Below are 57,671 nucleotides of genomic sequence, written 5' to 3'. Positions count from 1 at the left end.
TCTCACAAACAGTTAATCTCTAGATAAATGAAAAGGACTTTATTAATAATTTTTGTTATTGGCGCATCTTTTCTATCGGGTTTCGCTTTTAAATCAATCATTACAAAACAAAATAATAGGAAAATGAAAAAAGTAACAGGCATCGGAGGCGTTTTCTTTAAATGCAAAGACCCGAAAAAAGTAACAGAGTGGTATCAAAAACATCTCGGTTTAAATACCAACCCCTATGGCGCAACTTTCGATTGGTTTGAAGGAGCAGATAGTACCAAAAAAGGTCAAACACAATGGACACCTTTTGCCGAAACCACCAAGTATTTTGAACCTTCTAACAAGGATTTTATGATTAACTACAGAGTCGAAAATTTGGAAGCACTTGTTGCAGATTTGAAAAAGGAAGGTGTAACTATTGTAGATACGATAGAAACTTACGATTACGGGAAGTTTGTTCATATTTTGGATGCCGAGGGGAACAAAGTTCAGTTGTGGGAACCGAAAGATTAATGTGATTAATCAAAGCTTAATGGGAAACATCAAGATCAGATTAACTCCAACAGAAAAAAATGAATTGGAAACATTTTTTCAATTTCAGCTGGATGAAGAAGCAAGGTTTTTGGCCGCATTTACAGCGAGAGACTCAACTGACAAAAATGCCTATATTGAAAAGTATGCTAAGCATTTAGCAAATCCTACTATTAATATGCAAACGATCTGGGTAAATGATATTATTGCGGGAAGTTTAGCAAAATTTGTTTTAGGAAACGAAACTGAAATTACTTATTGGATTGATAGAAAATTCTGGGGGCAAGGTGTTGCTAAAACCGCACTGAACGATTTTTTAAAATTTGAAAAAACCAGACCGATTTTTGGGCGTGTAGCATTTGATAATTATGGCTCGCAAAAAGTTTTAGAGTATTGTGGTTTTATAAAAATCGGGCAGGATAAAGGGTTTGCCAATGCTAGACAGGTGGAAATTGAAGAATTTATTTATAAACTTTCTAATTAGAAAGCGAATACAACACTAATTTAAACCAATCATTTGAAAAATAAATAGATATGCCAACTTCCTTTAATGATTTAATTAAAAAAGCTTATACCGCTTTTAATGAACGAGACATTGATAAAGCCTTATCAACTATGCAACCAAATGTACAGTGGTCTAAAGCTTGGGAGGGTGGTTACATCAGCGGACATGATGAGATAAGAGCATATTGGACAAGGCAATGGAAAGAGATCAATCCAAATGTTGAACCCGTTGGATTTTTAGAAAGAGCAAACGGAAGTTTAGAGGTTGAAGTGAAGCAAAAAGTTAAAGATTTGGAAGGCAATTCTATATTTGATGGAACAGTTAAACACGTTTACACTTTCGAAGATGGATTAATTAAAACTATGGATATTGAGTTGGTTTAGCGAACAAAATCTATACATTGTAATGGAGATAGAAACTGGAATTGACGATTTTATTAATAAATATAATATCCAAGAAGTATTATTTAATTCCTTTAGAAACTTAGTAAATAATAATTCAATTGGGGATTTAGATATTGAAAACAAAGATATATTTATCCATGCTGAAAATATAAACTTTAAAATTACAGCATTAAATCATTTTAAATTTAGCACTCTAATTTTAAGAAATGAAAAAATAATAGGTAGCTATTCGTTGGTTTTCACAAGGGAAGGAAATCTGGTTGATGAGCTTTTTATAATTGATTAGTAATTAAATTGGATGTTAGTAGAAACACTGAAATTATTATTTACCAGAGATTTAGAACGGTTGAGGAAAGAAATTGAACTTTATCGTGATGAGCATAATCTATGGAAAGTTGATGCAGAAATTGCAAATTCAGCAGGCAATTTATGCCTGCATTTAATTGGCAACTTGAATACTTATATCGGCAATGAGATTGGCAAAACAGGCTACATTAGAGATAGACCTTTAGAGTTTTCCTTGAAAGATATTCCGAAGCTCGAACTGCTAAAAAAAATCGATGAAACAATTTTAGTTGTTAATCAATCATTGGATAAATTAACAGAGGAAGAACTACAGAATGAATATCCAATTATCGTATTGGATAAAGCCACATCTTATGAATATTTTCTTGTGCATTTAACTACCCATTTGGGCTATCATTTAGGGCAAATTAATTACCATAGGAGGTTGTTGGATCGCATTTACAGACATGACTGAAATTGATAAAATACTTCAAAAATATAATTGGCCAAAAAACGAATTTGTCAGAAATTTAAACTTTCAAGAAATAGAAAATAAGATTGAATTTGAATTACCAGAAGATTATAAACAGTTTCTTTTAAAATACCCTGGGTATGAAATTCAACTCGGAGAGGAGTATATTAAACTTTGGGATTACGATAAATTGCTAGAATGGAATGAAGGATATGAGATTATTCAAGAACTTAGATTAACCTTAGGAATTGGAGATAATGGTGGAGGCGAATTTATAGGACTTGAAAAACTTATCAACGGACATACTAGAGTCGTATTAACACCATTTATTGATCTTAACATAGAAAATCATATCGAAATAGGAAGTTCATTTACAGATTTCTTAAAACGTTTAGACAATGGAAAGACATGGTTTAATGAAGGTAAATCACAATAATAGAATAGCTGATGAACCATTGCTAAACTTTTGGTCGAGATTTGTTCCAAAGGAAACTACTATGTAGCAATCTCGTCATAAAAGCTGTGGATTTAAAATCCACTGATTCTACCCAGCCTCGCAAATACGGATTGCTTAGCCACCCTGCTATTTGGCATAGGAGCTGATGAAAGGAGAAAACGTTAAAGCTTTTGCAGAAACATTCAATTTCTTACAGTCCAAGGCAACGCGTCCTGCCCGATTTTTCATCGGGTACTTGTGTTGCCACTTTAAAAGCTTTAACGAATTTGTCCGCCATCAGCTTCAAGCCTTGATCTTTTGTTTCTTTTCTATCAAGAGAAAAGAAAAAGCCCTTCGGCGGCATTGAGCCTAGGCAAGCCTAAGCGTTGGGTGAATTGGATAGAGATTGCATCACTAAAAGTTTTACTACATTTAGAATCTAAAATAAATTCTAAATATTAAGCCACTGGTCGAGATTTGCAGTCCACTGATTCAATGCAATAATATAAATCCAAAAATGAATCTTTCCATCCAATCCTTATTTCCAGACGATTCCACATCGCATTTTGTGCATAGCTTTTGGTTATTGGAAAACAAAACCGGAAAAGACATTCCATCAACGGTTTTGCCGAACGGAATGATGGACTTAATGGTAATAAAAACGAGTTCTGGTGATTGGGAAATGTTTTTAAGAGGTATTGATAATGCGCCAAGCCAAGTATCCATAACGGCAGATACGGTTATGTTTTCTATCGGTTTTAAGTTATTGGCTGTAGAATATCTATTTGGAGATTCGATTAAAGATGTCCTTAATGAAGGAAAAAAGATTTCAAACGATTTCTGGCAATTTGAAGCATTTGATATGATGAGTTTGGAGAATTTTTACAACAAAGCGGTAGAAAGAATTAAAACCGTTTCAGCTGAAAGTATCGATAATCGAAAGAAAAAATTGTTCGAACTTATTTATGCCACAGATGGTTCAATTAGCGTAAAGGAACTTTCAGAGCAAGTGTACTGGAGCAGTAGGCAAATTAATCGATATTTCAACCAGCAATTTGGCATTTCGTTAAAGGCATATTGCAGCATTCTTCGTTTCAAAGCCTCATTTAAACATATTAGTGAAGGCAAACTTTTTCCCGAACAAAACTTTACAGATCAAAACCATTTCATCAAAGAAATTAAAAAATACGCTGGTGTTACGCCAAAAGAATTGAGCAAGAATAAAGATGAACGCTTTATAGACATCGCTGCAATTAAAAAACATCCTTGATAAAACGACCGATTTTTACTATTTCTTGATCCAACCATTGTCCAACTTTGCATTACAATTAAAGAATGCAACATGTTACTACAAAATAAAAAGATAGCAATAGTAGGTGGCGGTCCTGGCGGACTCACACTAGCCAGATTACTGCAGCAAAAAGGCGCTGAGGTAAAAGTTTACGAGAGAGATCAAGATCAGTTTGGGCGACAACAAGGCGCAACACTCGATTTACATTATGAATCTGGATTAAAGGCATTACGTGCAGCGGGACTAATTGAAGAATTTGCAAAAAACTACCGTCCAGGAGCCGAAAGAATAACCATTACCGATAATAACGCAACCATTCATTATACCGAACGGGATGAGGCGCCTCTGCAAGATTTAAACAGCATCTACGCCCGACCCGAAATTGACCGCAGCCCACTTCGAGATTTGCTCATTGCATCATTACAGGAGGATACCATTATCTGGGATTCGAAATTTTTAGAACTTACAAAAAATAGTGATGGCTGGAACATGGTTTTCGAAAATGGAAATACGGCCTATGCAGATCTTATAATTGCTGCGGACGGAGCAAATTCTAAAATCAGAAAGTATCTTACAAACATTCAACGCATTTACTCAGGCGTAACCATTGTAGAAGGAAATATTTACAATGCCGCTATCAATGCGCCACATTTATGGGAGTTGACCAACGGAGGAAAGGTTTTTGCGTTATGGAAAAATAAAACCGTTTTTCTGAGCGCAAAAGGAGAAGGTTCGCTTTCCTTTTATACCAGTACCAAAGAAACAGAAGATTGGGCAAAATCATCAGGTATAGATTTTACAAATAAAGCGCACGTTTTTACATGGTTTAAACAACGCTTTTCGGATTGGAGTAACGATTGGCACGAAATCTTTTTAACCGATGAATCTTATTTTGTTGTTCGTCCTCAATATCATTTTCCGGCAGATCAATCTTGGCAAAGTGTCCCTAATTTAACCATGATTGGTGATGCTGCGCATGTTACGCCACCTTCAGGAGAGGGTGTTAACCTTGCCATGCAAGATGCACTGGAATTGTATGAAGCACTTTGTGTAGATGGATTTACAACAACGTTTGAAGCCATCCAATCATTTGAAGGGAAAATGCATGCCAGAGCTTCCATCGGAACCAAAGAGGCGTTAGAAATGGTTGAGGAGATGACATCCGAAAACAATCTTCAGCAGATGCTGAATTTTTTTAACCAAATGGTCGATTTAAAAAAAGGCGATCAAACTAACTAATTATCAAAATGATGTTACTCGAAAATAAAACGGTAGCCATTATTGGAGGCGGTCCGGTTGGATTGACGATGGCAAGATTACTGCAACAAAAAGGCGTAAGTGTAAACGTTTACGAAAGAGATAAAAACGCAGAGGCAAGAATTTCTGGTGGTACGCTCGATCTGCATAAAGGTTCAGGGCAGGATGCATTAGAAAAGGCTGGTTTACTGGAAACTTATTATGCAATGGCAAAACCAATGGGAAGGACTATAGCTGATGAGCAGGGCAATGTTTTGTTGTCTAAAAAATCGGCTCCAGAAAGTCAGTTTGATAACCCGGAAATAAATAGAAATGATTTAAAGCGATTGTTGCTCGAAAGTCTGGCCAGCGAAACCGTAGTTTGGGATCGGAAATTTACAGGTCTTGAGGAAAGGGATGGGAAGTGGCTTTTACACTTTGAAAATAATGAAAGTGCAACGGCAGATTTTGTAATCGGCGCCAATGGTGGAATGTCAGCGGTTAGAAAATACGTTACCGATGCGCAAGTAGAATACACCGGAACAATTATGGTTCAGGGAGATGTAGCCCAGCCAGAGATAAATTGTAAAGATTTTTATCAACGTTGTGATGATAACATTTTAATGGTTGCAAGCAATGGCAATTTGTTGGTGGCAAACCCCAAGAATGGCGATTTATTAAGTTACAATGTGATTTTTAAAAAGCCAGAAGAATGGGAAAGTGTAAACGAATTAAATAAAATAAATACAGCAGGAATTGCATCTTTTCTTAAAGAAAAATTATCGAGCTGGGGCGAATGTTACCAAAAATTGTTCGGCGCTACTTCATCATTTGTAATTTGGACAACCAGAAAAATTCCTTTGGATAAACCCTGGAATAATGATCGCACTTTACCAATTACGCTTATCGGAGATGCTGCGCACATTATGCCTCCTTTTGCTGGGCAGGGCGTAAATATCGGACTAAAAGATGCATTGATTTTATCTGAGAATCTTACTAATGGAGCTTTCGAAACCATTGATGCTGCAATAAAAGACTATGAACAAAAAATGTTTGTTTATGCAAGAGAAGCAGAGTATGAAACCAATAAAAACGAAATAGAGATGCTTAATCCAAATTTTTCATTTTTGAAATTTAATAGTTAGGTTGTCTCTAGCCTAATTATTAAAGTTATAGCAACCCCGTACCTTCTGCAACTCTACAAGCCTCCATTGCATTGGTTACGTTTAGCTTTTGAAAAATGTTTTGTCTGTGCCGATTAACGGTATTGATGCTAAGGCCGAGTTTATCAGCAATTTCTTTACTTCTTCGCCCATGCTTAATTAACTGCAAAATTTCTTTTTCACGTAATGATAGAATCTGGCTAAACTCATGGTGATTATAATCCATGATTTTGCCAGATTGCGTATTAATTATAATGCCCTGAGGAATCTCAAATTCGGGATGTTCGTAAATTAAATTGTATAGACAAAGGGCGAGCCAGATACTGCCATCCTCTGAACTGCCAATGTATAGTAAACGATGTTTAACGAATATATATTTGCCCTCCAGATTACGAATTCTAAGCTTGGTAATCAATTCGTAATTAGCACGATTAGCTAAATCGATAGAATTTAAAAGCTGGAAAAACTGAAATTCCAATCTGTACTTTTTCTGTAAATCTTCTGGGTGTACTCGGCTTAATAATTCGTCTTCCCATATGGAATTAATTTCCGTTTCTTTCTTTTGAAGGCCAAGTAAATCTGCAATTGAACCATAAGAAATATAGCTTTTTCTTGCTTTCAAATCGCTCAAAACGCTAATGCAATTTTCAAGCTTGGCGTACATTTGGGCGATTTGTTTGCCATTGTTCAGTTTTATGGTCGAATTCTGGGTTGCATCAAACGGCTGTGAGAATAATTTAATATCAAGCAGGTCTCGCATATCTTAAAGGGAATGGTTATTTATTACCATTGAATTTAGTTTAAACAGTAAATAACTTTGCGAACTTAATCATTTGGATGGTGATTTTGCCATCTAGTAAATGCTGAATGGTATAGTGGCATTACAGAATATTTAACAATAAAATCAACACAGAATAAACATGAAAAAAATCATTTTGGCCTTAATCATCATGCTTAGTATGAATAAACTGAAAGCACAAAGTCTGGAAAAACTGCAATGGTTTAACGAGCCTGAGCAATGGGAAATCAAAAACAACAGTTTGATTATGCAGGTAACACCGAACAGCGATTATTGGCGTATTTCGCATTACGGATTTACTGTAGACGATGCTCCTTTTTATTATAGCACTTATGGCGGTGAGTTCGAAGCAAAAGTAAAACTAACAGGTGCCTACAAAGCTCGTTTCGATCAAATGGGATTAATGATCCGTACCGATTATAAAAATTACATAAAAACCGGTGTTGAGTTTGTTGATGGAAAGTTTAATGTAAGTACCGTAGTTACTCATGATAAAAGTGATTGGAGCGTTCTCACTTTAGAGAAAGTACCACCATTTATTTGGATTAAGGTTGTTCGTAGGCTCGATGCGGTAGAAATTTTTTATTCGCTTGATGATAAGAATTATATTATGACCAGAAATGCCCCATTACAAGACAATGCTCCGGTAATGATCGGACTTATGGCTGCCAGTCCAGATGGTAATGGTTTCGAAGCCAGGTTTGAGAATTTCAAAGTTAAACATTTACCCGATCAGCGTAGGTTAGAATGGCTTAAAACACATAATTGATCAACTTAAAATTTAGGAATTGCCTTGACATGTTTAAATGATTCAATTTTGAACATAAAATCAAAATAGGCTGTATTATAAATGTGAATTGTCATTCTGAGCTTGTCGAAGGATTAATAAAAAATGTATTTAAAGCATTTCGACAGGCTCAATGTGACAAATCTAAAGAAAGATTAATTTATGATACAGCTCTTTTATCCATTAACTTCAGAAATCATTTGCCTATTACCTTGGCATTTTAAATGAGGGTGGAATTGAAGCATCATCTGCCGCCCAAAGTTTGTTTGGGCGTTTACCCATTACCAATTCTAACTTTCCGCCTTTCATTAAATCCTCGTGAGAAAACCACGATTTATTCCAAGCCTGTCCGTTCAGTTTTGCCGATTGGATGTACTTGTTCTCTGGTGCATAATTTAAACAGACCAGCTCGAATTTTTTGCCGTTTCCAAGATCCAGCTTTACATTTGCAAAAGTTGGGCTTCCGATAACATACATTGGCAAACCGGGCGTCATTGGATAAAAGCCCATTTCAGAAAAAACGACAAAAGAGGTTAAACCACCACCATCTTCATCTCCAGGAATACCCATCAAATCGTTACGAAACCATTGCGTAAGTAAGCTTCGAACGCGTTTCTGAGTGCGCCAGGGCTGGCCTGCATAATTGTATAAATATGGAATATGCATGGCTGGCTCGTTACCCATAGAAAACTGGCCTACGTTACCCGTATGATCTGGCAGTTGCGAGTAGAAATCATATCTGCTTTTTCCTAATGATGTATTGTACATTCTTTCCAATTCATCAACAAAAGCCTGTTTGCCACCAATCATATTTACCAAATCGCCCACGTTGTGTAAAACATCCCATCGGTAGAGCCAGCCATTGTTTTCATCGTACGTTTCTCTAGCGCCTAAACCCCCTGAAAAACGGTAATCCAATGGTTGAATAAACTTGCCATCAGCATCTTTTGGGTGGAAGAATTTGGTATCTGGATTAAAAACGGTGCGATAACTCAGGCTCTTATCTAAAAAGTATTTTGCCTCATCCGTTTTGCCCAATTGCTGAGCAATATTGCCTAAACACCATTCATCGTAAACGGTACCCAAAGTCACAGCAATGGGCTGGCGCTTTTCGAAACCGTGCACTTCTGGCGCAGTCTCTTTTTCGCCTGCAGGCAACGCAGGAAAATAGCCCTTATCTCTAAAAAACTGATCTAAAACACCCGCCTTTTTTGATGACCATGGCGCCAAAGTTTTCTCCGTGATTCCTGCTTTACAATATTGATAAGCTTCTTCTAGATTAAATGTTCTTAAACCTTTGTTGTAGGCATCAATAATGGTTGCAACGCCATGATTACTGTTCATCCGGCGACTATCGCCCGTAACCTCAGGAAAAGTCGGCATCCAATGATCGTCCATTTGCTGTGCCATTCGCAAATAAGAATTAATCATATTGCTTTCCATCTTTGGTTCGATAATTACCCGAAGCGGATGTGTTGCCCGATAAGTATCCCAAATCCAATCATCTGTAAAAAATGGTACACCATTATCATTATGTATTTTCCCATCGAAGGCACTGAAATATTTTCCATCCTCAGATAAACTGATCATGCGCTCGTATGTGCGATAAAGGGAAGTGTAAAATATGGTTTTGGCGGTTTCATCCGTTCCCTCAACCATAATTTTGCCTAGTGTCGCATTCCAGATGTTTTTTCCGGTTTGAGCTACTTCATTCAGATTGTAATTCTTTATTTCTCTTCGCAGATTATTTTTCGCCTGCTCTACACTGATGAAGGAAATCCCATAGTGCGCTTTAATCTGCTTGGTTTTGGAAGGATATTTTAGAATAAGATAAGCATTTCGACCAGATGTTGTTTGATCATTAGAAATTTTATCGCCTTTTTGTGTGCCTGCCTCAGTTGGTGTTAAATCCGTTTCTAAATAAAGATAAACCTTGGTGTTGTTATCCAGTTTCTGAAAACCGCTAATTGTATTTTGATTTGCCTTTAATTCGCCATCTCTGGTATTTAAAATTAGGTAAGGCGGAAGTTCTGTTTGAGAAAAATTGATCGCATAAATTCCCGATTGATGAGATGGTGCAAATTGAACGTTAATGCCACAATCATCCAAATCTACTTCGTAATAATAAGGCTTAATTACCTCGTTATCGTAACCATAATTCAGTGTACTTTTAACGTTTTTTAAATCGCCCTGAAACGGACTTAAATTAAAGGCAGAGCTTCCTCTATGGCTGGTTATAACAATGGGCAAACCGTTAATGGTGTTACTGGTAAAATTATCACGCTCCGGATAAACCCGCAACAAACTATTCGGCAAATGAACGGTAGGATAGGTTGGAACGAGTAAGTGGCTAATATTACCAATATATGGATTAACGTAATCAACAGGCTGTTTTTTGGTTTGTGCTGTTGCAAAATTAGCACAAATGGTTAGCGAAAGAAAGGAGCCTAATAAAAAGCAAATGTATTTTTTCATGTTTATAGTTTCCATAGGATTTAGCAAACTTAACATTTTTTAAAAAAGATATTTAACCATCTGTAAGTTCTAAATGTATTATTCGTGATGTAGATTTTTGAATTTGCAGTTCAACTGCTAAAACGATTTATGCAATTTGCAGAAAAAAGTCTAACTTATGTAAACCGGAACACCAGAACAAAAAGGAAATTTCTTGTAATTCTTTCTAAGCAAGGAGCGGTAATTTTAAATCGATTAAAATGAGTCCGCTTTTTTACGGCATTAAATTTTATCGAGTTTAAAATATCCTAAATGAATTTCATCTTCAGGCAAATTTGCCGATGGATAGATTTCGATGTTGTATTTTTTTTTGCTAACCGAGTTTAAAATATCTTCTATTTTGTATATGTCATCGACATCGATTCCGTATTTTTCATCGATGTGAGAATTTGCGCCTTTAATGGAATTTGTTTTGAAGAAAACCGTTTTCTTGGCATTTTGAATGGCCTGCGCACGATCATCCTGAACAGATAAAACGGTATAATGTTGTTCTTCTAGTTTGTTGCTTTGATAACCGCCGAGGTTAATGAAATACAGTTTCTTGGTTGAATTAATTGAATGGCCTCCTTTCGGAACCACACTAATTTTAAAGCCATCAACCGCATTTACTTCTCTCCATCCATCAATATGAATGCTTGTTCCAGCTTCTGGCCAAAAGGCTTTAATCTGTGGAACCAATTCTTTTAAATTGTGGGCAATTCCAAAAAAGAAATCATGTTGTTCTATATTTCTGTTGGGTGCTTTAGATCCCAATAAAAGCATAAAGAGTTTTGGCTTTGTGGATGTCTGCTGGTCATCACTCATCATTATTTTTTTTGAATTTAAGACTTTAATAACAAACGGCTTTAGGCTTCAGATTGTTTAAAAAAATCTAATTGAGCTTTAGAAGCAACCAAACTCTTAATCACATTTTCTGATGCGGCCTCGCAAAAATCCAAACCCGAATAATCAGGATTAAAGCCACCAATGTACGGCACAGCCATAATGTAGATGCGGTTATTAATGGCTCCATAATGGTCTATAATTTGGAAATTATCGTTAATGGTAATCCCTGGAACGTTTAAATAATAATTTCCGTTGCCATCGGTTTCTACCTTTTCATTTCCTGATTCCATTTCCCGCTTACCAACTTTTTCATCTTTAAATTTGATCTGGGCAGGGCTAACGGTTTTCTTGCTCAACAAGCTTTTATATGGTAATTCCTGATAATTTAAATGAGGCTGACCAACACAATCTACATATGTTTTAAAATGCGGATTTTGCTTTTGATTTAATTCATCGGTATAAAAATATATGGCACCGCCATCAGCATGTGGTTCGGTGTAGCTGTCATCGCCAACAGGAATAATTTCGAGTACACCGGCATCATTTAAGGCCAGCATTTCCTCAACAGATCCCTGCGGAACAAAGGCAATTACAATAGAAATCAAGGGCATTAGAACTTTCTGAAGCCTTTGCATATCTTCTGCCGAAAAGTGCTTGGCAGGATAATTCATGGCAAAACTTAATACGGCAAGCATCTCTTTCCAATAAACCGATTCTTTGCGTTTAATCGATTTTTCTGCCTCTGTATATTCTGCCTTGAATAATAGGAAAGGATCTATTCTTTCTCTTAAATCCATCATCGAATCTACGAAAGTCTCGATGCTCATTTCTCTAATGTGCTCATAGAAACCAGGTTCTTTGTCTCTAATCATCTCTTTAAAATTTTGCTCAAATACAAAATCTAAAGAAAGAAATCCATCATTTTCGGCCTTGTTTTTTTCTACAACTTCGTGGCTCAGTACAGAGTCTTTTAAGAGATGTGAGTCTGCCAAATGAAAACGGATTGCCGGTAACAAACCACTTCTAGAGTGCATAACCATCTTAAAGTTGGGACTGTCTTCGTTTAGCTTGTACACAAGTTTATCTTCATTTTTCCAATGGAAGTTTCCATTTTGCCTTGCCATTGTACGAATCGCGTCGATTGCGGTAAGTGAAGACCCTTTAATGGCAACTGGATGGTTAATTTTAAAGGCGAGTTTTGCTGGAGGATAAGGAGAATCAAAATATCCCTTAAAAACATTTTCATGCTTTAAAGGCCATCGGTGTCCGGTACAAATAATAATGTTGTCGTACTCCAACACGGCTTCGCCAGAAATTTCTACGGCAACTTTATTCCTTTCGGGATAATCAATGATGTCGGTAACGGGGCTGTTTAAGCAAACATTGGTTTCGATTCCCATTTCCTTTGCCTGTTTAAAAAGAAGATCGAACTGGGCGGAAAGATATTGACCGAAGAGCAAGCGGGGAAGCACTTTGTAATCGTTAAATTTTTCAGCATTAACATGAAAGCGATCTAAGGTTTCCTGCGGAACCGTTTTTATCCAATCGGAAATAGAGGTAACCAGTTCTGGAATTTCATTGCCCGATACATTGGTAATGTGCTCATCGTTAGCGCCTTTTGTGCTATAAGGCATGCCGGCACCAAGCTGACTGCTTTTCTCTATGATATCAACCGAAAAATTTTTCAGATCAGAATCTATCAATCTTTTAAACATGAAAAGTCCACTTGGACCACCGCCCAAAATTGCAATCTGAATTTTTTCTGTTTTATCTGGCATAAATTTTTTGATTTTAAGCAAGGTTATTAACCTCGAAACCACCGTAGCTTACCATTTCTGCATTGTGATTAATGGTAAGTTTTAGCTTCATTTTTTCTATTAGGTTTTCTGCCAAAGTAATGCTTCTGTGGATGTCGTTAATTCCTCTTATCTCGATTCCCCTAGCCAAGGTTTTATATTTATTTGGCTCAAATTTTTCAATGAATCTTTGCAGATCAGCGCTAATTTTATTTTCCTTATTCATCATTATCTGTAATTGTTCTTCTTACAATCCTAAAAAAGATAAATTGTTTTAATATTTTTTTAAGGAAGATTTTTAGTACTTGTAATCAAACAAAAAACAATTCATTTGGATTTAAGGTTTTCCAATTATAAACTATAATATGGAGCAGTCAAAAAATTCGCTAGGCAAACTTTACATGGGAACCAGTGGATTGATTTTACCAGTGCCAAATAAGGCTTTTTATCCAGATGAGTTTAAAGAGCGAAGCCGATTGTGCTATTACAGTTCGTTAATGAATTCTATTGAGGTTAACAGCTCTTTTTATAAAACCCCAATGGGAAATACAGTAGCCAAATGGGTAAACGAAGTTAATGATGATTTTAAGTTTACGTTTAAACTGCTAAGGGATATTACACATAATAAAGGCCTAATTTTTGATCCGGTTTTACTGCAAAAATTTATGCATAGTATTTCTTTTGCAAAAGAAAAACAGGGAATATTACTCATTCAGTTTCCGCCAAGTTTAAAAGTAGAATCGAGTTTGCAGGTAGAACGATTATTAACATTTGTTCGTGAATATGATCCTGTCGGCTGGAAGGTTGCTGTAGAATTTAGACATCCTTCGTGGTATAAAACCGAAACTTACGATCTTCTAAACGATCGAAACATAAGTTTGGTAATACATGATAAGGCACCTGCTCATACACCAATGATTGAACTGGATGCATCTTTTGTGTATTTAAGATTTCATGGCCCAAATGGAAATTATCGGGGCAGTTACGATGATGGTTTTTTGGCTGAATATGCCAGTTATATAAGCGATTGGCTAAATGATGGCAAAGAAGTGTATGTTTACTTTAACAATACAATGGGGGAGGCATATCAAAATCTATCCACCTTGAGAGATTTTGTGAGTGAATCGGTTTTTGATGCCGAGAGATAATACTGATTTCACCATATAAGGCATTTAAGAAACTATAAGCTTATATGTCCTCATATTTCTTATATGGTTAATATTAAGCTATCTGAAAAACTAATTTTCGCCATGTAGTAATGAAAGCCTCTCTGCCATATATTTCTTATCTGGTTATTGTTACCGCAAATGATTTAAGTGGTTTTCAATCTCCGCTGTAATTAAGTTTATGGTAGGCGTATCTAAATTAATCTGCACCGAATGTTCATTGTCTAGGTCTTTTTCGAAAACAGGCAATTCCTCTAAAATATCTTCAATTGGCAAAAGTTCCCAATCTAAATCTAAATTCCGAAGCGCACCGATGGTTTTACCTTTATTGATAATCTGGTAAATGTCTTCGATGGGAAGTATCGTTAATTCTAAATCAGCAGAATTGTGGTGGATAATTATTTTAAAAGCGTCCATAATTTGATGAACCGTTTTAGTGGGCGATTGTTTTAATTATTGATTAAAGAAAATTAATTCTTAAGATTAGGAATCAAATTTAAAAATGCCTGAAAATCGGCCTTATATTTTTTCTTATCCAGCTTAAAATAAAAGGCGCCTTTTTTCGAGCTGGATCTATCTTTTTCCTCAAGCTTAATCAGCAATCCTGTCGAGGTTATTTTTCTACTGAAGTTTCTGGTATCTATTTTCGTATCGTTTACTTCTTCAAAAAGATTTTGTAATTGTGGCAAGGTAAACTGTTTTGGCAGCATTTCGAATAAAATCGGGTGGAGCGAAGCTTTGTATCTTAATTTCTTTCGTGCATCGGCAACCATTTGGTCGTGATCAAAAATAAGCTTCGGGCGTTCGTTTATTAAAAACCATTCGGCCTCATAATCATCGTTAAGTTGATTTTCATATTTGTGAATGTCAATTAGTGCAAAATAACCAACAGATAAAGTACGTTCAATCGGATCGCGATTTGGCTCGCCATAAATCTGCATCTGCTCTAAATAAACACCTTCTAACCCGGTCATTTTTTTGAGCACCCTGTTTGCCGCATCATCAGGACTTTCATTTGAGCCAACAAAACCACCCATTAAGCTCCATTTATTAATTTCGGGCTCTAAGCCACGTTTAACCAATAGAATTTTTAAATGTGCCCCATCAAAACCAAAAACAATGCAATCTACCGCAACTAAATAATGTGGCTGACTAGAATATTCTATCATAATTAAAGTTTAACAGGCTTAAGATGTTCAAATTTAAACAAAAATAAAAATTATTATTAAATGTCATTTTGACAATTAATAATAATTTTATAATTTGGCGCCACGATAAATTTGTTCAACCTAATTTAAGGATACAGATCTAACCAAATTATAAGCAAACATGCAAGAAACTTTCGATCTTGATTCAAACCCACATACACGATTAAATATTTTAACTGGCGAATGGATTTTGGTATCGCCACACCGTACAAAACGACCTTGGCAAGGTAAGTTAGAGGATGTTAGTCCAGATAATCGCCCAGCGTACGATGAAAAGTGTTACCTCTGCCCAGGTAATTCCAGAGCAGATGGAGATCACAATCCCGATTATAAGGCGAGTTTTGTTTTTAAAAACGACTTTGGTGCACTGTTGGAAGAAACACCTTTGGCCAGTATTAATGAGGATGATTTATTGGTTGCCAACAATCAAAAAGGAATTTGTAAGGTTATCAGTTTTACGCCAAAACACAATTTAACCCTGCCAGAAATGACTTTGCCAGAAATTACGGCAGTTGTAGAAGTTTGGCAAAAAGAATTTAGCAGTTTAGCAGAAAATGAATGGATTAAATACATTCAGATTTTTGAAAACAAAGGCGAAATTATGGGTTGCAGTAATCCACATCCTCACGGACAAATTTGGGCGCAAAGCGATATTCCTTTAGAAATTGCAAAAGAAAGCGATCGCCAAAAGGCATATTATGCAGTTCATAAAGAAAGTTTACTCTCTGCCTATTTAAAATTAGAACTGAAAAAACAGGAAAGAATTATTTTCGAAAATGATCATTTTGTTGTTCTGGTACCTTTTTGGGCTGTATGGCCTTATGAAACCATGATTGTTAGTAAAAGACATGTTACCAGCATAAAGTATTTTAATGCCGCAGAGAAAGTATCTTTGGCAGAAGCAATTCAAAAACTAACCATTAAATACGACAATCTTTTCGAAACCTCATTTCCATATTCTGCTGGGATGCACCAAGCGCCTGTAAATAATGGAGACAATCCAGAATGGCATTGGCACATGCATTTTTATCCGCCATTGTTGCGTTCGGCTACGGTAAAGAAATTTATGGTGGGTTACGAAATGCTTGCAAACCCACAGCGTGATATTACACCAGAATTTGCCGCAAAAAAACTGAGGGAGTTGCCTGTTGTGCATTATAAAGCTGAACAAAAAATAAAAATATAAAAGCCAAATCCGGTAAAAAATGGATATTGAACGTTTAAAAGTAGTATTTAAGAGTATTTATTATACCGATCCGCTGGTGGTTAGATCGCCCGGTAGGATTAATATAATTGGTGAACATACCGATTACAATGGAGGCTTTGTAATGCCTGCCGCTATTGATAAGGCCATTTATCTTGGTGTATCCAAGCGTGAAGACAATGAAGTCCACTTGTACGCAGAAGACTTTAAACAAACGCATACCGCCAATCTTGCCACTCTGGAACCATCTAAAAAAGGATGGCCAAATTATATTTTAGGTGTAGCAGATCAACTTCAAAAGAGGGGTTATAAAATCGGCGGTTTCAATTTATATATTGACGGCGATGTGCCTCCTGGAGCAGGTTTATCATCTTCTGCTGCGGTAGAATGTGCAACTGCCTTTGCGCTAGATCAGCTCTTTTCTTTATCCATTTCGAAGTTGGATATTGCATTGATTGCTCAAAAGGCCGAGCATACCTTTGCTGGTGTAAATTGTGGCATTATGGATCAGTTTGCCTCAGCCTTTGGCAAAAAGGATCAAGCCATTGTATTGGACTGCCGATCGATGGATTATCGTTATGTGCCACTTCAGCTAAAGGGATATAAACTGGTTTTGCTCAATACCAATGTAAAACATTCTCTTTCAGAAAGTGCTTATAATAAACGCCGCGAAGCTTGCGAGCAGGGCGTTGCTTGGGTTAAAGAAGGCCATCCACATGTAGAAACACTTAGAGACGTAGATTTGGCAATGCTGGATGAATATGTTAAGCCAAAAGATGAGGATGTTTATACGAAATGCAAATTTATAGTTGGCGAAATTGCTCGCTTAATTAAGGCTGCAGATCATTTGGAGCAATGTAATTTAAAGGAGCTTGGTGCATTAATGTTCGAAACGCACAAGGGTTTAAGCAAAGATTACGAAGTGAGCTGTAAGGAGCTTGATTTCTTGGTCAATTCGGTAAAAGGCTTAGATTATGTGCTTGGATCGAGAATGATGGGCGGTGGATTTGGCGGCTGTACTTTGAACATTGTTAAAGACGAAAATATTGATGAACTGATTGAAAAAATCAGTGCTGAATACCTTAAAGAATTTGGGATTAAACTAGATGCCTACACTGTAGAAACAGCTGATGGCACAAGCATAATAATTTAACAAGATGTCTAAAATATTAGTTACCGGAGGTACGGGTTATATCGGTTCGCATACGGTTGTAGAACTCCACAATGCGGGTTACGAAGTGGTTATCGTTGATAATCTCTCCAACTCGAACATCAAAATCCTGACCCAGCTCCACGCGATTACCGGAAAATGGTTCGATTTTCAGGAAATCGATCTTCAGGATGCCGGCGCTGTTCAGGAATTTGCGGAGCAGCATACGGACATCACCGGGATTATCCATTTTGCGGCCTATAAGGCTGTTGGAGAATCGGTTGCCCAGCCCCTGAAATATTACAGGAACAACTTTTACAGCCTGATCAATCTGCTTACCTCTTTCAACAGAAAGATCGATCTTGTGTTTTCATCGTCCTGCACGGTTTACGGCCAGCCAGACAGTTTGCCCGTTACCGAATCGGCACCTGTAAAGAAAGCCGAGTCGCCTTACGGAAATACCAAGCAGATTGCAGAGGAAATCCTTGAGGAAACCGCTGCGGTAACACCCGATCTTAACGTAATCGCACTGCGATACTTCAATCCGGTCGGCGCACACGAAACCGCACTGATTGGTGAGCTTCCGAACGGAGTTCCGGCCAATCTGGTTCCCTTTATTACCCAGTCGGCCATTGGCAAACGCGGACCGATAACGGTTTACGGAAACGATTACGATACGGTTGACGGTTCTGCGGTACGCGATTACATCCACGTAGTAGACCTAGCCAAGGCACATGTTGCCGCGGTTAAGCGCATGGAAGAAAAGAAGGCGGAAAGCAATTATGAGGTTTTCAACATCGGTACCGGAAAGGGATCATCGGTTCTTGAAATTATCTCTGCCTTTGAAGGTACGACCGGAGAAAAACTGGATTATAAGATTGGGTCTAGGAGAAGCGGAGACGTGGAAAAGGTTTACGGCGATGTTCAGAAATCGAACGATGTGCTGGGCTGGAAAGCTGCCCTTGGCATTGATGAGATGATGAGATCGGCATGGGAATGGGAAAAGTACATCAAAGTGAATCCCTTTGAATAAAATATCAACAGCAAATAAATGTAAAAAATCCCTCATTTCATTATTGAAAATGAGGGATTTTTATTTACAGGTTATACATTCCACCATCTATAATCAACTCAGATCCTAAGATAAACGAAGAATCATCAGAAGCGAAAAATGAAATTGTTTTGGCTATTTCCTCGGCTTCGCCAAATCGTCCAACAGGAATTTGTTTAGTTAAACTTTCGCCCATACTTTGAAGATCTTCTTCTGATAAACCTAATTTTTCGCTGCTGTGCAAAGGCGTACCAACGGGCCCCGGACTAACCGCATTTACCCTAATTTTTCTTGAGGTTAATTCTGCAGATAAGTTTTTAGCCAAAGTTAAAAGGGCAGATTTACTTGCTGCGTAAACTGTTGCGCCTGCCATTCCAATGTGCGCATTTATAGAAGTGTTTAATATAATCGAGCCTCCATTATTAATTAATGGCAATAGTTGTTGAATACTAAAATATGCCCCCTTGAAATTAATATTCATAATTTCATCAAACATTTCCTCACTCATATTTTCTAAAGAGTTGAATTTGCCAACACCAGCATTAATCACCACAATATCTAAAGTTTGAGTTATGGTTTTAACCTGTTCTGCCAGTTTGGTAATTTCTTCCATATGCGCACTGTCAGACACGATTCCGAAAGCATTTTCGCCCAATTCGGCAGCTGCTTCTCGAACGGATTTTTCGTTTCTGCCCGTAATAATTACTTTGGCGCCCTGTGCTAAAAACTCTTTTGCAGTTGCGAAACCTATACCGCTATTTCCACCGGTAATAATTGCGGTTTTTCCTTCTAATTTTTTCATGTTTTTAATATTTAATTTTATGCCTTTTTTAAATGATCCAAAATTTATCGAGCCCATTTTATTCAGGCAAACTCGTGATCAATTCATTATCTTTATGTTTTGATAGATCAAAGAGACAGCTAATCTAATTCCCAATCAAGTATGTACTTTTTAGTGCGGTACAAACTTTTTGGTAGGAAATGGGGCGGAATTGTTTGAGAACATATGCCAATTTTTTATATGACAAAGAAAAGACAAGAATACTATACATGCTCAATGGAAGCCGCTTTAAACGTGATCGGTGGAAAATGGAAATTAACTATCTTAAACCGCTTGTTGTCTGGCCCAAAAAGATATGGCGAACTGCATAAGAGTATTCCGGGAATTGCAGAAAAAATGCTTACCCAGCAACTTCGTGAGCTTGAAGAAGATCAAATTGTAGAGCGTAAGGTTTATCCTGTGGTACCGCCTAAAGTGGAGTACTCCTTTACCGAATCGGGTTATAAACTTAAAGATGTTTTTAAATCATTAGAAATATGGGGCAATAATTTTCAGCACCGTATTCATCCGCTTTCCCTTAATGAGGCGGATGATAAAAACTGTTATACTTTTCAAAGCGAAATTCCAAAATCAACTGCAATCTAAATTTATAGTTGTCATATTCTCGGTTCAAAGTTTGATATTTGCAATTCCTTAAAAATCCCATCAACCTTAATGAAGCCATATTTGCAACTTTTCGATTTCTCCCAAAAAATAAATTATAAAACCGAAATTCTTGCTGGCTTAACCGTAGCCATGACGATGATTCCTGAATCATTATCTTTTGCCATTCTGGGTGGGTTTCCACCCCTTGTTGGCTTATATGCCGCTTTCATTATGGGCCTGGTTACGGCTGTTCTTGGCGGCAGACCGGGTTTAATTTCTGGCGGGGCCGGTGCTACGGTAATTGTGATTATTGCCTTAATGAAATCGCATGGCATCGAATATGTGTTTGCAACAGTAGCTCTAGCAGGAATCATACAGATCATAGTTGGTTTGTTTAAGCTTGGAAAATTTATCCGATTGGTACCGCAACCCGTAATGTTCGGTTTCGTAAACGGTTTGGCTGTAATTATTTTTATGTCGCAGTTAGAACAGTTTAAAACTGTAATTAACGGGAAAACAGAATGGATTAGTGGTACGCCTTTATGGATTATGCTTGGATTGGTTGCACTAACCATAGCCATTGTAATATTATTGCCAAAAATAACTAAAGCAATTCCTGCATCACTTGTTGCAATAATTGTTGTTTTCGGATTGGTTTTTGGTTTAGGAATTCATACCAAACTTGTTAAGGATATTGCATCAGTTAGTGGTGGTTTTCCGCCGTTTCACATTCCCGATGTACCATTCAATTTGGAAATGCTTAAAATTATTTTTCCTTACGGATTAATAATGGCGGGCGTAGGATTAACGGAAGGATTACTTACACTAAACTTGGTTGATGAAATTACAGAAACAAAAGGTAATGCAAATAGAGAAAGTATAGCCCAGGGAACTGCGAATATTTTAAATGGTTTCTTTTTTGGAATGGGCGGTTGCCCAATGATTGCTCAAACATTGGTTAATTTATCTGCAGGCGCAAGAGCAAGATTATCTGGTATGATTGCCGCATTAACCATTCTCTTAATCATTTTAATTGGAGCGCCAGTAATTGAGAGGGTGCCAATGGCGGCCTTGGTTGGCGTAATGATGATGGTAGCCATCGGAACATTTGAATGGATGAGCTTTAAGGTGATTAATAAAATGCCCCGACAGGATATTTTTGTTGGAATTTTAGTTGCCGTAATTACCATTTGGCTCCACAACTTGGCGCTTGCGGTACTTATTGGGGTTATAATCTCAGCATTGGTTTTTGCATGGGAAAGTGCAAAAAGAATTAGAGCAGAGAAATATATTGATGCTAAAGGAGTAAAACACTACGATATTTTTGGTCCATTATTCTTTGGTTCTGTTACGGCATTTAATGAAAAGTTTGATGTATCAACAGACCCACAATATGTAATTGTCGATTTTAAAGAAAGTCGGGTTTTCGATATGTCTGGAATTGATGCTTTAAATAAACTTACTGAGCGTTATCGATCATTGGATAAGAAATTACATCTTATGCATTTAAGTGAAGACTGTAGGCGATTATTAAAAAATGCAGATGATGTTATTGATGTAAATATTATCGAAGATCCATCTTATCGCATTTCTCCAGAGAAATAATTATATACTTTGACACAACCTTATTTCTCATTATTCAAAATATACCTTCATGTGGCTAAATCTAGATGCACTAATTATTAGTTGCAAGGATGATTTTTGAAATAGGCTTTTTTTTGAGCAGTTAATTTGGCTCGAGAAAGTGTTTTTCGTAGCAATGATTTTAAGTTTCATCAATTTACTTCGACAATGTTTTGAATCGTAAACAAAAACCTTAATAATATTCCTAATTAGGTTAAACGTTTTACTAACTATTGCTTTGCTTAACAACAAAGTGTTGATTTTATTATGTTCAAACAGAAAAAATACATAAAAATTAAGATTTTTACTGCCAGCTAATTTCATCAATGTCAGCAAATAAATATAAAGTTTATAATTAAAAATTAATTTTTATATCATTTTAATAAAATATACACAGATATAATATTTTTTTAACAAAAATGACTTTTTATTGTTAAAACGATTTAGTATATATATATTTGATTTAACCAAATACAAATTTATGAGAATCTATAACTACTATTGCCGAAGTACCATTCTTTTTAGTCTACCAGATACTTTGCTGTTTCCAAAAAAATAAATTTTTCTTAAATCATTTTTTTACCATTTAAAGATCCATTAACTATGCGATACTTAGGGGTGTGCCTTGTACTTTTTGCTGCGCTAACGTTAAACGTTTTATCGAGCTACGCAATAGGTAATAAGCCTAACACAGGCCGAACATTTAATTACTCTCTTTTCCAAGACACGACAAAAAACAAAAAATTGCCGGAGCAGGATTCATTGAGGATAGATAGTTTAGCGCAAATCAAATCTAAAACTCTTTACAACAAGCTTGCTGGCGGAGTTAAAAAGGAAACGAAAGACTTATCTCTCTTTCCTGCAATTTCATTGCAACAAAATTTAAAAGGAAATTATGCCGGCCTATATGTTCAAGAGCCTTCAGGAGAGCCTGGATCTATTCAGAACATGTTTATTAGAGGCGCTCCTATGCCATTATTATCGAAAAAGGATTTATATGATGCGCAGCCTTTAGTTGTGCTTGATGGAATTCCTTTAGTACGTGAGCATCCTTTTGCTTTTGATACGCAACAATTCGATTTTAACAGAATCGGCCCTGCAACTAACTTGTTGGCAGGCATTGATTTGAATAATATAGCTTCAATAGAAGTGCTTAAAGATTTAGCTTCTACTTCTATATATGGCCCAAGAGGTGTTAACGGTGTTATAGTTTTAACATCTAAAACCGCTGCTGGGAAATATCGCTCTATATCTTTCAACTCTTACATAGGGATGGTTCAGAAACCTTTTGTAAACACCATTAACGGTAAGTACGAAAACGAGTTTAGACAACGGTTTTATGATCTTTATACTACTAACGGTAGATATTCTGATGATGAGGAGTATCCTGTATATTTAAGTGATTCATTAAATAATGTATACAGTGGTAAATCTGACTGGACCGATTTATACTATAAAAACGCTTTAATCTATGGCGTTAATTTCTCGCTAGCGGGTGGTACGGATAGAGCTAACTTCAGATTTGCATTAGGCAATACAAAAAGCGAAGGCGTTGCAGATCAAACTGGTCTTGATCGTTATAGCGCAACATTTAACATTAACATGAGGCCAACCAAGTGGTTGTTGTTCTCTACTATGATTAATGCGAACCGATTAAACCGCGATAGAAATAAATCACTTCGCGATCGTTTTGCGCAAATAAATTATTTCCCTGATTTAAGTGCGCCACTTCCTCCAAATAAAGATTACTATGCTTCTTATCTTCAAGAATATCAAAAAGGTTTTGATGATAACAAAACCAATACCATTCAAGGATATGCAAAACTAGAAGGAACATTTGGCAAATTTAAAGTGGTATCATCTTTCAATGCAGATTACAGTGAAGGCTATAGAGATATTTTCTATGCTAGAACATTGTTGCAGGGGAACAGTTATGCATCTAACTACTATGGTTTCAGCCAAAGATTAATGATGGATAATAAAGTTACTTACGACTTAAACCTGAATAAAATTCACGATTTCCACTTTGAGGTAGGTCAATCGATGCAATGGGATATCTATAAATATAACAACGCTTATGCTTACAAAGGTGTAAACGATTATATTAAAATTAATTTACTTCAATCAGATCCTAATCTTCCAAACTATTTAACACCATTGGCTTTCCCAAGAGAATTGAGTTATCGTTTCGTAGATAAAACAGAAGACAACTTATTGTCTTTCTATGGAAAAGCTGATTACTCATTCAGTGATAAATATTTTGTATCGGCCATATTACGCTTGGATGGTTCTTCAAACGCACAACCAACAAGCCGCTGGTTTTACTCGCCAACTCTTTCTGCAGCTTGGAATGTAAAAAATGAATTCTTGAAAGATAGCAGATTGGTTGATGATTTAGTATTACGTGCAAGTGTTGGTAGAATGGGACGCCCATTTAGCTATGATAATTATGCACAAGGGCCACAATACACAGCCTCAGTAGGATATACAGGTAACTTAACTGTTCCAGGTTATAATGCATTTGGTGTACTAACGCGTACATATCAGTTTGGTTGGGTTGGTTACGGTGTGCCTTGGTCTTATTCTGATCAGATTAATATTGGTGCGGATGCATCTATGTTAAAAAACCGTCTGCATGTTTCGGTTGATTTATACAGCAAAACTGAAAAAAATCAGTTGATTGGAATTCCGGCTTTTGCAGAATATGGCTATAAGCAATCTATCGAAAGTGGAATGTCTGTTAACAACATGGGTATCGATTTAACCATTAGCGGTCAAGTAATTGCGAAAAGTAAATTCTCATGGAACTCTGCTTTGAACTTTAACCATAACTCAAACGAATTAAAAGCATTGCCTAGAGGCTTGGATCAACTGGTTGTAGGTAACCGATTCTTAAAAGTAGGTCAGCCTGTAGATCAGTATTGGTTATTGGTTAACAATGGAATTTACGCATCAGATGCTGAAGTGCCAGTAGTAAATGGACAAAAATTAAAATACAAAGGTATTCCTTTGAAAGCTGGTGATCCTCGTTGGCAAGATCAAAATGGCGATAACACAATTGATGATAATGATAAAGTGTTAAAAGGACATTCTTTACCAACTGTAGCTGGCGGTTTCGACAACAATTTTAAATATGGTAACTGGAGCCTTGGTACAAGCCTTTATTTTAATTTGGGTAGAAAGCTAATTAACCAGGAAATGGCTAACCGTTTCGATTTTGTAAACCGCGAAGGTAATACGGACATCACTTCGGTAAAAGAAATTACTTTCTGGGAAAAACGTGGAGACTATACTAAATATCCATTGTACAATCCTTGGAGTACAGTAATCCCATATCGTGCAGATCAAGATCTATTCTTGGAAAATGCTTCTTTCTTAAAATTAAGACAAGTGTCTTTAGGTTACGAACTGGGCAACTTGCTTAAGAAGAAAAATATCAAAATCAGCAAATTCTTTGTATACGGTTCGGTGAGCAATATTTTCACCATCACACCTTATACTGGTCAAGATCCTGAATTGGTAAGCTATGATGGAATTGATACAGGTTATGGTCAGCCGATTCCAAGAACTTATACTGTTGGTGTTAAAATGGAGCTATAAGATGAAAATAAGAACTAACAATACATCAAGCAAGATGAAAAATATATTATACATACTTCTGATTTCTTTGGTAGCCTTTTCTAGCTGTAATAAAGCTTTGGAAACAGATTCTACCAGGGTAGTGGGTGAAAAAAATGCTTGGAATACGGTGGAGGATGCTCGATCTGGAATTTTGGGTGTTTATGCTTTAACCCGTGCAGCTTTATCAGATAATAACGGCCACTGGATTTATGGAGATGTGAGGACTGCAGAATTTTTAAGTCCAAAACGCCAAGATTTAAAAGCTGTTATTGGAAACAATTTAAATGCTTCTTACCCTGTACTGGAATCATTATCGGATTGGACGAGGTTTTATGCGATTGTAAACGGAGCAAATGTTTTTTTAGAAAACATTCAGCATGTAAAAGATACCGATAAGCGTTACACGGCCAATAACATGACTGTTGATATAGCTCAGGCAAGATTTTTAAGAGCCTTTGCGTATTTCTACATGGTTAGAATTTGGGGAGATGTTCCATTTATTACATCATCAGATGAAGGTAACTTTACAAATAAACCTCGTGAAAGTCAGGCTAGAATTTTAGCATGGGCTGAACAAGAAATGTTAAAGGCCGCGGCAGATCTTCCTTTTATTTATAGTGCTGGCGATGTACAGCAACCTAGTGATTACTACAACGAAAACTCGACCAGATGGGGTGGTGCTTTAGCTACTAAGAATACGGCTTATGCCATCTTAGCCCACTTAGCTGCCTGGAATGGTGATTACACAAACGTATCTAAATATGCAAAGTTTGTAGAAGATAATTATAGCAAAAGTGGTGGAGGCTTTACTTCAAGTACCGATCTGTCAAATTCAAACGGCTTTTTCTACAATAAAAATACCAGACAAATGTTTGGCTTCAATTCGGATTATGGTCACGTAGATGGTTCTTCAACTGGTCACATTGAAGAACTAACTTTAGCTGAACCAGTTACAACCAAATCAGTGCCGGATATTTATTTGCCAAAAGATTCGATCTTAAAGTATTTTAATGTTGCAAAAGATCAAAGATTTGCAGTAGATACCTTAGGTCAAGCCAGATATGATGGAAGATATTTCTCGAACCTAAACGGTAAATATCCAATTTTCAGTAAAATAAAAGTGATTCAAGGTGGTGGTACCGATCCAAACTTCAGATATTTCACCAGTGCGTTGATCTTTACTCGATTAGAAGATATTGTATTGTTACGTGCTGAGGCATTGTCAGTATTGGGCGATCAAAATGGTGCCTTAAATGAACTGATCTCTGTAGTTAGTAGAAGATATGACGATGGTTGGTCTATCGATACTACCGACATGATCAAAACCATCTTTGAAGAGCGCCACCGCGAATTGTTGGGCGAAGGATCAAGATGGTATGATTTAATCCGCTACAACAAGATCAAGCAAAACGACGCCAAATTCATGAACCTTATTAATTCAGGTGGTATTTATTGGCCGGTATCGAGAAAACTAATTTCTCAGAACAGTTTATTAACTCAAAATGCTTACTGGCGCTAACGATAAAAGGATATGAAAAATTCAATAAAATACATGAGCGCATTAACATTTTTAGTGGTGCTCACTTTAATAAACTCAGCCTGTAAAAAAAATGGAGGTTTTTACGAAGCCCCAGAAGAAAATGTAACATTTGCTGGCAATACTTACGAGTATCTGAAAAGCAAACCTGGTGTTTTCGATTCGCTGATTGTAGCTATTGATAGAATGGGTTTGAAAAAAACGTTAACCGATAGCAATGTTACTTTGTTTGCGGTTACCAATCCAAGCTTTCAGCTGGCTCTAAGAAATTTAAATACCTTAAGAAAGCAATCTGATAAGGATCCACTTTTCTTAGCCAATATTGATGCTGTTCAGTTAGATACCATGACTTCTTACTACATTATTAGAGGAAAGAAAACTACTGATTCTTTAAAACTTCAAGACGGTTTAAACCTAACCAGTGTACACATTGGATACCCAATGCATGCCAGCATTACCAAAAGTTCGGCATCTGGTCAGGTAGCTGCAGGTCCGGAGATTATCAATTTTGATAATACTAAAAAAAGCAAGTTTGTTCGTAACTGGGCAACGAGCACAACCTCTTCAAACAACATTAAAACCAAGAATGGTGTAGTTCATGTAATCAGTGCAGATCACGTTTTTGGATTTAATGAATTTGTTACCCGATTAACTTTTGTTCCACCACCACCAAACTTGTATTTAGAAATTGGCGGTATATTTTCATCTAACCGCGAAAATGGCGGAGGTTTAACCAGTGGAGAAAATTCTAGAAAAGTAATCGATGGAGATGATCACACTAAATTCCTTGCCGATTTACAAGGTGAGTTATGGATGAGATTTGAACTTAAAACGCCTGCTGTTTCATCAGTTTATACACTAACATCAGCAAATGATGCGAACGAAAGAGATCCAAAAGCCTGGACTTACGAAGGCTCGATGGACGGTACAAATTGGGTAGAATTGGATAGAAGATCTAACTTCTTCTTTGAGGAAAGATATCAACAAAAAGTATTTAGATGTACAAACACTGTAGCCTATAAATTTTATCGCATAGATATTACAGAATTGAGAAACAGTGGTACTTTCCAATTGGCAGAGTTTACAATAAACAAAACGAAATAAATGATACGATTTAGAAACATTAAAACAAATACTCGGATGAAACCTATCATAAATAAATATTTCGTTGTCGTTTTACTTGCTGCTTTAGCTTTAAGCGGTTGCAAAAAGATTTTCGACTTGCCAAGCGAAAAAGATTATTTAAGCAACAATGTAAATTTTAGCAATAAAATATTAGAACCAATAATCGGTAGAACCAATCTTATTGGTGGCTTTAATAGCGATAACTCTACTAATCCAATCACGTTTGAAATTGTAAACGCAAGATTTGGAGATGGAAAGCCGGTAACCGATCTTTTCACTACGGCTCCTACATATGTTTGGACTGCGCCATACACGGGTTTGGAAAAAAGTCTTGCTGAAATTGAAGCGAAGAGAAAAATAGAAACGCACCAGATTTTTGAAATGCGTTCTTCCGGAGAATTCATTTTATGGCCATCGGCTACTAATCAAATATTAAAACCCAGACCAACAGATAGTACAAACTTATCTCAAGACACTCGTTTTTTTGATGTAAAAGTTAAAAATACTGGTGGTGAAAGATTGATTAGAGATTTTCAGATTAGGCCGTACAGAGAAAGACCTTACGAACCATCGAATGATTTTAATGCATTTACTGGGTTGCCAGCGCCTGATCCGAAGTTTCCTTTAGATAAAAAACTTAGAGATTACATCCGCCCTTATTTGAACAACGTTATTGGTGCTACTTCTAACTTAAACCTAGTAAGCAATAACGATAAGAAAGATGCAATTGTGTACATCCGTCCACTAACATCTGGTGGTAACGGTCATACTTTACGTATTGTAGTATTGGGAAAAGATTCGTTACCAATTGATCCTAAAAAGTTTAACGAAACGGTTTGGGCTAAAATGATCCACGGTTTCAACATGCAAATGACAGATAAATATGTTCAATACGATGTGGCCTATCCAATTCCATTGGTAGAAATACCAACATCGTATGCAACTGGTGGTTCAAGAGCGAAAGTAGAGTTAAGTTACTCAAGATTAGGTTTTGGTGGCGGCCGTACGGTAGCCAATTTCGGAATCGACTTCGCAATTTACAAAGCTGGAGACTGGGAAATAGTATTTTATTTCAAAACAGAGAATCCAAAATTTGCTAACGAATAGTTGATCAATAAAGCTAATATTATGAAAAGAAATATACTTTTATATACATTACTTATTGTATGTATAATATGTGGTACGAATGCCTATTCGCAAGAAAGAAATATTATTGTGAATGGTAGGGTTATCGATAAAGACACTAAACAGGGCGTTCCAGGTGTATCTGTTGTTTTGCAAGCCACAAATAAGGGTTTAACGCAAACCAACGGCGATGGAAAATTTTCGGCCAGCGTGCCTGTTGGTGGAACACTATTATTTAAATTTTTAGGATACAATACTGCATCGGCTAAAATTACCGATCAAACCAATATTACGGTTACCATAAGTGAAGATCGAAAAGATTTGAGCGAGGTTATTATTGTAGCTTACCAAAACAGACCTAAGGAAACTACTGCAGGTTCGGTAACGGTGCTTACTGGTAAAGATGTATCAGATATTCCCGTATCCAATATAGAAACGCTTTTACAAGGTAAAGTACCGGGATTAAATATTCAGAACAATACAGGTGCACCAGGCTTTAGGGGTTCTGTACAGGTTCGTGGTCTTTCTAGCTTAAGTATTTCTGGTAGTGGTAACGATTCGTTTTTACAACCAACCTCTCCATTGTATATTATTGACGGTGTGCCATTGGATGCTGATAAAGCAGCCGAATTTGGTTTTCAAACGCAAGGCCCAGGTGTTAGCCCGCTTTCTTTGATCCCTCAAGAGGACATCGAAAATATTCAGATTTTGAAAGATGCTCAGGCAACCTCAATGTATGGATCTAGGGGTGCTTATGGTGTAATTATTATTACTACAAAAAGAGGTAATTCAAAAATTCCACGTATTAAATATGTATCGAACTTTTTCGTTAATGCACCGCCAAAATTACGTGAAACTTTAGGTGGTAATTCTGAAAGATCTTTAAAAATTCAACAGATTATTTTAAATGCGCAAAACATCGATCAAATCAGAAGGATTAGTAATACCCCTTTCTTGGCCGATAGTTTAAATGCATATTGGAACAACTCTACCGATTGGCAGGATGTATTTTATCAAACTACTTATAACCAGAGTCATAACTTGGCTTTAGATGGTGGTGATCAAAAATTTAACTACAAAGCCAATATGGGGTATTATGCTGAAAAAGGCGTAATTAAAAACACTGGCTATAATCGTTATAACCTAAACATGAACATGGAATTTAAACCGAACGATAAATTTAGATTTTTCGGTTTTGTTAATGGTTCGGTTGGTAAACAGAATAAAGGTAATGGAGCCGGATTATTGCAATCGGGTGTAGCTTCTAATGGGCAAGCATCTACACTTTTGCCTCCGCCTTCTTTCTATCAGGCATCTGGTGGTGTATTATCTGCTTTGCAAACTTTAAATGATAACAACTCAAGAAACTTAAGAACGAATATTGACGCCCGTTACGAATTTATTCCAGGTTTAGCAGCATCATCTACTTTAAGTTATGATTATACATCAGATACTGAAACCACATTTACGCCAGCAGTTGCAAATGGACAGTTTGCTAAACTGTACGATTATGCAGGTAGAAATTTCCAATTGTATAATAGAAACTCGATCACCTATGCAAAGACACTAGGCGAAAAGCACAACTTCTTTGTAAACACATTTAATGAGATTTACAAACAGGGCTCTCAAGCAACCATAACACAACAGGAAAGAATTCCGAACGATCAGCTTCAAGGCCCAGTTGGGTATGATGGATTTTACTCAAGAGGTGGTGGGGTTTTAAGTAACTATAGAAATGCAACCATTGCATCATTTGCAGGATCGTTATCTTATGATTACGATAAAAAATATGTGGCTGAGTTTTCTTATCGCTTGGATGGTACATCATCAAGTGGTTTGGAAAATCCATATTCAAAAAACTCATCTGTTGGTTTAAGATGGAACTTCAACAAGGAAAACTGGCTGGTTGATAAAAAATGGTTAGACTATGGTAGCTTAAGGTTAACATGGGGCCAAAATATTGCGCCAACGGGAAACCTTCAAAGTATATATGGTATTTATAACTTAAATGGCAACTTTAACAATACACAAACCATTGGTATTAATTACGATTTAATTCCTAACCCGGCATTAAAACCAACAACAACAAGTCAATACAACTTAGGTTTCGATTTAGGGTTTTTCAACAGATTCTCTATCGTTTTTGATACTTACTTCAAAAAGGTTGACAACTTATTGTTCGATCGCTTCTTATCTAATACAACAGGTTTCTCTCGTTTAGCAAGTAACGATTTGGGTATTGCGAATTACGGTTCGGAAATCAGCTTAAATATCAAAGCCATTACAAGCAAAGATTTTGATTTGTCATTCTCTGTAAACGGCGCATATAATAGAGATGTTTTATTAAAACTTCCTGAAGAATATAATGGCCAATATATCCGTTTCGATGGATCAGCTTATTTACAGCATATTGTTTACCGTGTAGGAAGAAATACCTTATCAAACTATTTGCGCATAAATCAAGGTGTTTATGCCAACGATTCAGATGTGCCAACAGATCCGGTTACGGGTAAAAGATACCAAACTAACGGTACTTTCTTTAACGCCGGAGACCCAAGGTTGAAAGATGTTAACGGAGATTATATTTTAGATGGTAGAGATTACGAAGTAACAGGAAACTCTCAGCCATTATTTACAGGCGGTTTATCATTTACCATGAGGTATAAAAACTGGGGTTTAAATGTTTATGCAAGTTATACTGCTGATCGAACAATCTTAAACAACGCCTTAGCAGATCGTATTGCCATCATGAGAGATCCATATGCATTAAATGCAGTTGTACCTTTAAATGATTTAAACATCTGGATGAAACCGGGAGATGATGCTAAATATCCATATCCTTATGATTACAGTCGTTACGGAGCTGTTCAACCATTGAGAGCCGATCAAACTTTATGGCAGGAAAGTGGTTCTTACTTGAAAATTAACAACTTAACACTATCATACATGTTCGATAAAAAGTTAATCCGCCGTTTTGGATTAGCCAATTTGAGAATATTTGGTTCTACCAACAACTTAATTACTTTCTCAAAATATAGCGGGCCAAACCCAGAAAACGTAACCACACTGGGAAGAGATATTTCTAACGGATACCCTGTACCACGTACTTATAATATTGGTTTAAACTTAGAACTTAATACAGGCAACTAAAAAATATTATTATGAAAAAAGTTATCATTTATACTTTAGTTATTGCAGCATCGTTTTGCTTGCCTGCATGTAAAAAGTTTTTAAACATACAGCCTTTAGATAAATTAACCGGGAATAATTTTTTCCAATCTAAAGAAGATGTTGTTGCCAATATTTATGATTTATCGCGAATTGCTTTCGGCAAAATGAACGAAACGCATTATGTTGGAGCAGTTGGAGAATATAGATCTGGTGAAGTTTTACACGAAAGCCAGGCAGATTTGGCTCCGGCAAGAGAGTTTGTAGAATACTTAGGTAGAAACGACATTTTAGGTTTAATTAGAGGCGGTCAGCCTTGGGATTTTTACAACTTTGGAAGAATTACCGATTGGAATGGTTATTATCAGGTTATACAAGGTGCAAATATTTTAATCGCAAAATTAGATGAAGGCATCCCTGGAGTATCCGATACAGAAAAGGGACAGTTTAAAGCTGAAGCCGCATTTATTCGCTCGCTTTGCTACTTTACTATGGTTAGGTTATACGGAGACGTGGTGTATTATACTGATGCTTTCCACTCAGCTGCCTTGCCAAGAGAAAATTTTGTATCGGTATTAAATAAATGCATTGCAGATTTAAATGGGTACAAAAGCCAAATTCCATTTACTTACGCTGATCCGGCATTAAAAGGAGTGAGGGCCAATAGAGGCAGTATCATTGCTTTGATGATGGAAATGAACATGTGGAATGCTGGTTTTGATGGTGCCAATGCCAATAAATATTATCAAGCTACCGCAGACTTAGGCAAAGAACTGGTTGGCAGTAATGCTTATAGATTATTGCCACTTAGTGAATGGGCATCTGTAATTAAGGGCCGTTCTGATGAAAGCTTATTTGAATTTTATCAAAGTATAAATTATGGTGACGCAGTTTTAAATGTTGCGCCAATTGCCGATATGTTTTTGCATTATCCATACAAAAGACCGGAATATACCCACCGTGTAAGTTTTGCTTATTACAGAGGAGAGTATATGCAGAAAATTTTTCAAGATGGAAGTGATAAAAGAATTAGCACCTGGTTTAACGAAGATATTTTTACAGATAATGGAAAGTTTATGATGCTAAAATTTGCTAAAAACTCATTCATTACAGGTGAGGAAGATGCAAATCCAGATAATACTTTTATGATTTTTAGATATGGCGGCGAGCTATTATTATATGCTGAAGCCTTGGCAAATTTAGGTCAGGATGCAGATGCCATTACTATGGTAAATAAAGTTAGAGATCGTGCACAGGCATCAAAATACAGTGGTGGTGGTGGTACCGAATTAAAAGATTTTATCTTCTTCGAAAGATCAAGAGAACTTATCGGTGAAGGTCATCACTATTTCGATTTGGTAAGAACAAAACGCATTTTAAGTAGCCAATGGTCTTACAATGTACTTACTTCGGATAAATTTAGTCGTGGTGCTTGGACTTGGCCGATCAGCTCAAATGCTTTAAACAACAACCCTTATATGAAGTTGAACGATTATTGGGTTAACGGTGGTAATTAATTATAATAACAAAAGATATATGAAAAAGCTAATTTTTGCTTGCGTTGCTTTACTTTTATTGCTAAATGCTTGTAAACGAGATGAGTATTATAATGATGGTGGTTTAGCAGATCCTAATTATCCAGGCAACATGCTTCAATATTTGCAAGCTAAGAAAGTTCCTTTCGATACGGTAGCTAAAATTGTAAAACTGGCCGGTATGGAAAACGAATTTACTAAAGATGATTTTACCTTTTTTGCATTTGATGACGATGTAATCAAAAGAACAATCGGAACGATAAGAACAGATGGTTTAAATAATTACCTGTTTTATTCTGGAAAAGATACGGTTAAAACACTGGATCAGATAAGTCCTCTAATCTGGAAAAGATTTTTGCAACGCTATATGTTTAAAGGTGTAAATAGACTTAAAGATTATCAACAAATAGATTTTGATGTTAAATCTGTTTACCCTGGTGGTTTGTATTATTCTTTAGGTGGTAACATTTCAAATATTGGAGTAACCTATGCTACAGCCAATAACATTAAATATATAGGCTACCGTCAATTGGTTTTAACTTACATACCCGATGCTTCAAAACCAAATGACAATTGGTATAGCAATGCCGTATCATCGTCTGATATTAAACCTACAAATGGTGTGGTGCATGCTCTAGCTTATAATGGTGCATATTTCGGATTTGCCAGATACGATTTTTTTAGTGATGTGTATTATAGTGGTTTAACTCCTTCTAATCCATCTAATTAAGGCCATATTAGGTTTACCTCAAGAAATTAAACGATGAAAAAAATTAATTTAATATTCGCAATAATTGCCTTATTAGCTTTCAGCTTTCAAGGATGTAAAAAGGCAGAAGAAGCAATTCCGGATCCTTATGCAGATGCAAAATCGCCATTGGGCGTAGCCATTTCGCAAACTGATGTTCCAGTACCTGCGATAGGTATAGTTGGAACAACCGTAACCATTAAGGCAACCGGCTTCGACAAATTCAAAGATCAATTAACCTTCATGTTTAATGGAGAAAAAGCTGAAGTTGTTGGTGTAACCGCTACAACAATAACAGTTAAAGTACCGGCATCTGGAAGTACTGGTGTAACCTCAATTGCTATAGGCGATCAATTATTTATAGGTCCGCTTTTCACAGTAACGGGTCTTATTCAAATTGATCCTACTTTTAAGGCAACTGCAGGTACCAATGGCTACGTTAGTCAGGTTTACGAAATGCTTGATGGCAGAGATATAATCGTGGGTAACTTCACAAATTATGATAATAAAGGTGGTGTTGTTCCAATAAATAGAATAGCCAGAACATCTGCCGATGGCGAATACGATCGTACCTTCCGTACAGGTAAAGGATCCAATGGAGGATTGGCTAGGGTATTGGAAATTGGTGGCCGTTTTATTATTGCAGGTGGCTTTAGTGGCTTTAACCAACGTACCGAGAATATCAGCAACATTACCAGCCTATTTACAAGCGGTGCTATTGATACAGTTAAAATCCAGACTAAAAGGAAGCCAACCCTAACAGATACAGTTACACAAAAATGGTTTCCTAAATTTAATGGTGGTACCAATGCCTATATCAATAGAGTGTATGCGCACCAGGGAAAAATTTTGGCAACAGGTAATTTTAGATATTATGTTAAGAGAACTTATGATAAGTTTAATTACGATTTTTCGCGAGATACCGTTATATTAGATAGTACTGAAATTAGACAGGTTTTACGTTTTAATTTAGATGGTAGTTTAGATAAAACCTTCCGCTTTAATACCGCTACAAACAAAGGGAAAGAAAGTGGAAACGGTAATATAGACAGCTATATGCATACAGATGCCGATAAGTTGGAAAAATTAGTGGTGTTTGGCAGTTTCAATACTTTTGATGGACAACCTGCAAATAGAATTGTTAGATTAAATCCTGATGGAAATATTGACCCAACATTTACACCTGGTAGCGGAGCAGATAACGTAATAAGTTCTTGTACATACAACGCAACAACAAAAAAATACGTAATTACTGGAAGCTTCACTCAATATAATGGGAAATTGGCTATTGGTGTTGCGGTTTTAAATGAAAACGGAACTTTAGATGAATCTTTTGTTTCTAGGGCCTTTGAGGGTGGTCAAGCCAATTATGCTAAACAACTTACAAACGGATTGATCGTGGTAAGTGGTTATTTTGTTAAATATAATAACGTAACCCGTAATGGTTTTATGGTATTAACACCTACAGGAACATTGGCCGCTGGTTACAACTCAACCGGACCGTTTAACGGAAGCCTTTCTGATATTGTAGAAACAAAATCAGCTGATGGAAAAAAAGCATTGTTGTTAATTGGTGGTTTTAATCGTTTTGATAATCAACCTTTAAATAACATCATTAGAGTTACCATCGAATAATAGATTAAGCTAACCAAAATATAAATTAAGATGAGCATGATGAAAAAATATAAATTATTGATTGGCTTAATCGCAACAATAATCACTACGTCTATATTCTCTTGCAATAAAGATTTCGATAGAACAATTGGAGATAAGAACGCAAGTGATACAACAACAGTAAAATACGGAAACCGCAAGGTTTTGTACCTAATTGTTGATGGTGCAAGAGGCCAATCGGTTTTGGATGCGAATACACCAAATATCGATGCAATTTTACCAAACTCTATTTACAGTTGGGTAGGGTTAAGCGATCCTGCATCTACTGCAAATGCAACAAACTGGGCAAATATGCTAACCGGTGTTAAAAAAGAGAAACACAAGGTTACAAGCGATGCGTTAACAAATAATGATCTACAGAATTATCCTATTATTTTTAAAAGGATTAAAGAAACAAGCGCAAAATCAAAAATCGTTACCTACACTTCTTCAACGGTATTTAAATCGTTAACAACAGGAGCAGATGTTAGTAATCTGTTAGCTGATGATGATGCGGTTAAAGCAGCTGTCATAACCAATTTAACCAGCGATACGGCATCTGTTGTTGTGGGTCATTTTACAGGTGTTAATACTGCTGGTGCAACATCTGGGTATGATATTTCCTTTCCTGCTTATAAAACAGCAATAGAAAAATTCGATACCTCGGTAGGCGATATTTTAACCGCATTAAAAAAACGCCCTAATTATAATAATGAGCAATGGCTGGTTGTTATCGCTTCGAGTGCAGGTGGACAGTTTACTTTACCTGCAAATGCAGATGATCAAACTATTTTTAGCCAACCCAAAGCAAACTCATTTGTAATATACTATTCACCAACCTATAAAAAAAGAATTATAACCAAACCATTTACGGGTAACCGATACTTAGGTAAAACAATTCGTTTTCAGGGTCAAAATATCAGAGCTCAGGTTGATGCTGCAGACGCGAATGTTTACAACATCGAGGATACCACTAAAATGACCATTGAGCTTAAGGTTAAAAAGAACGCGGATAAATTTTTCTGGCCAAGTGTTTTGGGTAAACGTAATGAATGGTCTAGCGGTCACCCGAGCGTAGGCTGGGTTATCTATTTAGAGGATGCATATTGGTACTTTGAATGGAGGGGTACTAAAGATGGCGATTACCACCAATGTAGAGGTGCCAATATTGATAAAGGCAAATGGGCAAATTTATCTGTAAAAATAGAAGTTAGAAACGGACAAAGATTTGTTCGTACCTATACCAATGGTAATTTTAACAACGAAGTAGAAATTACAGGTTCAGGTTCCTTAGCGAATTCAAATCCTTTAAAATTGGGCTATTTAAATGGAAATGGACATGGTGAGCCAGATGTATATGTGAGTGATATCCGTTACTTCAAGTTTTCTGTACCTGATGGAACGATTGCCAACTACGCTTGCCAAACGTCTATCGATCAAAGTCATCCTTATTTTAATTTCTTGGTAGGTTACTGGCCAGCAACAGATGGTAATGGTAATATTATGGCCGATTTGAGTTCTCAAGCCCATGATTTTAAATTTCAGGGAACGTACACTTGGGAGAATTTTAATGATTTGATTTGCCCACCGGCACCAGAAACATTGGCGGTATTTGTTCCACAAACGAGCGATATCCCAGCACAAATTATAAACTGGTTAAAGATTCCAAACAAACAAACTTGGGGACTTGATGGCCGTGTATGGTTAGATCAATAAACAGAATATCTGATAATTAAAATATCATAAAATGAAAAAATTTATATACATCGCACTGATCAGTCTAACCATCTTTGGTGTTTATTCTTGTAGCAAGTCACAAATTGATGATTTGAAGTTGCCAGACGCAACCACCAGAAGCATTACGGGCGAGGGTATTGTTGCCTCGAATGTTTCAATAGACAACGAATATGTGAAAGTACCTTTTAAAATTTCTTTAACAGGAGTAGCAGAAGAGGCTTTTCAGGTTGGATTAACTTTAAATAACGATACGGTTACTCAGTTAATCAATAACGGAACCATTACCAATGCCATACTTATGCCATCTGCTGCTGTAGAATATCCAAACGTAATTAATGTTGCATTTGGAACAGATAATAGCGAAGGTATTGCCATTGTTCGTAGATCAGTACTCGAACGTAATTATGGTAAAAAAATCGTATTTGCATTAAAGTTATCAGCGCCTGGTAAAGGAAATAAAATTGCTCCAGGCAAGTCTACCATATTGGTAATTATTAATACATCAGATTTATTAAAACCAACCGACCTGCACTATTTAACTTTAAACGGAGGAGGTACGTATAATGTGGTTTATCAAGGCAATTATATTATAGGGCCAGCAGGTGTAACCATTCCTCTTGTAGTAAGTTTAGAGAACCAACCGTCTTCAGCTTTTACGATAAAGATTAGAGATAACGTAGATACCATTGCCACTTTAGTTGGTAAAGGAACTTTGCCTGCAGATGCAATTCATTTAGCAGCTAAAGATTATACGCTTGACACTGTAGTTCGATTTGCTACTGGCGCATCCAGTGCAATTGTGAGGCTTCAGATTCCATGGCCTGTTTTTGATGCAAATATTGCCGCAAATAAAAAATTCGCATTCTCTTTAAATATTCAGCAATCAACCAATCATGTTATTCACCCAACAAAAAGTAAATTAATTGTAGTGGTAGATCCTAACGTGAATTTTGATAATAACTCTTACATAACCGGTAATGGTACAGGTTTAAGAGCTAAATATTATACCAATACCCAATTGGATCCAGATGATGGCCGTGCCCCATTCGCAACCAGAATTGATGAGCAGATTAATTTCAGTGGCGATGGATGGCCTGATGGTGTTAAAAATACCGCAGGCGTACAATTAAGTAGAGATAATTATGCTTCTAGATGGACTGGAGAGTTTTTAGCTCCGGTACGTGGAACGTATACCTTCTATCAAACCCGTTGGGATGATGGTGCCCGATTATATGTAAATGGCGTTGAGCTGGTAAATGATTACACCACACAGTGGGATAAGGATTACAGAAAAGGTACCATATTTTTAGAGCGTGGTAAACGTTATAAAATAGAGGCACATCACCGAGAAAATGTGGGTGGTCAGCAGGCTTACTTAGAAATTGAAGTGCCAAATATTTTGTCGAAAAGAGTAATACCAAAATCTCAATTATTCCCAGCACCTTAAATATTAATTAGATATGAAAAATAACGTAAAAAGATTATTCGGTATCCTATCATTATTAATACTTATTGTAATTACAACAGTAAAGTGTAAGAAGGATACAGTAGAAGAGGTTCCGGTTATTGATGAGCCTAAACCAACTGCAGGTTTTGATTATACTGTAGCAAGCCCAACAAAGTTTTTGGAGTACCAGTTTACAGGATCATCTACAAACTACACAAGTTTATTGTGGCAGTTTGGTGATGACAGTACATCCGTAGCGGTTAGTCCTAAACATGTATATCGTTTCCCGGGTAAATATAAGGTTACCTTAACAACTAGAAATAGTCAGGGATATTCTGCAGCAAAAGAAGTATTATTAAACATTGTTGATCCTAATTTCGATCCAACCAAAATCGGTGAAAATTACATTCAAACTATTGGTGGTATTTTCTCGGTAAACTTAGAGGCTGGCGCTGGTCCAGATTCTGGTGAGGGGTCTAAAAAGCTTGTTGACGGCGATACCAAAACCAAATTTTTACAAGCTGGTTTTGATGGTACACAAAAATGTACTTTCGAGCTAAAAACTCCTCAAGTTGTCGGTGCTTATACATTAACTTCGGGTAATGATGCGGAAGATAGAGATCCAAGATATTGGATTTTGCAGGGGTCTTTAGATGGTATTCAATATACCGATCTACATACGGTAACGGTTTGTCCTTGGGCAAATTCAAACGAAAGAAATGTTACCAAAAGATTTTATTTCGACAATTTTGTTGCCTATAAATTCTATCGTCTTTATATTAAGGCCAATAGGGGCAGTAGGGTTTTCCAACTATCAGAATGGACAATCAATAAAAAACAACCATAAATTAACGTTTTGGTTTACACACAATTGAGATACATGGAGCATTAGCTTCATGTATTTTTTTTGCGAGTCAATTGGATAACCATATGCTCAATGATTCTTTTTATCAATTATTTAAAATTCTTTGGGCTTTATGGGAATTTAAACCATATCATAAAATAAAAATTTATACTTTAGTAAAACGTTTAACTAGCTCAAATGCTGTTAAAAACCAAATATCAATCTTTACACAACACACATTATGAACAAAACCAAAACCATTAAACTTCTAAGCATGTTAGGATGCTTATTATTAGGCAGTATGGTGCATGCACAAGATCGGAAAGCCCCGGCGTATCCGTTAATTACCCATAATCCAAATTTTAGCATCTGGTCTACTACCGATAATCTTACAGAAAGTGCTACGCAACATTGGACTGGAGCTGATCACTCCCTTTTAGGGATGATTAATGTTGACGGTACAACCTATCGTTTTTTGGGTAAGGAAACCGTAAGCTACAAAACAGTTTTGGCCACTTCTGATGAAAAGGAATATCAGGTTAAATATTCAATGACCGAACCTGAAGGAGATTGGAAAGCCTTAAACTACAATGCAGATGCATGGAAAACCGGGTCTGCACCAATTGGCGACGAACCAAAAAATGTAAAAACATTATGGAGATCGCACGATATTTGGGTGAGAAGATCATTTAATCTTACAAACCCCGCTTCAATAAACGAATTGTTTCTAAAGATCAATCACGATGATAATATCGAAGTGTTTTTAAATGGAAAAAAAGTTTATACTAAAGAAGGTTGGACCAGCAGTTTTCAATACATTGCTTTAAGCAATAGTGTTAAAAGCACCTTAAAAACAGGTAATAATGTAATTGCAATCCATTTGCTAAACACTGCCGGTGGTCGCTTTCTTGATTTTGGTTTAGCAAATAAAGAAAAGGACAACGCACAAAAAGTACAGTTGGCAAAACAAAAAAGTGTAGATATGAATGCTACACAAACCATTTACAACTTTACCTGTGGCAAAGTAGATTTGAAATTAACTTTTACCTCTCCTTTATTGCTTAAAGATTTGGGTATTTTAGCAAGACCGATTTCTTACGTTACTTATCAGGTTAACGCCAACGACAATAAAACGCATCAGGTTAAGGCTTTCCTAAGTGCATCATCCAATATTGCGGTTTATAGACCATCGCAGGCCGTGACGGCGACTAAATATGCCACAACTCAACTATCCGTTTTGAAAACCGGAACTGTAGAGCAACCGATTCTTCAAAAAGCAAGTGATGACATGCGAATTGATTGGGGCTACTTTTATGTAGCAGCGCCAAAATCAAGCAATAGCATTCAGTTTGTAACAACTGAGAAAGATGCGGCTGATGCTTTTAGAAATGGAAATTCTGCATCGACCGCTAAACAAGGGAAAATGCTTGCACTTAATACGGTTATTCCTTTTGGTGCAGTGGGAAAAGCCCCTGTAGAAAAATTTGTTGAATTAGGTTACGATGAAATCTATTCGGTTCAATATTTTAAAGAAAATTTAAGGCCATGGTGGAATACTTCGGGTAAAGAAACCATAGAAGGACAATTAACCGATGCAGCCACAGATTATAAATCGGTTATTGCTAAATGCGAAGAATTTAACAGATCAATGTATTCGGATGCATTAAAATCTGGTGGAAAAGAATATGCCGATCTTTGTGTTTTGGCTTATCGTCAAAGTATCGCAGCACATACATTGGTGAAAAGTCCACAGGGAGAGATCTTATGGCTATCTAAAGAGAACAATAGCGGTGGGTTTATAAATACTGTTGATGTAACCTATCCATCAGCTCCGCTATATTTAATATACAACCCTCAATTGCTTCAGGGAATGCTAAACGGAATTTTCTATTTTAGTGAAAGTGGTAAATATCCTCATCCTTGGGCAGCACATGATTTAGGAACTTATCCTTTGGCAAACGGACAAACGTATGGTGAGCCAATGCCGGTTGAAGAATCTGGAAACATGATTATTTTAACTGCGGCAATTGTAAAAGCTCAGGGAAATGGCGCTTATGCAAAAGAACATTGGAAAACATTAACCACTTGGGTAGATTATTTAACCAAGGAGGGTTTAGATCCGAAAACACAATTATGTACCGATGATTTTGCGGGTCACTTGGCTCGTAATGCAAACTTATCTGTAAAAGCAATTGTAGGTATTGCCTGTTATGCTCAAATGGCCGAAACTTTAGGTTATAATGATGTTGCAAAGCAATATAGAGCAATTGCAGAAAGCATGGTTCCAAAATGGATTGATATGGCAGAAGCTGGTGATCACTATGCATTAACTTTTGATGATAAAAATACCTGGAGCCAGAAATATAACCTAGTTTGGGATAAGGTTTTAGGATTAAATTTATTCCCTCAAAAAATTTATGATACCGAAACAAAATACTATTTAACGAAGCAAAATAAATTTGGATTGCCATTAGATAGCAGAAAAGCATACACTAAAAACGACTGGATTTTGTGGACAGCTACCTTTGCGCCAACCCAAAAAGAGTTTGAAGAAATTATTCACCCTGTTTACAGACATGCAATTGAAACTGACTCAAGAGTACCCTTAAACGATTTTTATGATTCCAATACTGGGATTCGTGATAATTTTAAAGCAAGAAGTGTGGTAGGTGGTTTCTATATGAAAATGTTGAGAGACAAACTAGCGAAGTAATTATTTACCCCAAATAAATAACAATTAAGGCTCTGCAATTTGTGGAGCCTTTGTTGTTTAATATGTGTTTTAATGTTTATTAAAATTCAAATTCAAGCTGGTTGCTTTCGGGCTTTTCAATAGAAGCATCATCGTAAAACCGAGAAAGCGTTATACCCAATAATCGTACCTTCTTAAAGCCAATTTCGGCATCGTCCAAAAGCTTTATAGCTTCTCGGTAAATTGTTTCTGCTTTGTGTATGGAAAAAGAAAAAGATCTACTTCTTGTAATTTGTTTAAAATCTTCGAACTTAATTTTTAGCGTAACCGTTTTGCCCTTAAGATTATATTTTTCGAGCCGTTTGGCCACTGTTTCACTAATTTGCTGTAACAGGCTATGCATTACCGAGTCGTCATTTGTATCTTCAGAAAGCGTATCTTCTGCACCAACCGATTTGGTTTCTCTATTCGATTGAACAGGTCTTTCATCTATTCCACGCACAACTTTGTAATAAAACCTGCCCGATTTACCAAATTGAGCGACCAATTGTGACTCGGATAGTTTCTTTAGATCAGCTCCCGTAATAATCTGCATCGATTTCATCCTAGCCGCAGTTACCTTGCCAATCCCGAAGAATTTCTCAACGGGAAGCTTCTCCATAAAAGCTTTTATTTTTGATGGGCCTATGAAAGTCAAACCATCAGGTTTATTCATATCAGAAGCTATTTTTGCAACAAATTTATTAACTGAAACACCTGCAGAAGCCGTTAAATTAAGTTCATTTTTAATGGCGTCTTTAATGGACTGGGCAATATCAATTGCTGATCCTATACCCATTTTATCTTCTGTTACATCTAAATAAGCTTCGTCTAATGATAAAGGTTCGATAAGGTCTGTATAACGGTGAAAAATTTCGCGGATGGCCCTCGAAACATTAGTATAAGCATCAAATCGCGGATAAACGAAAATAGCGGTTGGGCAGAGTTGGTAAGCTTTACTGCATGACATTGCCGATCGTATTCCATACTGACGGGCTTCATAACTCGCTGTAGCTACTACACCACGACTATCAGGCTTGCCACCCACAACAATGGGTTTTCCGCGATACTCAGGAAAATCGCGTTGTTCTACCGATGCATAAAATGCATCCATATCAATATGAATTATCTTTCTTAATACCCCGGAGTTTTCTTCTGACATTAATGATAATTTATTGTTGATTAATCGAATTTTTAAAATGTAAACCTGAATTGATTTTCAGGTATTCGAGATAAAGATAATTTGCCCTAAATTTCGCGATTTTTATCCTCAATATTAAATTAGATTTTTTTAAGCCAATCGCATCTGTACATAATGGAAGGTTTTAATCATGATTTTAAATAGGTTAAATGTAAAATAGAACTAAAATTGGAAACGAAGCATGTATGTATTTTTAAATTTTGGTAAAAGATTTTTATTTGTAGTTTAGTTTAATTAATGCTCAGATATTTTTATGTTAGATTTTTTTGGCAACTATTATTATTATGCTGTTCCTTTACAAATCCTGGCCATTCTTCATGCTGTTAAAACAGGAAGAAAGGATTGGTTGTACTTACTCATATTTCTGCCCCTAATCGGAACCCTTATATATTTTTATGTAGAATTGTTGCCCGAAATTGGTCGTGGTACATTCTTAAATAATCTTCAAAAATATTTTCTTCCGAAACAAAAAATTAAAAACTGGGAACGCAAAGTTCAAATTACGGACAGTATTACCAATAAACTGGGTTTATCAAGCGCATATGCAGAACAAAGGCAATACGACAATGCTGTTGACATTGCTCTGGAATGTATGAAGGGGCGATATGCAGATGATCCGGTTATAATTTTACATTTAGCAAGGTTATATTTTGAAAGCGAAAAATATTTAGAAAGCCTTAAATACTTTGATACAGCAAAAGCGAAACTAGGTAATCATTTCCGCATACCCGAAGATGAGTTGCTTTATATAAGGGCGCAGGAAGGTTTAGGGTTATCTGAACGTGCAGAGGAAGGCTATCAGCGCATTATCCGAATACATCATTCTTTGGAGGCACGCTATTACTATGGCTTGTTTTTAAAAAAGAATAACTTTAAAGCGGAAGCAAAAGAACAGTTTAAAACACTCCGTGAAGAAATCAAATTGCTTCCAAGATATCTTCGAAGACGGAATTCTTATTTGGCAATACGCTCTTTTAAAGAGATGCTTTCCTTAAGGTAATAATAGACTTATAAAAATTACCTAGATTATTTATTAAAAATATGGAGAGAGCAATTCGCTTTTATAAAAACGCAAAAGGCCAGTGGTATGCAGATATACCCGAATGGAATGGTGATTTAGAAGATTTGCAAATGGTTGAAGGTGCTGATACTTTGCTAGAATGGGTATCAAAATCTAAAGAAGAGTGCACACTTTTAATGGCAGATAACCGAATCGAAGATGCAGAAATTCTAACTTTGATTTATGCAAGAGAAACAAATTTAGGTGGCGGTGGCGATTATATTTTAGAAACCTTTCAGGGCGATTTTAAAAACCACAAACTCTGGCTTTGCAATGTAACAGAATTTGTATTTAAACAATTGCCAGAAAAAATATACTTTAAAGAAGCTTAAGCCCGATTTATTAAGATTGAAAATTTGTATGTTTAATCGCATCGGAAAAAAATTCAAGGCGATTAAATCAAATCATTGGTTAAAATTTAATTTAGAAGAAAATCGACTTTATTCAATAAGGAATCCATTTCAAAAGGCTTTTCCATAAAATCATTTGCCCCTGCATCCAAAGCAGATTGTTTAATGTCCCGGCTAGCAGAAATCATTAAAACTGGAATGCCTTGATATTCTGGATCGCTTTTAAGTTGCCTGCAAATATCCCTTCCATCGTAACCACTCATCCAAATATCCAATAGAATTAAATCCGGTTTATTCTTAACCGCATCAATTACGGTACCGCCATCGTAAGTATATTCCACTTCATAGCCCATAACTTCCAGTATCATCGTAACAGCATCGACAATACCTTCGTCATCATCGGCGATGAGTATTTTCTTATTTTTCATTCGTAGTAGTCCTAGAAGTTTGCCATATCAAACAACAAATATGAGTAAAAGTATATACGTATTAATACCTTTTCAGTGCTTTTTGTTTTCGAAATTATTTTTTATTTCAAAATGATGAAATAAGCTTGGTTATTACCCAATATAAAATGTTAATATAAAGCAAATACAACACTTTTTTTAGAAATTTTATAGTTTATATTTACAGCGTAATTTCAAACTAATTAGGGTAGGTATCCAAAATGGACAGTATTAATATAAAGAAATTAGCCGAAGCGTTAAATTTATCAACGTCTACAATTTCTAGAGCCTTTAGAGATAATAGCGACATTAGTGTTGCCACTAAAGAACGTATATTAGCCAAAGCAAAAGAGTTAAACTACCAGCCTAACCATTACGCCAGTAATTTAAGAGAACAAAAAAGTAAAACGATAGCTGTTATTGTTCCAGAATTGGCAAATAATTATTTCTCGCAGGCCATTCACGGAATAGAACGGGTTGCTAGAGAAAATGGTTACCATATTTTAATTTATGTAACCGACGATGATTACAAAAAAGAAGTAACCTTTATCAGGCACTTGCATAATGGAAGAGCAGATGGAATTATAATGTCGGTTTCCGGCGAGGCAAATGATCATAACTACTTAAATAAATTTGGAGCTAAACGATTGCCCCTGGTCTTCTTCGATAGGATTTACGAGGATATAGAAACGCCTAGAGTTATAACCAACGATTATAACAGCAGTTTTCTGGCCACCGAACATTTAATTGAACAAGGCTGTAAGCGAATTGCCTATTTGGTAGTTAACAAAAGTTTATCTATTGGTAAGACCCGGATGCAAGGTTACATAGATGCATTAGCAAAGCATGGAATTCTGTTCGAAGAAAACCTGATTGTAGATTGCAGCAATAGTTATGAAGAAAATAGCGTAATCATTAAAGATGCGTTAAATGAATTAAAACCCGATGGCGTTTTTACATCGGTTGAGCGTTTGGCCTTTGCTACCTATTATGCTTGCTACGACTTGGGAATTAGTATTCCCGAAAATTTAAAAGTAATCAGTTTTTCGAGTTTGGAAATTGCGCCTTTGCTAAACCCGTCGTTAACTACCATTACCCAGCCAGCAACCGAAATCGGAGAGGAAGCAGCCAGTTTGTTATTTACAATTTTGGATGATCACGCAGATAAAAATCTTCCCCGAGAAATCGTTTTGGAATCAAAAATTATCATGAGAAATTCGACCTCCAAACATCCTAAAAAGCCATAAAAAATCAGTGCTTTTTTTGCCCTAAAAATTTCAAAAAAAATCTTCACTTAGTGTAAAATACGCAGAATTTCGAATAATTTTCGGGAACGTTCCCGAAAACGCTTTCAATTTTGTGCTGTTTTTTTCGGGAACGTTCCCGAAAAAGTGTTAAAAAATAGCTTAGTGTAAAAATTACACTTTATTTTAATATTTTGTATTTCTATTATTCTGATTATCAATTAATTATAAATTATTAATTTATATTATGATATTTTGATGATGCAAGAATACATCCAAAATTAACACTAATTATAGCCTGAGGTTTTGGTGAAAAATATATTTTTTAAATATATTTTGAATTCTCATTAAGTGCTGTAAATTAGGCCTATGTGTAAACCACTATAATATTTAACCAAATTTTTATACTTTAAAGAGCTTCTAATATGAAAGTATTTTACCTGTTAAAACAGGGGCTTTTGGTGCTGTTAGTTTTTGCAGCGCTAATCGTAAAAGCACAAACCGGGTCAATATCTGGTAAGGTGCTTGATGAAACTGGCCAACCTTTACCTGGTGCTTCCGTTGTAGTTAAAGGAACAACCAGAAGTACCTCTACTGATGTAAATGGTAATTTCAAACTTACCGGATTGTCAAACGGTTCAGTAACCTTATCTGCAAGTTTTATTGGTTATCAAACCTTAGACAAAGCAGTTAGTGCTTCGGCAAATGCAACCGCAAATTTTCAGTTGGTACCCGATGCGCAAAAACTTAACGAAGTTGTTGTAATTGGTTATGGTACGGCAGAAAAGAAAAACTTAACCGGATCCATTACTACAGTAAATTCTAAGGATTTCCAAAAAGGTGCAATAACCACACCTGAACAGTTAATTCAAGGTAAGGTAGCGGGTGTTAACATCATTTCTGGTGGTGGTGCTCCTGGTGGAGGTAGCACAATCCGTATTCGTGGCGGTGCATCATTAAACGCAAGTAACGATCCACTAATCGTGGTTGATGGAGTTCCATTTAGTGGAAACAGCATTGGTAACGCACCAAGCCCACTTTCGTTAATCAATCCTAACGATATCGAAACTTTTACAGTTTTGAAAGATGCGAACGCGACAGCAATTTATGGATCAAGAGCATCAAATGGCGTTATTTTGATTACGACCAAAAAAGGTGCCTCTGGAGCTCCTCAAATTAATTTCAGTACTAATAATTCTATTGGAACTGTAGCGAAAAAGGTTGATGTGCTTTCTGCAGATCAAGTTCGTGCATTTGTAAATGCAAATGGTAACGCAGCACAAAAAGCCTTGTTAGGTACAGCAAGTACAGATTGGCAAGATGAAATTTATCAAAATGCATTTACAACTGATAATAATTTAAGCATTGCAGGTTCTTTCAAAGGTGTTCCTTATCGCGTTTCTGCCGGATATTTAGATCAGGATGGTTTAGTGATTAGCAGTAAGTTAAAAAGAGCAACAGGAGCTTTCTCTATTGCGCCAAAACTTTTTTCAGATCACTTAAAAATCGAATTGAATTTGAAAGGTTCATTATCAGACTCGCAATATCCAAACGATGGAGCAATTGGTTCAGCAATTCAATTTGACCCAACTCAACCTGTATACGCAACCAATAAATTCGGAAACTATTTCGAATGGATTACTACAGCCGGTGTGCCTAATCCAAATGCACCTCGTAACCCTGTTGCATTAATCAGACAACAAGATAATCACGGTAATGCGGCTAGAAGTTTTGGTAATGCTAAATTAGATTACTCTTTCCATTTCTTACCAGAATTACACGCAGTTGTTAATGTTGGTTATGATTATTCAAAAGGATATGGTCGTACAATTGTTCCAACATTTGCTGCACAAAGCTATTCTACCGAAGGTTCATTCTCAAGAAGATTAAACACAGAGATGAACAAATTCTCTGAGGCTTATTTAACCTATGCAAAAACAATCGGACTAAGCAAATTTGATGTAACTGGTGGTTATGGATATTACGATGATGCAGTTACCAATTACAATTTTGCAACTTATAGAGGAACCGGAGTTTTACAAACTACTCCTGTTTTCCCTTTTTCTGTTGATCAAAATAAATTGCTTTCTTACTATGGTCGTTTCAACTATACCTTGGCAGACAAGTATATATTATCTGGAACAATGAGGGCTGACGCTTCTTCAAAATTTGCAGAAAATAATCGTTGGGGTTATTTCCCATCAGTAGGCTTTACCTGGAGAATAATCGGCGAAGATTTCTTAAAGGATAGTAAAGTGCTTTCTGATTTGAAATTGAGATTAACCTACGGTGAAACTGGTAACAAAGATGGTATAGGTAACTACGATTACTTATCAAAATACTATGCAAATACCAATAATGGTCAATATCAAATTGGCAATACCTTCTATAACTATTACAGTCCAGCAGGTTACGACCCAGATTTAAAATGGGAAAGTACCACAACCTATAATGCCGGTTTGGATTACGGTTTCTTAAAAGGAAGATTATATGGAAGTATTGATGCTTATTACAAAAAAACTAAAGATTTATTAAGTACAGTAACCATTCCAGTTGGTACAAACTTCAGTAATGTTTTAACAACGAATGTTGGTAACATGGAAGTTAGAGGTGCTGAGGTAAGTTTAAATTATGTGGCTATTAAATCCGAAAATACCACTTGGGATATAGGTGTAAACGCAGCTTACAATAAAAGAAAGGTTACTAACCTAACCCTAAATCCAAATTCTGGTTTCAAAATTGATGCCGGCGATATTACTGGAGGTACAGGTATTCACTTAAAATACAATGCAGTAAATCAGTTACCAGGTTCATTCTATGTTTATAAGCAAGTATATAACGCTGATGGTAAACCATTAGAGGGCGTTTATCAGGATTTAAATGGTGATGGTGCTGTTAACGATGCGGATCAGTATTTTTATAAATCTCCAGATCCAGTAGTTACTTTAGGTTTCAATACTTCGTTCACATACAAAAAATGGACAGCAAGTACAGTGCTTAGAGCAAATATCGGCAACTACGTTTACGATAACATTTCTTCAAACTTCGGTATCAGAAATAACGTATTAAGTACTCAGGGTATTTTAAATAATTCGACTACAGATTTATACAACACTAATTTCTCAGGTTCATCAGGCGTTCAGTATTTGAGTGATTACTATATCAGAAATGCTTCTTTCTTAAAAATGGATAACGTTGGTTTATCTTACAATTTAGGAAAGCTGTCGAAAACTGGTAATACATCAATGCGTATCTCTGCAAACTGCCAGAACGTGTTTGTCGTATCTAAGTATAAAGGCATTGATCCTGAGTTGGTTTCGGGTATCGATTACAATTTATATCCTAGACCAAGAACATATACTTTGGGTTTAAATGTTGGTTTTTAATTAAGAAATAGAGATGAGAAATTCATTTAAAACGATATTGGCATCAGGCATTTTGCTGTTGTCCTTAAATTCATGTAAAAAGAGCGATTTAAATTTAACGCCAACAAACGATGTTACGGCATCAACCGTTTACGCTACACCAGCAGGATACAAAAACAGCTTGGTGAAATTATATGCTACTTATGCATTAACAAGTCCATCCGGATCTGATGTAAGTGATGTTGGTGGACTTAATACAGGGTACGCAGATTTCCTTCGTTTATTCTGGACATCGCAGGAACTGGTAACCGATGAAGCGATTTGCGCTTGGGGCGATACGGGTATTCCAGAATTAGATTATAGTTTACCTACACCTGATAACCAGTTTTTACGTGGCTTATATTCAAGAAGTATTTTACAAATTACTTTTTGTAACGAGTTCCTTCGTGAAAGTACTGCAGACAAACTTGCTAGCCGTAACATTACAGGTGCTGATGCAAGTGCAATTACCCGTTACCGTGCAGAAGCCCGTTTCTTACGTGCTTTTCAATATTGGGTATTGTTAGATGCTTTTGGTAACCCACCATTTATTACAGAAGATGATGCTATAGGTAAGGTAAATCCTAAACAAATTCAAAGAGCAGCATTATTCAACTATGTAGAATCTGAATTGAAAGCTATCGAAGGCGATTTAGCAGATCCTCGTACAAACGAATATGGCCGTGCGGATAAAGGTGCAGATTGGGCTTTATTGGCTAGATTGTACTTAAATGCGCAAGTATATACTGGTACTGCAAAATACACTGAAGCAATTACATACTCAAGTAAGGTTATTGCAGCGAGTTATTCTTTGAAAGCAAATTACATGGATTTGTTTAAGGCGGATAACAACATAAATAACACAGAGAATATTTTAACCATTAATTATGATGGTGTAAATGGTACCAATTATGGTGGTACAACCTTTTTAATTAACGCAGGAATAAACGCCGATATGAACCCAACAACTTATGGAGTTCCATCTGGTGGTTGGGGTGGAAACAGAACCCGCCAAAACTTGCCGAATTTATTTCCAGATGCTAATGGAACACTTGATAAACGTGGCGTTTTCTTCGGAGCAAAAAAGACAGTTGATGCAATTGGCGAATTTACCGATGGTTTACGTGTTACCAAATTTAAAAACGTTACTTCTACCGGTGCAATGGGTCCATCATTAAATGGAACTTTTAGCTCTCTGGATTTTGCGTTATTCCGTTTGGCCGAACAATATTTAATTTATGGAGAAGCAGTTGCCCGTGGTGGATCAGGTGGTACAGCAGCACAAGCTTTACTTTATGTAAATGCATTGCGTTTTAGAGCTTATGGCAATACTTCAGGAAATGTAAGTGCTGCGGCATTAACAACAGATTTTTATTTAGATGAACGTGGTCGTGAATTATATTGGGAAGGACATCGTCGTACGGATTTGATCCGTTTTGGAAAATTTGCAGGCGCAACTTATTTATGGCCATATAAAGGAGGCGTACAAGCTGGTGCTACCTTACCAACTTTCCGTAATCTATACCCTCTTCCTTTGGCAGATTTAATTGCCAATCCGAATTTGGTTCAAAATGCAGGTTATTAATCTTAATATTTTATAAGATATGAAATCAATATTTTTTAAATCCTTAGCACTTTGCTTTATTGCATTGTCACTTTGGTCATGTAAAAAAGACGAAACCAGAACGGTTTCAACAGTTGCGGCGGCAGGTACACTTACTGCGTCAACCACAACATTAAACTTGGTGCAAACTAATGGAGCACAAGCGGCATTAACGCTAAGTTATCCATTGGCAACATCTTCAGGCTACGTGGTTCCCGTAACTTCTACATTGCAGTTTGCGCTTAAAGGAACTGGTTTTGCTTCTCCAAAAGAGATTGTTGTAACCAGTAAAACTTATGCACCTACAGTTACTGAAGTAAACAACATGATTTTGGCCCTAGGTGGTAAAGTTGGAACAGCAGCTCAGATTGAAGTTCGCTTAAAATCTGGCGCAGCAACTAACGATTTAACGTATTCAAATGTTGTTACTTTAAGCGCAACGCCATATTTGGCAAGTGCATGGATTTATGTTCCAGGGGCCTACCAAGGTTGGAATCCAGCTACAGCAGATAGTTTAATTTCTGCCTCAAGCAATGGCGTTTATACAGGTATGATTGCTTACACTGCGGGTAATTTAGAATTCAAAGTAACTCCTGAGAAAAAATGGGATGTAGCTTATGGCGATGCAGGTTCTGGAAACATCAGTACTTCAGCTGGAGATAATTTAAAATCTCCTGATGCAATTGTTAAGCAGGTAACTGTAGATCTAAACAAGAAAACAATTGTTTTTGGTACACCAAATGAATGGTCGATTATTGGCGATGCCACACTAGGTGGTTGGAATACCGATACGGATATGAAAGTAACCAATGATGGCAAATCTAATTTCTATACCATTAAAACCACTCTTGGTGTTGGAGAAATGAAATTTAGGTTTAAGCACGATTGGGGTACAAACTTGGGTGGAAGTTTAGGTGCCTTAACAGCTGGCGGAGCTAATATTCCGGTAACCGTTGCAGGTACTTATGTTATCACACTTGATGTTGCGGCATCAAAAGCTACTATGGTTAAACAATAATCATTAACTAAAAATAGCCCTGCAATAATCGATAAGATTGTTGCAGGGTTTTTTAAAATCATTTCAAAAGTTTAGCATGATCAAATCCCCTACTTTATTCCCGTCGTTTTTCGTATCTCCTTCAAAGTTTAATGCTCAAACTAAATTCACGATAAAATCTTTCGATCGCATCAGAATTAAAAAGATCTTCATTACCCTAACCATACTTTTAACGAGTATAAATCTCTTTGCACAAAAGCTAGAGCGTGTAGAACCAATGTTTTGGTTTGTGGGTATGCACAATCCTAAATTGCAATTGCTGGTTCATGGAGAAAACATTTCCAAAGCTACAGTTGCATTAACTTATCCAGGAGTAAAACTGGTTAAAGTAAACAAAGTTGAGAATCCAAATTATCTATTTGTAGATCTTGAAATCTCTTCATCTGCAAAATCGGGAACGTTCCCAATTAACTTTCTGTTAAATGGAAAAAAGACCCTTAATTATACCTACCAATTAAAAAATCGCGATAAGAGTGCTGGCCGGATTCAAGGCGTAACTCAAAAGGATTTTATTTATCTTTTAATGCCTGATCGCTTTTCAAATGGCGATAAAAGTAACGATGTTGTTCAGGGATTAACCGAAACTGCGTTAAATCGCGATAGTATGTATTACCGTCACGGAGGTGATATCCAAGGGGTAATTAATCATTTGGATTACCTTAAAGATTTAGGTGTTACAACCGTATGGATGACTCCCGAAATCGAGAATGATATGCCACACGCATCGTATCACGGTTATGCGGTAACGGATCATTATAAAATTGATCCCCGTTACGGAACAAACGAACTTTATAAGAAATATGTAGATGCCGTTCATGCAAAGGGCATGAAGGTAATTAAGGATATTGTACACAATCACATTGGTACAGGACATTGGTTTTATAAAGATTTACCAATGAAAAACTGGCTTAACCAATGGCCAAAATATACACAAACCAGTTACCGCGATCAAACTGTTATGGATCCGCATGCTTCTAGTGCAGATCGCAAACAAATGTTAGATGGCTGGTTTGTACCCTCAATGCCCGATTTAAATCAGACTAATCCGTATGTTCAAAATTATTTAACCCAAAACCACATCTGGTGGATTGAATATGCCGGAATTGATGGATTACGTTTAGACACCTATCCTTATAACGATCCAGTTTATATGGCAGACTGGGCTTTGAAACTTCAGGCAGAATTCCCACGTTTATCCGTTTTTGGAGAAACACTGGTAAATGCTGTGGCAAATCAAGCTTTTTTTACAGGCGGCAATACAGTTAATCGAGGCTTTGATACCCATCTTCAAGGGATAACTGATGCCACTTTAAAGGATGCGATTTACGAAGGCATCAACGGTAAAAATGGCTGGGTAGATGGTGTAAATAGATTGTACGCAACGCTGGCTCACGATTTTCTTTATAAAAATCCGAATACCAATTGCATCTTTTTGGATAACCATGATATGAGTCGTTTTTACTCTATGGTTGGCGAAGACTTTGATAAATATAAAATGGGCATGTCTATTTTATTAACCATGCGTGGCATTCCAGAAATGTATTATGGAACGGAAATTTTGATGAAAAACTTTTCAAATCCAGATGGTTTAATTCGTTCTGACTTTCCAGGTGGATGGGATGGTGATAAAAAAGACAAGTTTATTGCTGATGGAAGAACCAATAAGGAAAATGAAGCTTTTAACTTTGTGAAAGCATTGGCAAATTTCCGTAAAAGTAGTAATGCATTGCAAACCGGAAAGTTAATGCAATATGTTCCTCAGGATGATATTTATGTTTATTTCCGTTATAATACCGAAGCAAAAGGTACCGTAATGGTTGTGGTAAATAATACCGAAAAGGAAAAAACTTTAACTACTGATCGGTTTGCAGAAAGAATAAAAGGAATTACAACCGTTAAAAATGTAATTTCTGGAGAGCGTTCTTCAATTAAAGAAATCAAAGTTCCAGCCAAATCTACTTTGGTTTTAGAATTAAATTAAAATTATTTCATTGCCGTTTAACTTCAGTTAACGGAATTATAAAAATGCAATGCAAGAAAATATATCTAATATAAAAGCCTGTTTATTTGATCTTGATGGCGTTTTGGTTGATACTGCAGTTTACCACTATCAAGCTTGGAAACGTTTGGCAAATACAATGGGCTTCGATTTTACTGAAGAACAAAACGAGCAATTAAAAGGCGTGAGCAGGGTAGAGAGTCTGAACAAAATTTTGGCTTGGGGAAAGGTAGAAAAAACCGACGCTGAAAAAGAAGAGCTTGCTACGTTAAAAAATAGCTGGTATGTAGATATGATTACCAAAATGACACCTGCCGAAGTTTTACCAGGGACAGTTGATTTTTTAACTGAAATCCATCAGGCAGGTTATAAATTGGCTTTAGGCTCGGCAAGTAAAAACTCTGGAATTATTTTGGAAAGAACAAACCTGGCTCATTTTTTTGATGAAATTGTTGACGGAAATATGGTTACAAAATCGAAACCTGATCCCGAAGTATTTTTAAAGGGAGCAGAACTTTTAGGCTTCAAACCAGATGAATGTGTGGTTTTCGAAGATGCAGTTGCAGGAGTTGAAGCAGCCAAAAGAGGTGGAATGAAAGCCATTGGAATTGGAGAAAAAAGTGTACTTACCGAAGCAAATGTGGTAGTAAGTGGTTTAGATAAATTAACGGTTAAAGATTTAGAAAGTTTATAAGTTGCTTTTTGCCATCATTGCGAGGCACTAAGCAATCTAATAAAAAAATCAAATCAGTTGCAAGGATGAAACACTCTGAATAGAGATTGCTTCGTGCCTAGCAATGACGAAAGTATAGAAAATGAAAAATTACATTAAAGCAGATGAGTGGAATATTATCGAAGAAGGCTTTGATCCACATTTAAATAAAATTTCGGAAAGTATTTTCAGCTTGGGTAACGGCCGTATGGGTCAGCGTGCCAATTTTGAAGAAACCTATACCGGCGAAACTTTACTGGGCAACTATGTAGCGGGTGTGTATTATCCAGATAAAACCCGTGTAGGATGGTGGAAGAACGGTTATCCGGAATATTTTGCAAAAGTATTAAATGCCGCAAACTGGGTTGGAATAGAAGTTAAGTTAGACGGCGAAGTTTTAGATTTGGCAACGGCTGAAGTAAGCGATTTTAAGCGTATACTTAATATGCACGCCGGAATTTTAGAACGTACTTTCACTGCTAAATTAAAAAGCGGAAAAGCAGTAAAGGTAAAATCTACCCGTTTTTGCAGCATTGCTGATGATGAAGTTGGTGCAATTCGTTATAGCATTACTCCATTAAATTTTGATGGGAAATTAACGCTGATGCCATTTATTGATGGTGATGTTAAAAACCAGGACAGTAATTACGATGAAAAATTTTGGGATAAAGTATCTGATGAAATTATTGGAAACGAAGCCTATATTAAACTCAGAACAAAAAAAACCGAGTTCGAAGTTTGCACAGGAAGCAACATCGAAATTTATAAAAACAGTGAAAAATTAACCATCGATTCAGAAGCGGTTCGCAGGGAGAAATTTGTTGGTCAAACCTATTCTGTTGATGTTCAAGCGAACGTGGAAATCACTTTGATTAAAATTGCTGCGAATTTATCATCAGAAAATTATCCAAAAGAGAACCTTTTAAAAGAAACCAAATCGGTAATAGCAAAAGCATCAGCCAAAGGTTTTGATAAATTATTAAATGAACAAACCGAAGCTTGGGCAACGAAATGGCAAGAAAGCGATATCATTATCGAAGGCGATGTATCTGCACAACAGGCTATTCGTTTTAATATTTTTCAGCTTTTCCAAACTTACACAGGTAAAGATGACCGCTTGAATATTGGTCCGAAAGGATTTACCGGAGAAAAATACGGAGGTTCAACCTACTGGGATACCGAGGCTTACTGTGTTCCTTTTTATTTGGCAACCGCCCCTCAAGAAGTAAGTAAAAACTTATTGGTGTATCGCCATAAACAATTGGGCAAAGCCATCGAAAATGCAGAAAAGCTAGGTTTCAAAAATGGTGCTGCCTTATACCCAATGGTAACTATGAATGGCGAAGAATGCCATAACGAATGGGAAATTACATTTGAGGAAATCCACCGTAATGGGGCAATTGCCTTCGCTATTTTCAACTACATCCGCTACACTGGAGACGAAAGTTATTTATCTGATTTTGG

Annotated in this window: 47 protein-coding genes (1 of these 47 running past the window's edge); 37 read left to right on the top strand and 10 right to left on the bottom strand. The window is 36.4% G+C overall.

All coding sequences use genetic code 11. The features are described 5' to 3' along the window. The first annotated feature begins 123 nt into the window (after window positions 1-123). From DF947_RS09335 to DF947_RS09295, 9 genes are all read left to right on the top strand, one after another. On the top strand, window positions 124-501 hold the full coding sequence (locus DF947_RS09335; protein ID WP_109929771.1) for a VOC family protein: 378 nt from the start codon (window positions 124-126) through the stop codon (window positions 499-501). Beyond that, a complete protein-coding gene (locus DF947_RS09330) occupies window positions 458-1,003 on the top strand; it encodes a GNAT family N-acetyltransferase (RefSeq protein WP_205940766.1) in 546 nt (181 codons plus the stop codon). The genes DF947_RS09335 and DF947_RS09330 overlap by 44 nt, the downstream gene beginning before the upstream one ends. Before the next feature lie 50 nt (window positions 1,004-1,053). Continuing rightward, window positions 1,054-1,407, top strand: coding sequence for a nuclear transport factor 2 family protein (locus tag DF947_RS09325; RefSeq protein WP_109929434.1), 354 nt, complete (start codon window positions 1,054-1,056; stop codon window positions 1,405-1,407). A gap of 22 nt (window positions 1,408-1,429) precedes the next feature. Next, window positions 1,430-1,714 (top strand): hypothetical protein, encoded by a 285-nt coding sequence (locus DF947_RS09320; RefSeq protein WP_146202890.1) that lies wholly within the window; start codon window positions 1,430-1,432, stop codon window positions 1,712-1,714. Window positions 1,715-1,726: 12 nt separating this feature from the next. Beyond that, a complete protein-coding gene (locus tag DF947_RS09315) occupies window positions 1,727-2,188 on the top strand; it encodes a DinB family protein (RefSeq protein WP_109929432.1) in 462 nt (153 codons plus the stop codon). Next, window positions 2,181-2,621, top strand: a complete 441-nt coding sequence (locus DF947_RS09310; RefSeq protein ID WP_109929431.1) for an SMI1/KNR4 family protein — start codon at window positions 2,181-2,183, stop codon at window positions 2,619-2,621. Before DF947_RS09315 ends, DF947_RS09310 begins: the two co-directional genes overlap by 8 nt. Window positions 2,622-3,138: 517 nt before the next feature. Continuing rightward, window positions 3,139-3,891: a helix-turn-helix domain-containing protein gene (locus DF947_RS09305; protein WP_109929430.1), complete on the top strand. Its 753-nt coding sequence runs from the start codon at window positions 3,139-3,141 to the stop codon at window positions 3,889-3,891. Window positions 3,892-3,963: 72 nt separating this feature from the next. After that, entirely contained in the window at window positions 3,964-5,151 is a 1,188-nt protein-coding gene (locus tag DF947_RS09300) for an FAD-dependent oxidoreductase (RefSeq protein ID WP_109929429.1), read from the top strand. A gap of 8 nt (window positions 5,152-5,159) precedes the next feature. Further along, the gene (locus DF947_RS09295; RefSeq protein ID WP_109929428.1) at window positions 5,160-6,293 is read left to right on the top strand and encodes an FAD-dependent oxidoreductase; all 1,134 of its coding nucleotides are present in this window, start codon (window positions 5,160-5,162) and stop codon (window positions 6,291-6,293) included. Window positions 6,294-6,318: 25 nt separating this feature from the next. Here DF947_RS09295 and DF947_RS09290 read toward each other — a convergent pair whose 3' ends face one another. Next, window positions 6,319-7,071, bottom strand: coding sequence for a response regulator transcription factor (locus DF947_RS09290; RefSeq protein ID WP_109929427.1), 753 nt, complete (start codon window positions 7,069-7,071; stop codon window positions 6,319-6,321). Between the two features lie 160 nt (window positions 7,072-7,231). Between DF947_RS09290 and DF947_RS09285 the strand changes: the two genes are divergently transcribed. Continuing rightward, window positions 7,232-7,879 carry a DUF1349 domain-containing protein gene (locus DF947_RS09285; RefSeq protein WP_109929426.1) on the top strand — a complete coding sequence of 216 codons (648 nt, stop codon included), beginning with the start codon at window positions 7,232-7,234 and terminating at the stop codon, window positions 7,877-7,879. 225 nt (window positions 7,880-8,104) lie between these two features. On the opposite strand, the gene DF947_RS09280 is transcribed toward DF947_RS09285, so the two are convergent. From DF947_RS09280 to DF947_RS09265, 4 genes are all read right to left on the bottom strand, one after another. Then, window positions 8,105-10,372, bottom strand: a complete 2,268-nt coding sequence (locus DF947_RS09280) for a GH92 family glycosyl hydrolase (protein WP_109929425.1) — start codon at window positions 10,370-10,372, stop codon at window positions 8,105-8,107. 261 nt (window positions 10,373-10,633) lie between these two features. After that, window positions 10,634-11,218 carry a DUF1543 domain-containing protein gene (locus DF947_RS09275; RefSeq protein ID WP_240615355.1) on the bottom strand — a complete coding sequence of 195 codons (585 nt, stop codon included), beginning with the start codon at window positions 11,216-11,218 and terminating at the stop codon, window positions 10,634-10,636. A 38-nt stretch (window positions 11,219-11,256) separates the two neighbouring features. Further along, window positions 11,257-13,014, bottom strand: coding sequence for an FAD/NAD(P)-binding protein (locus DF947_RS09270; RefSeq protein ID WP_109929423.1), 1,758 nt, complete (start codon window positions 13,012-13,014; stop codon window positions 11,257-11,259). Between the two features lie 13 nt (window positions 13,015-13,027). Then, entirely contained in the window at window positions 13,028-13,261 is a 234-nt protein-coding gene (locus tag DF947_RS09265; protein WP_109929422.1) for a hypothetical protein, read from the bottom strand. Between the two features lie 136 nt (window positions 13,262-13,397). Between DF947_RS09265 and DF947_RS09260 the strand changes: the two genes are divergently transcribed. Continuing rightward, window positions 13,398-14,180 (top strand): DUF72 domain-containing protein, encoded by a 783-nt coding sequence (locus tag DF947_RS09260; RefSeq protein WP_109929421.1) that lies wholly within the window; start codon window positions 13,398-13,400, stop codon window positions 14,178-14,180. Between the two features lie 150 nt (window positions 14,181-14,330). Here the strand turns inward: DF947_RS09260 and DF947_RS09255 are convergent, their stop codons facing one another. Together DF947_RS09255 and DF947_RS09250 are read right to left on the bottom strand one after the other, a co-directional pair. After that, window positions 14,331-14,615 carry a hypothetical protein gene (locus DF947_RS09255; RefSeq protein ID WP_109929420.1) on the bottom strand — a complete coding sequence of 95 codons (285 nt, stop codon included), beginning with the start codon at window positions 14,613-14,615 and terminating at the stop codon, window positions 14,331-14,333. Window positions 14,616-14,668: 53 nt separating this feature from the next. Beyond that, the gene (locus DF947_RS09250) at window positions 14,669-15,367 is read right to left on the bottom strand and encodes an NUDIX hydrolase (RefSeq protein ID WP_109929419.1); all 699 of its coding nucleotides are present in this window, start codon (window positions 15,365-15,367) and stop codon (window positions 14,669-14,671) included. A 160-nt stretch (window positions 15,368-15,527) separates the two neighbouring features. Between DF947_RS09250 and DF947_RS09245 the strand changes: the two genes are divergently transcribed. Genes DF947_RS09245 through galE form a run of 3 tightly spaced genes read left to right on the top strand, consistent with a single transcriptional unit; the run spans window position 15,528 to window position 18,793 of the window. Continuing rightward, on the top strand, window positions 15,528-16,592 hold the full coding sequence (locus DF947_RS09245) for a UDP-glucose--hexose-1-phosphate uridylyltransferase (RefSeq protein WP_109929418.1): 1,065 nt from the start codon (window positions 15,528-15,530) through the stop codon (window positions 16,590-16,592). Between the two features lie 19 nt (window positions 16,593-16,611). Then, complete coding sequence (locus DF947_RS09240) at window positions 16,612-17,763, top strand: galactokinase (protein ID WP_109929417.1); 1,152 nt, start codon at window positions 16,612-16,614, stop codon at window positions 17,761-17,763. A gap of 4 nt (window positions 17,764-17,767) precedes the next feature. Next, window positions 17,768-18,793 carry a UDP-glucose 4-epimerase GalE gene (gene galE / locus DF947_RS09235; protein ID WP_109929416.1) on the top strand — a complete coding sequence of 342 codons (1,026 nt, stop codon included), beginning with the start codon at window positions 17,768-17,770 and terminating at the stop codon, window positions 18,791-18,793. A 64-nt stretch (window positions 18,794-18,857) separates the two neighbouring features. Here galE and DF947_RS09230 read toward each other — a convergent pair whose 3' ends face one another. Next, entirely contained in the window at window positions 18,858-19,613 is a 756-nt protein-coding gene (locus tag DF947_RS09230) for an SDR family oxidoreductase (RefSeq protein ID WP_109929770.1), read from the bottom strand. 219 nt (window positions 19,614-19,832) lie between these two features. Here DF947_RS09230 and DF947_RS09225 point away from each other — a divergent pair, with 219 nt between their 5' ends. The 14 genes from DF947_RS09225 to DF947_RS09155 all read left to right on the top strand — a co-directional run bounded on the left by DF947_RS09225 (window position 19,833) and on the right by DF947_RS09155 (window position 43,113). After that, window positions 19,833-20,237, top strand: coding sequence for a winged helix-turn-helix transcriptional regulator (locus DF947_RS09225; protein WP_109929769.1), 405 nt, complete (start codon window positions 19,833-19,835; stop codon window positions 20,235-20,237). A gap of 69 nt (window positions 20,238-20,306) precedes the next feature. Further along, on the top strand, window positions 20,307-21,842 hold the full coding sequence (locus DF947_RS09220) for a SulP family inorganic anion transporter (RefSeq protein ID WP_109929415.1): 1,536 nt from the start codon (window positions 20,307-20,309) through the stop codon (window positions 21,840-21,842). Between the two features lie 621 nt (window positions 21,843-22,463). Then, on the top strand, window positions 22,464-25,460 hold the full coding sequence (locus DF947_RS09210) for a SusC/RagA family TonB-linked outer membrane protein (RefSeq protein WP_109929413.1): 2,997 nt from the start codon (window positions 22,464-22,466) through the stop codon (window positions 25,458-25,460). 34 nt (window positions 25,461-25,494) lie between these two features. Further along, entirely contained in the window at window positions 25,495-27,000 is a 1,506-nt protein-coding gene (locus DF947_RS09205; protein ID WP_240615354.1) for a RagB/SusD family nutrient uptake outer membrane protein, read from the top strand. A gap of 12 nt (window positions 27,001-27,012) precedes the next feature. Then, the gene (locus DF947_RS09200; RefSeq protein WP_109929411.1) at window positions 27,013-28,122 is read left to right on the top strand and encodes a discoidin domain-containing protein; all 1,110 of its coding nucleotides are present in this window, start codon (window positions 27,013-27,015) and stop codon (window positions 28,120-28,122) included. A gap of 36 nt (window positions 28,123-28,158) precedes the next feature. Further along, a complete protein-coding gene (locus DF947_RS09195; protein WP_109929768.1) occupies window positions 28,159-29,250 on the top strand; it encodes a DUF5007 domain-containing protein in 1,092 nt (363 codons plus the stop codon). A gap of 21 nt (window positions 29,251-29,271) precedes the next feature. After that, window positions 29,272-32,418 carry a SusC/RagA family TonB-linked outer membrane protein gene (locus tag DF947_RS09190; RefSeq protein ID WP_109929410.1) on the top strand — a complete coding sequence of 1,049 codons (3,147 nt, stop codon included), beginning with the start codon at window positions 29,272-29,274 and terminating at the stop codon, window positions 32,416-32,418. 11 nt (window positions 32,419-32,429) lie between these two features. Continuing rightward, window positions 32,430-33,953: a RagB/SusD family nutrient uptake outer membrane protein gene (locus DF947_RS09185; RefSeq protein WP_109929409.1), complete on the top strand. Its 1,524-nt coding sequence runs from the start codon at window positions 32,430-32,432 to the stop codon at window positions 33,951-33,953. Window positions 33,954-33,972: 19 nt separating this feature from the next. After that, complete coding sequence (locus DF947_RS09180) at window positions 33,973-34,701, top strand: hypothetical protein (RefSeq protein WP_109929408.1); 729 nt, start codon at window positions 33,973-33,975, stop codon at window positions 34,699-34,701. A 33-nt stretch (window positions 34,702-34,734) separates the two neighbouring features. After that, the gene (locus DF947_RS09175) at window positions 34,735-36,354 is read left to right on the top strand and encodes a DUF5008 domain-containing protein (RefSeq protein ID WP_109929407.1); all 1,620 of its coding nucleotides are present in this window, start codon (window positions 34,735-34,737) and stop codon (window positions 36,352-36,354) included. A 30-nt stretch (window positions 36,355-36,384) separates the two neighbouring features. Beyond that, on the top strand, window positions 36,385-38,088 hold the full coding sequence (locus tag DF947_RS09170) for a DUF4983 domain-containing protein (protein WP_109929406.1): 1,704 nt from the start codon (window positions 36,385-36,387) through the stop codon (window positions 38,086-38,088). A gap of 31 nt (window positions 38,089-38,119) precedes the next feature. Beyond that, on the top strand, window positions 38,120-39,556 hold the full coding sequence (locus DF947_RS09165) for a PA14 domain-containing protein (protein WP_109929405.1): 1,437 nt from the start codon (window positions 38,120-38,122) through the stop codon (window positions 39,554-39,556). A gap of 13 nt (window positions 39,557-39,569) precedes the next feature. Beyond that, window positions 39,570-40,403: a PKD domain-containing protein gene (locus tag DF947_RS09160; protein WP_109929404.1), complete on the top strand. Its 834-nt coding sequence runs from the start codon at window positions 39,570-39,572 to the stop codon at window positions 40,401-40,403. 238 nt (window positions 40,404-40,641) lie between these two features. After that, window positions 40,642-43,113 (top strand): glutaminase family protein, encoded by a 2,472-nt coding sequence (locus tag DF947_RS09155; protein WP_109929403.1) that lies wholly within the window; start codon window positions 40,642-40,644, stop codon window positions 43,111-43,113. Window positions 43,114-43,192: 79 nt separating this feature from the next. Here the strand turns inward: DF947_RS09155 and dinB are convergent, their stop codons facing one another. Then, window positions 43,193-44,293 carry a DNA polymerase IV gene (gene dinB, locus DF947_RS09150; RefSeq protein ID WP_109929402.1) on the bottom strand — a complete coding sequence of 367 codons (1,101 nt, stop codon included), beginning with the start codon at window positions 44,291-44,293 and terminating at the stop codon, window positions 43,193-43,195. 292 nt (window positions 44,294-44,585) lie between these two features. On the opposite strand from dinB, the gene DF947_RS09145 reads away from it, so the two are divergent. Together DF947_RS09145 and DF947_RS09140 are read left to right on the top strand one after the other, a co-directional pair. Beyond that, window positions 44,586-45,332, top strand: coding sequence for a hypothetical protein (locus DF947_RS09145; RefSeq protein WP_109929401.1), 747 nt, complete (start codon window positions 44,586-44,588; stop codon window positions 45,330-45,332). Window positions 45,333-45,373: 41 nt separating this feature from the next. Beyond that, window positions 45,374-45,724, top strand: a complete 351-nt coding sequence (locus DF947_RS09140; protein WP_109929400.1) for a DUF6717 family protein — start codon at window positions 45,374-45,376, stop codon at window positions 45,722-45,724. A gap of 86 nt (window positions 45,725-45,810) precedes the next feature. Here the strand turns inward: DF947_RS09140 and DF947_RS09135 are convergent, their stop codons facing one another. Further along, a complete protein-coding gene (locus DF947_RS09135) occupies window positions 45,811-46,170 on the bottom strand; it encodes a response regulator (RefSeq protein ID WP_109929399.1) in 360 nt (119 codons plus the stop codon). 239 nt (window positions 46,171-46,409) lie between these two features. Between DF947_RS09135 and DF947_RS09130 the strand changes: the two genes are divergently transcribed. From DF947_RS09130 to DF947_RS09100, 7 genes are all read left to right on the top strand, one after another. Then, window positions 46,410-47,435 (top strand): LacI family DNA-binding transcriptional regulator, encoded by a 1,026-nt coding sequence (locus tag DF947_RS09130; protein ID WP_109929398.1) that lies wholly within the window; start codon window positions 46,410-46,412, stop codon window positions 47,433-47,435. A gap of 422 nt (window positions 47,436-47,857) precedes the next feature. Next, the gene (locus tag DF947_RS09125; protein WP_109929397.1) at window positions 47,858-50,818 is read left to right on the top strand and encodes a SusC/RagA family TonB-linked outer membrane protein; all 2,961 of its coding nucleotides are present in this window, start codon (window positions 47,858-47,860) and stop codon (window positions 50,816-50,818) included. A 13-nt stretch (window positions 50,819-50,831) separates the two neighbouring features. Next, a complete protein-coding gene (locus DF947_RS09120; protein WP_109929396.1) occupies window positions 50,832-52,421 on the top strand; it encodes a RagB/SusD family nutrient uptake outer membrane protein in 1,590 nt (529 codons plus the stop codon). 19 nt (window positions 52,422-52,440) lie between these two features. After that, window positions 52,441-53,457: a SusE domain-containing protein gene (locus DF947_RS09115; RefSeq protein ID WP_109929395.1), complete on the top strand. Its 1,017-nt coding sequence runs from the start codon at window positions 52,441-52,443 to the stop codon at window positions 53,455-53,457. 76 nt (window positions 53,458-53,533) lie between these two features. Next, entirely contained in the window at window positions 53,534-55,477 is a 1,944-nt protein-coding gene (locus DF947_RS09110) for a glycoside hydrolase family 13 protein (protein WP_109929394.1), read from the top strand. A 49-nt stretch (window positions 55,478-55,526) separates the two neighbouring features. Next, entirely contained in the window at window positions 55,527-56,189 is a 663-nt protein-coding gene (gene pgmB, locus DF947_RS09105) for a beta-phosphoglucomutase (RefSeq protein ID WP_109929393.1), read from the top strand. Window positions 56,190-56,310: 121 nt separating this feature from the next. After that, window positions 56,311-57,671: the 5' portion of a glycoside hydrolase family 65 protein gene (locus tag DF947_RS09100; RefSeq protein WP_109929392.1), read on the top strand. It continues 958 nt past the right edge of the window; the window shows 1,361 of its 2,319 coding nt (coding positions 1-1,361); it begins with the start codon at window positions 56,311-56,313; the stop codon falls past the right edge of the window.

Source organism: Pedobacter paludis (genome assembly GCF_003173575.1).
GTDB classification, from domain to species: Bacteria; Bacteroidota; Bacteroidia; order Sphingobacteriales; family Sphingobacteriaceae; genus Pedobacter; species Pedobacter paludis.
The sequence above is the reverse complement of the archived record's forward strand: the minus strand, read 5'-3'. Positions and strand labels throughout refer to the sequence as shown.

Coding starts and splice junctions, on each gene's coding strand:
- galE (WP_109929416.1), top strand. CDS start 17,768: ATGTCTAAAATATTAGTTACCGGAGGTACGGGTTATATCGGTTCGCAT.
- DF947_RS09245 (WP_109929418.1), top strand. CDS start 15,528: ATGCAAGAAACTTTCGATCTTGATTCAAACCCACATACACGATTAAAT.
- DF947_RS09155 (WP_109929403.1), top strand. CDS start 40,642: ATGAACAAAACCAAAACCATTAAACTTCTAAGCATGTTAGGATGCTTA.
- DF947_RS09145 (WP_109929401.1), top strand. CDS start 44,586: ATGTTAGATTTTTTTGGCAACTATTATTATTATGCTGTTCCTTTACAA.
- DF947_RS09185 (WP_109929409.1), top strand. CDS start 32,430: ATGAAAAAAGTTATCATTTATACTTTAGTTATTGCAGCATCGTTTTGC.
- DF947_RS09325 (WP_109929434.1), top strand. CDS start 1,054: ATGCCAACTTCCTTTAATGATTTAATTAAAAAAGCTTATACCGCTTTT.
- DF947_RS09205 (WP_240615354.1), top strand. CDS start 25,495: ATGAAAAATATATTATACATACTTCTGATTTCTTTGGTAGCCTTTTCT.
- DF947_RS09175 (WP_109929407.1), top strand. CDS start 34,735: ATGAAAAAAATTAATTTAATATTCGCAATAATTGCCTTATTAGCTTTC.
- DF947_RS09120 (WP_109929396.1), top strand. CDS start 50,832: ATGAGAAATTCATTTAAAACGATATTGGCATCAGGCATTTTGCTGTTG.
- DF947_RS09190 (WP_109929410.1), top strand. CDS start 29,272: ATGAAAAGAAATATACTTTTATATACATTACTTATTGTATGTATAATA.
- dinB (WP_109929402.1), bottom strand. CDS start 44,293: ATGTCAGAAGAAAACTCCGGGGTATTAAGAAAGATAATTCATATTGAT.
- DF947_RS09315 (WP_109929432.1), top strand. CDS start 1,727: ATGTTAGTAGAAACACTGAAATTATTATTTACCAGAGATTTAGAACGG.
- DF947_RS09115 (WP_109929395.1), top strand. CDS start 52,441: ATGAAATCAATATTTTTTAAATCCTTAGCACTTTGCTTTATTGCATTG.
- DF947_RS09165 (WP_109929405.1), top strand. CDS start 38,120: ATGAAAAAATTTATATACATCGCACTGATCAGTCTAACCATCTTTGGT.
- DF947_RS09110 (WP_109929394.1), top strand. CDS start 53,534: ATGATCAAATCCCCTACTTTATTCCCGTCGTTTTTCGTATCTCCTTCA.
- DF947_RS09210 (WP_109929413.1), top strand. CDS start 22,464: ATGCGATACTTAGGGGTGTGCCTTGTACTTTTTGCTGCGCTAACGTTA.
- DF947_RS09320 (WP_146202890.1), top strand. CDS start 1,430: ATGGAGATAGAAACTGGAATTGACGATTTTATTAATAAATATAATATC.
- DF947_RS09220 (WP_109929415.1), top strand. CDS start 20,307: ATGAAGCCATATTTGCAACTTTTCGATTTCTCCCAAAAAATAAATTAT.
- DF947_RS09180 (WP_109929408.1), top strand. CDS start 33,973: ATGAAAAAGCTAATTTTTGCTTGCGTTGCTTTACTTTTATTGCTAAAT.
- DF947_RS09125 (WP_109929397.1), top strand. CDS start 47,858: ATGAAAGTATTTTACCTGTTAAAACAGGGGCTTTTGGTGCTGTTAGTT.
- DF947_RS09250 (WP_109929419.1), bottom strand. CDS start 15,367: ATGATAGAATATTCTAGTCAGCCACATTATTTAGTTGCGGTAGATTGC.
- DF947_RS09280 (WP_109929425.1), bottom strand. CDS start 10,372: ATGAAAAAATACATTTGCTTTTTATTAGGCTCCTTTCTTTCGCTAACC.
- DF947_RS09255 (WP_109929420.1), bottom strand. CDS start 14,615: ATGGACGCTTTTAAAATAATTATCCACCACAATTCTGCTGATTTAGAA.
- DF947_RS09305 (WP_109929430.1), top strand. CDS start 3,139: ATGAATCTTTCCATCCAATCCTTATTTCCAGACGATTCCACATCGCAT.
- DF947_RS09300 (WP_109929429.1), top strand. CDS start 3,964: ATGTTACTACAAAATAAAAAGATAGCAATAGTAGGTGGCGGTCCTGGC.
- DF947_RS09285 (WP_109929426.1), top strand. CDS start 7,232: ATGAAAAAAATCATTTTGGCCTTAATCATCATGCTTAGTATGAATAAA.
- DF947_RS09265 (WP_109929422.1), bottom strand. CDS start 13,261: ATGATGAATAAGGAAAATAAAATTAGCGCTGATCTGCAAAGATTCATT.
- DF947_RS09330 (WP_205940766.1), top strand. CDS start 458: ATGCCGAGGGGAACAAAGTTCAGTTGTGGGAACCGAAAGATTAATGTG.
- DF947_RS09140 (WP_109929400.1), top strand. CDS start 45,374: ATGGAGAGAGCAATTCGCTTTTATAAAAACGCAAAAGGCCAGTGGTAT.
- DF947_RS09275 (WP_240615355.1), bottom strand. CDS start 11,218: ATGATGAGTGATGACCAGCAGACATCCACAAAGCCAAAACTCTTTATG.
- DF947_RS09170 (WP_109929406.1), top strand. CDS start 36,385: ATGAGCATGATGAAAAAATATAAATTATTGATTGGCTTAATCGCAACA.
- DF947_RS09295 (WP_109929428.1), top strand. CDS start 5,160: ATGATGTTACTCGAAAATAAAACGGTAGCCATTATTGGAGGCGGTCCG.
- DF947_RS09130 (WP_109929398.1), top strand. CDS start 46,410: ATGGACAGTATTAATATAAAGAAATTAGCCGAAGCGTTAAATTTATCA.
- DF947_RS09225 (WP_109929769.1), top strand. CDS start 19,833: ATGACAAAGAAAAGACAAGAATACTATACATGCTCAATGGAAGCCGCT.
- DF947_RS09230 (WP_109929770.1), bottom strand. CDS start 19,613: ATGAAAAAATTAGAAGGAAAAACCGCAATTATTACCGGTGGAAATAGC.
- DF947_RS09195 (WP_109929768.1), top strand. CDS start 28,159: ATGAAACCTATCATAAATAAATATTTCGTTGTCGTTTTACTTGCTGCT.
- DF947_RS09270 (WP_109929423.1), bottom strand. CDS start 13,014: ATGCCAGATAAAACAGAAAAAATTCAGATTGCAATTTTGGGCGGTGGT.
- DF947_RS09310 (WP_109929431.1), top strand. CDS start 2,181: ATGACTGAAATTGATAAAATACTTCAAAAATATAATTGGCCAAAAAAC.
- DF947_RS09160 (WP_109929404.1), top strand. CDS start 39,570: ATGAAAAATAACGTAAAAAGATTATTCGGTATCCTATCATTATTAATA.
- DF947_RS09240 (WP_109929417.1), top strand. CDS start 16,612: ATGGATATTGAACGTTTAAAAGTAGTATTTAAGAGTATTTATTATACC.
- pgmB (WP_109929393.1), top strand. CDS start 55,527: ATGCAAGAAAATATATCTAATATAAAAGCCTGTTTATTTGATCTTGAT.
- DF947_RS09335 (WP_109929771.1), top strand. CDS start 124: ATGAAAAAAGTAACAGGCATCGGAGGCGTTTTCTTTAAATGCAAAGAC.
- DF947_RS09290 (WP_109929427.1), bottom strand. CDS start 7,071: ATGCGAGACCTGCTTGATATTAAATTATTCTCACAGCCGTTTGATGCA.
- DF947_RS09260 (WP_109929421.1), top strand. CDS start 13,398: ATGGAGCAGTCAAAAAATTCGCTAGGCAAACTTTACATGGGAACCAGT.
- DF947_RS09200 (WP_109929411.1), top strand. CDS start 27,013: ATGAAAAATTCAATAAAATACATGAGCGCATTAACATTTTTAGTGGTG.
- DF947_RS09135 (WP_109929399.1), bottom strand. CDS start 46,170: ATGAAAAATAAGAAAATACTCATCGCCGATGATGACGAAGGTATTGTC.